Source organism: Geobacillus sp. C56-T2, assembly GCF_007829715.1.
GTDB lineage: Bacteria > Bacillota > Bacilli > Bacillales > Anoxybacillaceae > Geobacillus > Geobacillus icigianus.
In genome coordinates this window covers 347,843-405,513 of the sequence record NZ_VJWB01000001.1, presented here as the reverse complement: position 1 = coordinate 405,513, position 57,671 = coordinate 347,843, and the positions used below count along the sequence as shown (strand labels likewise).

Genomic DNA, 57,671 nt, shown 5'->3' with positions numbered 1-57,671 from the left:
CCTTGGCGATGGTTTCCCCTGTCGCTGGATTGATCACCGGCGCCCACCGCCCGGTGCTCGGGTCTTTCCATTTTCCATTGATGTAGTTTTGAATGTTCATCGCCTACTCCCCCCATTTTCGCGCAATGGAATGATGGAGCCGAATCGCGGCATTTCCCGGCTCCGTGGCCGGGAACACCTTTGCGGCCGCCTCCTTTTTCGAACCATCCAACCGGCACATCAACATTGGCAACGGTGAATATTTTTTGGAACAATCGCCGTTCCCAACAAACGGCTTCCGTCCGCGGTCACAGCGATTGCCGCGCCCGCAACTCCTGCATCGTCGTCGAGACCGAAAGACAATCGGGATCAGCCAGCACTTCAATGACCGTCGGGCGTTTGGCCGCCAGCGCCGCGCACAGCGCCTCTGTGAACTGCTGTTCCGTCTGCACTTGGAAGCCGAGCCCATTCAAACATTCCGCCAAGCGGGCAAACGGAACGCTCCCCAACTCCGTGCCGATGACCCGACCCGGAAACCGCAGTTCTTGATGCATGCGAATCGTCCCGTACATGCGGTTGTTAAATACGACGGAGATGATCGGAATACCATACCGGACAGCTGTTTCCAACTCTTGCATCGTCATCATAAATCCGCCGTCCCCCGACAGCGACACAACGGTTCGGTCGGGCAATGCCAATTTGGCGCCTATGGCCGCCGGCATGCCGTATCCCATGGCTCCGGACGTCGGCCCGATATACGTATGGCCTTCGCCAAACGGGAAAAACGTATGAAGCCAGCCGGCAAAATTCCCCGCGTCGTTTGTGAAAACAGCGTTGTTCGGCAAATGGCGTGCGAAACTCGCCATGGCCGCTTCATACACATTGCGCGGTTTTTCTGGCAGCGTTGCGGTTTGTTCGTACTGCTCCCGCCGTTTTGCCACCCATTCTTGCCAGCTCGGCCGCACCGCAATCGTCAGCAGGCGGGATAGCGCTTCCCGACAGTCGGCCCAAATGGCCACGTCCGGCGCGCGCACTTTTCCAACCCCATCGCTGTCCAAGTCAATATGAATGAGCGTCTGATCGGGAGACGGGACACGGTAGTCTTGCGTAGTCACCTCCGATAACCGTGTGCCGAGCGCAATCACTACATCAGCCTGCTCCGCTGTCTCCCTCACCGCTTTTGGCGCTCCCAAGCCGAGATGCCCGACGTAGCACGGGTGGTCGTGGGGAAATACGTCATGGCGGCGGAACGCTGCCATCACCGGCAACGAATACGTTTCAGCCCATAACCGCAGCAGCGGCTCCGCGCCCGCCCACTTGACACCTCCGCCGGCGATCACGAGCGGCCGCTTGGCGCGCGTCAGCCAAGCTTCGACTTCCCGAACGTCCTCGTGGCGCGGAGCCGGCTTCGGCACTTGGGTGGAAGCCATCACAGCTTCCGGGACGGTTTGCCAAAGCACATCCTCCGGCAGCGAAACGACAACCGGACCGGGTCTGCCCGTCTTCGCGGTGCGAAACGCGCGCTGCACCAGCTCCGGCACTCGTTCGGCGTCGCGAATTTCGACCGTCCATTTCGCGAGCGGGCGAAAAAACGCCTCCAAATCAACCTCTTGAAAACCTTCCCGGCCAAGAAAGCGGCTGTCCACTTGCCCTAAAAATACGACCATCGGCGTGGAATCTTGCCTAGCCGTATGGACGCCGATCGCCAAATTGGCCGCGCCGACCGCCCTTGTTGCTAAGACGACGCCGCATGTCCGCGCCGCTTTCGCATACCCTTCCGCCATAAACGACGCTCCTCCCTCATGGCGGGCAGAAATGAACTCAATCGACGGCTCTTCATAAATGGCGTCAAGCAACGGCAAGTAGCTTTCCCCAGGCACACCAAACACATGGCGGATCTGTTCCTGTTTTAGACATTCCACAATGACCTTGGCCACCGTCACGTTTCGGATCGTTCGTTTCATGGCGCCAGCGCCTCCCCATTCACTCGTTTCCACCGCTCCAATGCTTGCTCGAGCCGCTCAATCGGCGCCGAGAGCGAAACGCGGATGTACCCTTCTCCAGCCGGGCCAAACGCCGTTCCCGGTGTGACGATAATCCCCGCATCATCGAGCAGTTGGGTGGCAAATGATTCGGATGAGTACCCTGTGGGAACGGGAACCCATAGGAAAAAAGTCGCCTTCGGACGCTGCACGTTCAAGCCGAGTTCGCGAAGCCCTTCCACCATCCTGTTCATGCGCGCTTCATAAACCAAACTGTTCGCTTTCGCAAAAGCCTGCCCGTTCGTCAGCGCAGCAGCGGCCGCTTTTTGAATGGGAATGAATTGACATGTGTCGATGTTGCTTTTGATGACCGAAAGCGCTCGAATCAGGTGTCGGTTTCCCACCACATACCCGATGCGGCAGCCCGCCATGTTATAGCTTTTCGACAATGAACCAAATTCGACCGCTACCTCTTTCGCCCCGTCCACCTGCAAAATGCTCGGTGACTGAAACCCGGCGAACGTCACCAATGAATACGCGGCGTCATGGGCGATGAACAGCCGATGCCGGTGCGCGAGGGAAACGGCCTCGGAAAACACGCCGATCTCGGCCACGGCCGCGGTCGGATTGCTTGGATAGTTGAGGAGCATCAGCTTCGCCTCATCATACACGTCGGGAGAAAGCGCAGCAAACTGAGGCGCGTAACCGTTTTGAGCATCCAAAGGCAGCGCCCGGCTCCGCCCGCGGGCAAAATGAACCGCCGTTCGATAAACGGGATAACCGGGATCCGGCACAAGCACGAGCTCTCCCGGCTTCAGAACCGCTTGCAACAAATGAACGATCCCTTCCTTCGAGCCGATCAAAGCGAGCACTTCCGTTTCCGGATCGAGCACGACCCCGTATTCCCGCTCATAAAACCGGGCGACCGCCTCCCGATATTCCTTGCAACCGCCATACGGCGAATACGTATAATGTTCCGGCACCTCGAGCTCTTTTTTCAACACCTCGATGACAAAGGAGGGCGGCGGCAAATCGGGAGCGCCGATCCCCAAATCAATGACATCGACCCCTTGCTTCACCAGCTCCTCTTTTTTCCGTTGAAAACGGGAAAACAAATAAGGCGGCATCGTCTCCACAAGATCGGAAAACAAAGTCAATCCCCTCCCTCCTCATGCCCCTTCGTTTCAGTGTATGCGCCCACTCACTGCTCACATGCCCATTCCTGATCCCGCCCGCATTGACATCTCCCAATTCTCAAAGAAACGTTCCATGGGCAGCGCGATCTGCCCCACCCGGGGATGAAAATCTCACGCCGGTTCGGCATTTTCACAGAAATGTTACATGGGCAACATTTTGCCCTCCACCACCGGGGATGAACATCGGCGTCAGTCCTGCACTTTCCCAGAAAAGGTCCATGGGCAGCGTGATCTGCACTCCACCTGGGGATGAAAATCAACGCTTGCCGACGGGATTTTTACAGAAAAGATCCATGGGCAATGGTTTGCCCTCCACCCAGGGATGAAAATCCGCGCCAGTTCAGCATTTTCACGGAAAACGCTTCCAAAACAACGTGCTCAGCCATACAAATTCGGAGGCGCTTCGAAAAGTCTTGCATTTCGTCGTTGGCCCATAAAAAGAAGCGGCCAGCACCATCTATCGTTCGATGACGCAACTGGCCGCTGTCTATGGAAGCGAAACGCCGGCGAAGGCGCCGCAATAGACTGCGCAGTTTTTCCTTCACAAATTATGTTATGACTAGAAATTTACCCCTTATGCCATTATCATAACGGATAAAAAATAATTTGTAAATATATTTTTATTCTATATTTTCTGCATAATCGTATACTCTTGCCCAACTGGCGGGCTTCCGGGCTTTCATACGTTCGTCGGTCCTGAATGGACTTGTCATTGATACAGAGAAGCGCCCTTCTGAACAAATTCCTTCGCTTTCGCTTGCATGCCGTCTTCTTTCATTTTCCGCTGCAGCTCATGAGAAATGCTCATCGAGCAAAATTTCGGCCCACACATCGAACAAAAGTGGGCGGTTTTCGCCGCGGCAGCCGGTAAAGTTTCGTCATGGTATTCACGGGCGCGCTCCGGGTCAAGCGATAAATGGAATTGGTCGTTCCACCGAAACTCAAAGCGCGCCTTTGAGAGCGCATCGTCGCGCTGCTGGGCGGCCGGATGTCCTTTCGCCAGATCAGCGGCATGGGCGGCGATTTTATAAGCGACTACCCCGGCACGCACATCCTCTTTGTTGGGCAGCCCTAAGTGCTCTTTCGGCGTGACGTAGCAAAGCATCGCCGTTCCATAAGCCCCAATGATGGCGGCGCCAATGGCTGACGTAATATGGTCATATCCGGGCGCGATGTCGGTGACAAGCGGCCCTAACGTATAAAACGGCGCCCCATGGCAAATTTCCTGCTCCCGCTCGACATTTTCGCGAATTTTATGCATCGGAATGTGTCCCGGCCCTTCGATCATCACTTGCACGTCATGCTTCCAGGCGATGGCCGTCAACTCCCCGAGCGTCTTGAGTTCGGCAAACTGTGCATCATCGTTCGCATCGGCGATGGAACCCGGCCGCAGTCCGTCTCCGAGCGAAATGGCCACATCATACTGGCGCAAAATTTGGCAAATATCTTCAAAATGCGTATACAAAAAGTTTTCTTGATGATGCGCCAAGCACCATTGCGCAATGATTGAGCCGCCGCGCGAGACGATGCCGGTCACGCGGCTGGCGGTGAGCGGAATGTAGTGAAGCCGCACCCCAGCATGAATGGTCATGTAATCGACCCCTTGCTCGGCTTGCTCGATCAGCGTTTCGCGGTACACGTCCCATGTCAGCTTCTCGGGCGCTCCCCCGACCTTTTCGAGCGCCTGATAAATCGGCACCGTTCCTACCGGGACCGGCGAGTTGCGGATAATGTACTCGCGCGTTTCATGAATGTGCTTGCCCGTCGATAAATCCATCACCGTATCGGCGCCCCAACGCACCGCCCACAGCAGTTTTTCTACTTCATCGTCAATCGATGACGAAACAGCCGAGTTGCCGATATTGGCGTTAATTTTTACATGGAAGCGGCGGCCGATGATCATCGGTTCGCTCTCCGGATGATTGATGTTGGCGGGGATGATCGCCCGCCCCGCCGCCACTTCCTGGCGGACAATTTCCGGATCGATTTGTTCGCGAATCGCGACAAACTCCATTTCTGGCGTGATGATCCCCCGTTTGGCGTAATGCATTTGCGTCACCGCTTTTCCTGGCTTCGCGCGCAAAGGTCGGCGGGCAAAGGGAAGCGCCAGCGAACGAGGGACGACCGCCCGCGGCTCCGCTTCTTCGACATCGGCGCGCTCAACGATCCAGCGATGCCGGAGAGGTGGCAATCCTTTTTCGATATCTGGCTCAAAATGAGGGTCTGTATACGGCCCTGTCGTGTCGTACACACGCACGGGCTCGTTTTCCACTTCGCCGTGGGCTGTCTTCGTCGGCGACAGCATAATTTCTCGCATCGGCACGCGCACGTCCGGACGCGATCCCTCGATATACACTTTGCGGCTAGATGGGAATGACATCAATGTGCGGATGTTTTCCATGCATGGATCCCCTTTCCTTTGATTTCATCGACTGGATCCATGCCATCACGCTTGGAAGAAGGCAACCATCCAAAAGGGAAAGAGAGAGGACGAGACAAAACAAAAACAGGTTCCGACAACGGAACCTGATCGAAGGCAAAAGGGCAAACGAACATGACACGTCCATCTGTTCCCGCTGCCTGCTTCCCTACGCTGGCATGACCCAGATCAGGTTCAAAGGGTCAAAGAACTTCATCGCGTTCTTTTCTCAGCCCGGCTCTCGGACTCCCCTAGCAGATTACGCGTATGACGCGATCACAGCTCATTTTTTCTCATTGTATCGCATCGTCAGCCGGCAGGCAATCTTTTTTTCACTGCCGACTGGGGCGAGATTTGGCCCCCTCCTTTCGTATCCACGTTTTTTAAATCACACCGAAAAATGCTTCAGCATCGTCCGCATCTCGTCCGCCATTCGGCCCAACGATGCTGACGAAGAAGCGATTTCTTCGACGGAAGCCATCTGCTCTTGCGTTGCCGCCGATACGTTAGCGGTGCTGGCGGACGATTGTTCTACAATATCGGTCATCTGTTGCAACGCTTCATCCACATGACGAACATGACCTGTCATCTGTTCAAGCGCCAGCGAAACTTGTCCAATTTGTTCGCTCACCTGCCCCACCGCCTCACGGATATGGGCAAACGATTCCCCACAAGCATGGGCAGCGTTCAGTCCATGCGCCACTTCCGAGACGACCCGTTCGGTGGAAGCGATGGCCCGCTTCGTCTCTTCTTGGATGTAGCCGATCAGCTCAGAAATTTGCTGCGCAGAACGAGCCGATTGTTCAGCCAGTTTTCTCACCTCGCCGGCGACGACGGCAAATCCTTTCCCTTGCTCACCAGCGCGCGCCGCCTCGATCGCCGCGTTGAGCGCCAGCAAGTTCGTCTGTGAGGCGATGCCCGTAATGGCCTCGGTAATTTGTCCGATCTCGTTCGATCGTTCCCCAAGCGCTTTGACGATCTGGCCTAGCGATTGGACATGACCGTAAATAAACTGCATTTGCTCCGACATTTTCTCCACCGATTGCTCCCCAGACTCGGCCTTTGCCGCGGTTTCCTGGGCCCGATGAGTGACATCTTTTGTCCGACGGTCCACATCGCCGAGCGTTCGGGAAATGGTATTGACTGCCGCCGCCGTGCCGCGAACAGCACTAGTCTGCTCTTCGGCATGAGACGCCATCGTTTCCATGGTGGTCGCGATTTGTTCGGTAGCTTTTGTCGTCTGTTCGGCGACAGCGGCAAGCTGTTGCGAATATTGCGCGACTTCCTCGGCATGATGCTGGATGCTTTTCATAACTTCTTGCCATGCGTCCGCCATATGATTTAACGATGCCGCGATCGGCCGCAGCTGGCGCACACGGTCCAATGGCACGCGCGCCGTCAAATCCCCCTCCGTCATCTTCTCTAAGTGGCGGTTAATAACGGCGATCGGCGCAACAAACCGCCGGTAGTTGAGCGACGCGGAGATCAGACCGATCAGGGTGCCAAACAGCACGGTGGCCATCAACGTCCATCCAAGCGCTGCACCATGAATGCCATTCGCTAGGCAGACCCCCGCGCCAATCGCTGCCGTGCCCGGAATGACAACAAACAGCGTGCGGATGATATAGCTCGTTAGCGACAAACCATTTCTCCTCCTTCTTTTGTCACGTCAGTCGTTTCATGGTGATCACTGCATGAAATCGATTCGCTGCCGTGCGTTCATGTAAATTTTACCGATATAAGAACTATACTTAATGAAAAATGATCATCGGAACAACTTTTTTTATGCCTCAAGCCTCTTTGCCCCCCCAACAACCACGTTTTTATCTTTTTGAAATTTTTCTCAAGCGCATGAATATGTATTGCTGGCTAAGCCAATTTATTCGACGTTGCAATAAAAAAATCCTCCCGATTTCCGTCGAAAACACACGAAATATGAATTGGATGAACACCGTTGCCAAAAGGCCGGTGAAAAACCGCTGTCACACACCAATTAGAGGCATTTTCATTCAGATAAAGAAAGCTGATTCTGCGAGGTTTCTCTCATTGAGAAATGAGTGAAACTCAGCGGCATTTTGCACGAAATCACCGGCCTTCTAGAAGGCTGGTGAAAAACCACTGATTCCTTTCATCAATGGGAGAATGAGTGAAAAACAGGATCAATATGGTAAAACCGTACCCGCGATGAAATCGCCAGCTTTCGAAGGACGCGGGAGCTGACTGAGAGGCAAAGACACGTTTTATCAAGGCTTCGCTTCTTGAGAGTCAGCGCCGACGTCCTCATCCCACATCGCAAATCTGCGAGCAAAAAGAAACAGGCCCCCATTTGGAAGCCCGCTCGTTTCCTTGTTTACGCCGTCGGCTTTTCTGTTGTCACATACGTCCCAGCGATAAAATCGTGAATCGATCGTTTGTCTTCTCTTGCAGCTACCATAATCGCACTAATAATAAGACCGATTCCAAAAGTAACAAAATAAACAAGTCCACCGACAAACGAACGCAAAAACATCGTGCCAAGGCTGACTTTGCCCCCGTTGACTTTCGCGATTCGAATGCCAATCATCCGTTTGCCGACCGTATAGCCATACCAAACCGCTGGAACTACTAGAGCGTAAAGAATGTTGGCGACCGAGGTAAACCAGTTCGTTTCCCAATTTCCTGTGATGAGATAGCCGATGATCGAAATGGGAATGCCGACTACAATCGCATCCAGCACATTCGCCAACAACCGTTTCCAAAATCCAGCCGGACGGTTCATTTCCATCTGTCATTCCTCCTTTTACTCCGCTGATATCATTCTATTCTTGATGAACGGCGGAATTGTCTTTATTTTAGCAGACATTTTTCCAATGGAAAACATTTTTTCACCATTCATGACCGCTAAAACGTTCTCTAGCACGAGGACGTAACCGCGCGGACGATAAGGTCGGTGACGGCTGCCACGAGCAAATCGGCGGCATCGCGCCAAAAAACAAGGCTGATTTTGCCAGGCTTTTCTCACTGAGAAACAGATGGGATCGCACTATTTTGTACGGAATCACCGCTCCTTGATCGCCGGCGCTGTTTCACTACCATAATTTCGCAGCCACTGCCGAAAAATCGTCCGGGAGCGGCCCTTTTTGGACAAAATAACGGCGCAAGCGCGATAACAGCGCTCGTTCATCGAGCGAAACATACGGCGCGATCACATCGCGAAACGTCTCAATTTTTTGACGCACTGAACCCATCTCCTCCCCTTCGATGGCTCCGTCCGAATACAAAATGAGCGTCGCCCCCGGTTCATAACGAAGCCGCCCGCTCTCGACAAAAAGCCGCGGGAGCAAACCGATCGGCGCACAGCCGCGGTCCAACTCCGCCACTGTTCCATCCGGCTGAAACAAAAATCCAGGTGGATGACCGGCCGAGGCATATTCGATCATTCGCTCCTTCACATCGACCAGCACATACATCGCCGTAAAATAATACGTCGTCCGCCCGTTTTCGTGATACAGTTGGCGCATATGGCGGTTGAGCTCCTGGAACACTTCGTTCGGAACGATTCCCTTGCGGATGACCCCGTTCAGAAGTGAACGAACGGACATGCAAATGAGCGAAGCCGCCGCCCCGTGCCCCATCACATCCATTAAAAAAATGCCATAACGCCGTTGATCAATCGGATACCAAGCGTACATATCCCCACCCAGCTCCCGCGACGGTATGTACGTTCCAGCGATGGAAATCCCCTCAGCGGATAACGGCTTGCTCAACACCCGCTTTTGCACTTCGCGGGCCAGCTTTAAATCGTCTTTCACCGCTGTGATATCCGGCTCTTCTAAAGCCGAACCAGAAAAGAGGAACAAATAAAAAACAATCTCCCCCGCGCGATCGCGAACGGCTTTTACCATCGTTTGCCTCACGCATGGCGATCCTTGTTTCCGCCGCCAACACACCCTCCCTCTCCACTCCCCCCTTTCTTCATTCTCCGCCTTGACCACCTCATAAAACCATGCATCATAATAGCCGGCATACAGCATATGCAACGGCTGGCCGATAATTTCCACCCCATGGCCGGTCATTTTGGTAAACGCCGGGTTGACGAGCCGGACGGTAAATTGTCCATCCGTCACGAGCATCGCCTGTTCGATGGCTTCATACACGTGTTCAGCCAGCTGGCGCTCGTCCTCATTTCGTTTCGCTTCCGTAATCTCCGCGATAACGCCGCTGACCAGCTTGATCCCCTTCATGCGCGCCAACACGGGGACCGTTTGTTCAGCCACCCAGCGCACCGAGCCGTCCCGTTGGTTGATGATGCGGTACGTTTGAGCGCTCTCCCCCATCTGCGAAAGAAGCCGCCATTTGTCTTTCGCCTTGATTCGGTCGTCCGGATGGGCCACTTTCTCCCAGATGTCCCGATCGTTATAAAACGCTTCTGGCGGCAATCCATACAGCCGCTCACATGAGGCTGAAATAAACAAAAGCTGCTTCTTTTCCGGAGCGGCCAGCCAATATACATAATCCCGCGGTCCAAAGAGCACATTCATTTTTTCTAGATTGGCGAGCAGCTCCCGCCAAACCAAACTGTCATTCCATTGCACACTTTCCCAAAACCCATCCACCATAGAACGTCATTCTCCGACGAAATAATCAAGCGCTTCCTTCTCTGTGGCAAATAGTTTGATAAACGAAGAAAATTTAACAATATGGAAAATCTCAGCAAGCGACCCTTTGACACCGGCAATCACCAGTTCTTTCTGACAAGCCCTGGCCGTCATCACGCTGTCAGCGATCGCACCGAGCCCAGCGCTGTTAATGTAGTTGACTTTCTCCATGTTGACAACGAGATAGTCAGCCTGTTCGTTCAACAAGGTTTCAAGCGCTTGTCGGAACGATTCAACATTGTTCAGTGTAATATCCTCTGTCCATGTCAGCGTGCAAATTGCTCCTTGTTTCGTCTCCATCCTGCTTCCTCCAATGGCCACTCATTTTTTTTTGCATTTGCACATACAAAACAAAACGTTGTTCCCTTCCTGCTTTACGTACACATCGTCAACAATATGGGCGATCAGCTGTAACCCTCTGCCACGCGGCCCTGTGTTGACAGTGTCATGATTCGTGATGGAAAAGCATCCTCCTTGTTGTTTAACCACAATCATTAACTGCCCCTCATCGATTTTCCAAAACACCCTAAACGGAAGTTTCTGGACCTTTTGACAGTATTCATAGGCGTTCATGCATGCCTCCTCCGTCGCTAAACGGAGAAAAAGGCAGTCACGCGGCAAAAATCCCATCCGCTCGGCCAGCTCTTCTGTCACTTCCATCGCTTTTAAAATATCAGCCGGTTTCATGATCGTCATCGTTCGGATCATGATCGTATGTTTCATTCACATTCCCCTATCTTTATGCACTTTGTACGTGCAGCCCTGGCAATATGCACTTTCCTCACTATACAGCACGGCATACTTTGGGGGAAACAGACTCAAAGGGCCATTTGATTTCCTCACTCTTCCATCTAGGTACTAGAATAGTTCCTGTTTACTATACTCACATTATAATACAAAATGGGTTTCGTTCCAATTTCCTACATGATAAAAAAGGACATCATGGCATCGTCTGCCCAATGATGTCCCCCTAACGGCGCCGTCGGTGGTTTAATTGGTACACTAGAGCGATCAGCTGCGACCGGTCATTGACGCCAATTTTCTGGAAAATATTCGTAATATGGTTTTTAACGGTATGAACGCTAATAAATAGCCGTTCAGAAATTTCGCGGTTGCTGCATCCTTGAATGAGCAGCTCGAGCACATCCATCTCCCGGGCGGTCAACTGTTCGGACAACATATCAATATCGATGATTCCTTCATCACCTTGGTAGACGGCGCCTTGCATCATTAACGCTCCGATGGCGGCCAGCGCCGCTATGTAGACTTCCGCTTCTTTCGCCTCGGCCGGCTGTCTGATATGAACAGCAAGGACGCCATAATGACCGTCGCGGACAAAAAACGGCACTTCCATCACGGTCTTGTCCCCGATCGGAACGAGGGTCGGCGCTTGATTTTTCGCTTTCTCACCGCGTCCGTAGCGCCGGCGCACCTCATCCCGGTAGCCGGACGCCGCCGAAGCCGTAAGCGCCCCTTCATGAATCACCGTCGTCCTATCGTCACAACACCAGACGGCACAAACATACTCACCATACGCAAGCTCAACCGCGAATTCGACCATCATCCGCACGATTTCTTCCTCATTTTGCACTACGCGCATCGCTCGGCCAATTTCCATTAACATCGACAGCCGCATCAAATGGCGGTCCGTTTTCGCGCTCGCTTCCGCACATCTCGTCAACAGCAGCCAATGTTGGACGAGCATATGGCCAAGCGGCAACAATTCCTCCGCCGGCAAAAGAGCCGTCTCACTAGCGACAACGGCCCATCCTTCCAACGTCTGTTCATACACCGCTGGATAAGCGATCAGCATCTTGGGGCGGATGTCATGGCGGACGAAAAAAGAAAAGCGCGGATCAAGGGCGACGTCTTGAAAATAAATAGGATGAAATGGCCCATCCCAAGCCACCAATGGCGGAAACAGCGGATCAATGGTCCTTCCTTTTAATCGTTCAGCCTTCTCCCCGTTGGCTGCCACCACGACGCATGCCTGCGGACGCCTTTCAATATATAGCGCGACATCGAGCCGCGGATCCAACTCTTGCAGACGCGCTAACAGCCGGCCGGCATCATACACAAGAGGATGGTCGGCCACCGCCGCCTCCAGCGGTTTCCCATACGCGTGATACCGCTGTTTGCAGCGCTCGCCGCGGATCAGTTCTCCACATATGGCCGCCATTCGCTCAATGTCCCGAAGCTTCGCCTCCACCGCACCGGCAGGCAGAACGGCCGCTTGGGCAATCACTGCCGCCCATTTGTCATCAACCATCGATTGCTCGCGAACGAGCCACTTCGTTTCCTCTTCGATCAGCACCCCAGACCAAATCCAATACTCCGCCTTGCCATCGACAAAGATGGGAGCGATGATGCTTTTCATCCCTAGGCAACCGACCGGCGCCAAAATCGGCCGCTGCCAACCTTCCGCCGACAATTCAAGCGGACGAAAAAACGTTGCCTCTTCTTTTTGGGCGACAAATAAAACGAGCTCCGCCAGCTCGGTCAAGTTGGACACTTTTGTGACAGGATTGCCGTCATCGTCAACGATGATCATGCTCAGTTGGGTCAAGGCCGCATACGCATCTTGGACATATTGCAACAGTTCACGAATCGCCACGCCTTCAACTCTCCTACACCACTTTTTTATTCTTCAATATATTATGGACAAACCATTTGCAAGAAATCAAGCCTAAGGCTTGTGATCGGAGCGACAAAAACAAACCGGCGCAGCGCCCGCAGAAACCGGGCGTCCAACGCCGGAACAACCATTCGCCCTTCAGACGGAAGGACGCGTGAGCGGCTTCAAACCTTCTTCCAAATAAAAACACCCTTAGCCCCAAAAAATTTACCAATCCACCCGCAGCCCAAACGGCCGCAAACCATCGGCAAGTTCACGCTTGATCTCGGCCAATGCCTCCTTCGTCTTCGCCTCGGCGCGCAAGACAAGGATGGGCTGCGTGTTTGATGGCCGCACCAATCCCCAACCTTCCGGAAACTGGATGCGAGCGCCATCCACATCAACAACCGGATAGCGGCCAGCGAATCGCTGTTTCACTGCGGCAATGGCATCTGTTTTCTTCTCTTCTGGGCAAGCCACGCGCGTCTCCGGCGTCGCCACGTAATGGGGAACATCGGCAAACCATTGGGACAATGGGCGCTCGCCGTGCGACAAGAGACGGAGCAACCGCCCGGCGGCGTACAAAGCGTCGTCATAGCCGTAAAACTCATCATTAAAGAACAAATGGCCAGACATTTCGCCAGCAAACGGGATGTCTGGACGGCGACGCAGCGTCGCCTTCACATGCGAGTGGCCCGTCCGATGGAAGAACGGCTTTCCGCCGAGCCGTTCAATTTCTTCGACAAGCGCCTGCGAACATTTCACTTCAACCGGCGCCGCCGCTCCCGGATGGCGCTTGAGAATCTCGCGCCAGAACAGCACCATCAGCTGATCGCCCCAGCGAATGGTTCCTGTTTCATCGACGACTCCGATTCGGTCGCCATCGCCATCAAAGGCGATGCCGAGATCCGCGTTCTCTTTGCGCACCGTTTCAATCAAATCCGTCAAGTTTTCCGGTACGACCGGATCCGGATGATGGTTCGGGAACGTCGGATCGGATTCGCAATAAAGCGGGATGACATCGCATCCCCACTCTTTGAGCACTTGCGGCGCAATGATCGACGGAGTGCCGTTGCCGCAGTCAACAACCACCTTCAACTTGCGGGGGCCAAGCTGAATCTTCTCTTTGAGCATGCCAATATAGGCCGGAACAAGATCGAACGTCTCCTCGCGCCCGCGCGCCGCTGGTTGCGGCTGTTCTTGACTGAGCCGCTCCATCGCTTGGCGGAGCGCCTGAATACGTTCGCCGTAAATCGTCGTTTTTCCCATGGCGATTTTAAATCCATTCTCATCGCCCGGGTTATGGCTGGCGGTGACGATCATGCCGCAGGGGATGTTCGTGTAATATAAGCTGTAGTAAAACATCGGTGTCGTCGAAAGTCCGATATCGACAACATCGCAGCCGCCATCGAGCAGCCCGTCTTTGAGCGCTCGATGCAGCCTAGGGGATGACAGACGGTTGTCATGGGCAACAACCGCCTTTTTCTCCCCTTCCTTTTGCATCATATCGGCAAAAGCCCGTCCGAGCCAATATGCGAACGACTCATCGAGCTCCTCGCCGGCTCGTCCGCGAATATCGTACTCTTTAAACACGTGCGCCGGCCATGCGAACGGTTTTGTAGTGAACGAGTTCATCAACAGCCACCTCCACGGAAATGGATTGTGCGATCGCTGCGGTCAACAAGTACGATAGTGTGGATTCCGCCCCCCGATTCGGGTTCGGACCGTTCGGACCAAGCCCGTCACAACAGCTGCCGTCGCTCGGATCGGCCAGCGGCGCCTTGCCATCGTTTTCCCCGTAAAACCAGGCAAGGCAGCGGCGGACGACATCCCGATACCGGCCGTCGTCCGTTGCCCAATACGCTTCGCGCGCCGCCAAAGCGAGCTTCATCACATCAAGCGGCTGCTGGTCCCAATCGGCGCGATAGCGGCGATTGCACCAACCGCGGTTGCCGATCGGGCGGATGATCCCTCCCGGTCCGCTCATGTTGTCAATAAGGAAAGCAAGACTTTTTTCCGCCACTTCCCTTACCTCATGGCGCGGCGCGCGCCGATACGCCGTCCAAAGCGCCCACGGCAGCACCCCGTTGGCGTACGTCAGCTCCGGTTCATACCATCGCCAGCGGGCATCAGCGTTGCTTGCGTACGCTGATAGGAGCCGCTCTTCGAATCGTGCCGCCAACGCGGACGCTTCCTGCTCATCGACGCCTGGAGGGCGGCCTTCCGTCAGCAACACCCCGCAAGCCGCCAATCCCCAAGCCGAGCCTCGCAACGACCGAAGCCCCCATGCCGCCGGCATAGCTCGCCGCAACATCTCAGCCGCCGCCTCGCGCCGCGCCGGATCACGAAGGCGGACGTACGCCATGGCCGCCGCCCAAAACGAGCGACCAAAGCAGTCATCCGATGGAGTTTCTTCCTCCTTTGTCCGATCAAAGAAAAAGTTGTTATGGAACGTGCCATCCTCATTTTGCGCCCAAAGCAAAAACGCCAAATAGCGATCAAGCAGGCGATAGAGCCGCTCGTTTGTTTTTGTGTCTTGACACAGGGCGAGCCATTCCAAACACACCCATATCGCCCGGGCATTGTCATCGGTCGAATACCCTTCGCGGCGGCGAGGAATGCGGCCTAAGCTGTGCTCGAGCAACCCGGTGTCGTCAGTCATGCGCTCGAGATGATCGAACTTAATGACTGACGATGCCAACGGTCTTCACCTCCCCACGTTTCGCGGCGCACATGCGCGCAAACAAGGCGACATGCTGTTCGCCGACGCGCGGCCAATGCGTAGTTGCCCCGATTTGGCGCATCTTTTCCTCCCATCGCTTGAGCGCCGCCTCGTCGGCCAACAGCTGCCCGAGCCGCTCTTCCCAGACAGTTGTATCGCCATATGGCAACAACAGCTCTTCACAACCTTGCAACAAATCGCGCGCATGCTCATACGGCGTCGAAACGACCGGACGACCGACACCGACCGCATAGGCAAGCGTGCCGCTTGTAATTTGTTGCATGCCCGGGTACGGGGTGACGTATAGATCGCATGCCGTCAAATAATCAATCAATTCCTCTTCGCTGAAATACCGATCTTCCATACGGACATGGCGCTCAAGCCCCAAACGGTGAATGAGCGATTTCAACTCGTCGCGATAGGCTTCTCCTTCCCTCTTTTTCACTTCAGGGTGCGTCTGTCCAGCGATGACATACAGCGCTTCCGGCACCTTGCGAACAACGCCCGGCAATGCGGCCAAGACCGACTCAATGCCTTTGCCGCGGCTGAGCAAGCCAAACGTCAACATCACTTTGCGGCCACTAAATCCGAGGCGGCAACGCAGCGAATCGCGAGTTTCACTGCTTGGACCCGGAGCACCGTGCGGAATGTAGACGATTTTCTCCTTTGGCAGACCGAACGCCTTCACTAAGTAGGGGATCGCCTGCCGGTTCATGACGATGATCGCATCGCTTGCTGTCGCGATTTTCTCTTGAATCGGGCGATATGGCGGCTCAGGCTCGGCAAACACCGTATGAAACGTCGTTACGAGCGGCTTATGGAGCGCGGCGATGAAATCAAGAATGTATTCGCCCGCCTCGCCGCCGAAAATACCGAACTCATGCTGCAATAAAACGACGTCGATGTCGCTTTCATTCACCCGTTTGGCCATCTCGGCATACGCCGCGCGGTTTTGCGCCGGAAGCGGCCAATACATTGGGTTGTGGCGATAGGCGTCATCGCCATCGCTTTCGTTGTACAACACGATGATGCGGTCGCCGTCGGACGGACCGCGGACGCCATCAATACTTTGGCGCAAATGTTCCGTAAACGTCGCCAGCCCGCACCGCCGCGGCGGGTACGTGCTGACGTAGGCGATTCGAATCATGCTTGCACCGCCTCCTTGAACTGATTAATAATCGAATCTTCGAACACTTCTCCCGCCGGCGTCACCGTCCGATAGCCGAAAATACTATTTTGCAAACGGCTGCGGTCACGAATGACAGAGCGGTCCCAAACGATCGTTTGCGCGCAATGGACGCGGGCGCCAATTTGACAACGATCACCGATGACCGCATTCGGGCCAATGACGGCCTGCGGACCGATTTTCACGTGATCACCGATGAGCACAGGCGGCACAAACAAGACGCCAGCCCCAATCTCCACGTTTTCCCCAACAAACACGCCCGGTTGAATTTCACGTCCTTTGAGCGGAATCGGAAACACTCGGCTCAACGCATCCCAATGCACTTGGCGATAGCGGGCCGGCGTTCCCATATCGCGCCAGTATCCGTTGCTGACGATGCCGTATACACCGACATTCTTCTCGATCAGCAGCGGGAACGTTTCACGCTCGATCGACACTTCCCGCTCAGCCGGGATATAGCGCATCACGTCCGGCTCAAAAATATACATGCCGGCGTTGATCCGGTTCGATGGGGCTTCCTCGCGGCGCGGCTTTTCGACAAAGCGTAAAATTTGCCCACGATCGTTCTGTTCGACTACCCCATAGGAAGAAGGATCGTCTACTTCCGTTAAGACAATCGTCGCCAAACCGCCATGTTGACGATGGAAATCAAGCAACGGGATCAATTGCGGCAAATGAACGATATCGGCGTTAAACACGAGAAACCGTTCCTTCAGCCAGCGTTCGGCGTTTTTGATCGCTCCAGCCGTTCCGAGCGGGTACGGTTCAAGCGCGTATGTAATCTTCACATTCCAGCGCTTCCCATCTTCGAAATAGCGACGGATCACGTCTGAACAATGATGTGCGGCGATGACAAATTCGTTGACTCCTTGGTCGCGAAGATGAACGATGAGGTGTTCAAGCCATGGCCGATTGGCAATCGGGGCCATCGGTTTGGGGATGTTTTCCGTCAACGGACGAAGACGTGTACCTAATCCTCCTGCCAGCAACAATGCTTTCATTTCCTCATCCCTCCATATCTTTTTTCACCAAAATCAACATGGCATCGACGGATGAACGAGAGAATGAAAGTTGTTCGTAGATTGCTAGCACTCAGCTGTGGTGATTGCTAATAATACTATACATAATTTTCTTCTTCGATGGCAAGTGAAATGATTGTCGGATCGTGTCGGCGAGCTTTTTTACCGCTTAGCAAGGAGCGTTCCGCCTCTCATTCTCTCTTTCTTCGTTATTCTTTGCGGTATAATGAATATCGGTAATGCTATATATATGTGAGGGAGGAGGAGAATACGCCATGATTTCATCTTTCCGTTACCATGTTGGCATTGCCGGTGCCGGCGCATTCGCGGAGTTTCTCGCCGGCGCGCTTGCTCCGCTTCCTTCCTTTCATCTTTTCGCCGTCGCTGGGCGGACGGACGCCAAGCGCCAGCGCGTTATCGATGCCTATCGCCGCCGTCAGCCGCAGGCGGGCGACGTGCGTGAATACCGCGAGGCGGAAGAATTGATCATCGACCCACACGTTGATATCGTCATTCTCACCACCCCACCGCATTTGCATGCGCCGCTGGCCAAGCGGGCGCTTGAGGAAGGAAAACATGTGTTGCTTGAAAAGCCAGGCGGCCTCACCGCCGAAGCGCTGCGGGCGAACAGCCAGCTCGCCGCCCGCCAAAATCGAGCGTTGGCCGTCAATCTCGTTCTTCGCTACCACCCGCTCACCGAAACTGTCAAGCAACTCATCCGCCGCGCGCTTCTCGGAGCGGTGGACTACGCAAGCCTTCACAACGCCGCCCATCGCGTCGCCGAAGGCCATTGGTTTTGGGACGAACGGCGAAGCGGAGGCATCCTGATCGAGCACGGCGTTCACTTTTTTGAAGTCGGACGTGACTGGTTCGGCGAGGCGGCTGAAGCGCGAGGGTTCGCCTTAACGGATTCGGACGGCACACGGCCGCGCGTCGGTGCCACGATCATTCATGAAGGCAACGGACGACGCGTCCCCGTCCATTATTACCACGGCTTTACGATGGACCCAGCCGCTCCGGAGTCGACGCATTGGGACGTTCATACGACGCGCGGACGCATCACGCTTGACGGCTGGATCCCGATGCAGCTATCCGTCTCTGGCCTCGTCTCAACCGATGAGGCGACGCATATGGACGCTTTGCTCGATGCCATTCCGAAACAACCGTCCTCCCGCGCCATCGAACAAATCAGGCAAGCGGCCGACCGCCTGTTGCCGTCGGTTCCACGGTCAGACGCCCCGCGCATCCCGTACGAACGCACCGTGGTGCTCTCGGACCGCCACGGGTGGTACGAAGCGATCGCTCAAGCGCGCTTTCTTGACTTTTGCCGCCTGATCGAAAATCCGAATGAGCGCGGTCTTGTCACGCTGCAGGACGCCATCGCCGACCTCACCCTAGCCGAAGCGTGCACCGCCGCAGAAACATCATCGTCTGCCCGCTAAGCAGCAAAAAACAAGCCTGTTGGGGCTGCCGTAAAGGCAGCGGGCAACAGGCTTGTTCGCGTTGGTTTTCCCCGATCACGTGTTTTTACTGACACCAACCGACACTCGCTCCCCACTGATTGTCCGTCTTTGCCTTTCACACGTTTGAAACGAGAGTCTTTTTTCAGAACTATGGAAAAGAAGAGATAAATAGGCTCATCACCATAACATGTACTTGACAGACGGTTCACTTCTCTGCACAAGTGTATGCAAAACATGATTAGTTTCCTGTTCTTTCTTGGTTGCATAAGTAAGGTACGTGATGAGAAAATCAAGTACAACTTTTGGTGAAGAGCCGATAAATAAAAAAATTACCATATATTTGGTTCATCACCGAAAGATGTACTTGACTTTTAGGAACAAACATGATATTATCCCTCCCGGTTGAACAAAAATAACAAAAAAATGGTAATCAATCTTTTTGACGTTCTTATCATGAAAAACGTTTTTTGTCAAGTACATTTTGTGGTGAAGAGCCATATATTTATCAAATAATGAAATAAATAGTAATTTAAATTGCCTACAAAACATGTTACTATAATATTTGCAATATCAAACAGGATGTGCCATTACTTCATAAAAAGTTAGAAGGCTGGTGAAAAACAACCGATTCGCTCGATTGGTAAGAAATCACAACGAATGAAATGATGATGTTTCTAGTTTTTTCTGTTTGAGAAACACGGTTGGAGAGCAGTATTCCCCCTAAATCACCGCCTCCTAGATATGGAGCGGGCAAACTGCTTGAAAAAGCGGAACGCAAAGCTATAGAGGCTGCACCTATCAATCTGATAGACACGCCAGCCAGTCGTTCTCCACGCTATGTTCAGGAAGATTTCCCATCATAGGTGGACGTTCGCATGCGTACAACCTGCCCTTTTCAGTAAGGGGCAGGTTTTTTGTCAGCTCCGTGTCGAGGAGGGATAAACGTATAAGTTAGAGCTCTGCTTCAAAAAATCACCTAATACATCACGACAAAATGGGGGATCAACATGAAAAGTCTTCGAGTCAAAATAGTAAGCGCTTCAGTCGTATCGAATTTATTCTTAATCGCCATATGCGCTTTCACAATGTTTCAACTCGAAACGGCCAATGCGGAAACCCGCGCGTTGCGTTCACTTCTCGTCATTATCTGCATAATCTCTATTTTCGTTAGCGTAGGAACTGCCTTGCTCATTGCCCATACGATCGTCAAACCAATTTTTGAAGTGATCAACCGCATGAAAATGATTGCATCAGGTGATTTGTCGGCGCAATTGCTCAACATTAAGTCGAAGGACGAAATTAGTCAGCTGGCGTCCGCGATGAATGATATGGTTGTTCATTTAAGAAACGTCGTCGGGGAAGTGAGAAGCACTGCCGAACAGGTAGCCGCTTCGGCCGAACAGCTGACCGCGAGCGCAAATCAAACGACGTTAGCGACTGAACAAGTCGCTTCGGCGATTCAACAAGTCGCAGGTGGCGCCGAGACACAAACCTTGAATATCGAGAAAAACGTCGAGTCGCTTGAGGAGATTTCCCAAGGGATTATGCGGATCACTGAAAGCTCAATGCAAGTCACCGAGTTAGCAAAGGGAACGACGAAGCAAGCAGAAGAAGGAGAAGTGTACGTCAACCAAACGGTTGAACAAATGAGCGCCATTCACCAACTTGTCAAAGAATGCGATCAAATAGTGAAGTCATTAGAAAAACGTTCTGAAGAAATTGAGAAAATCCTTGATGTAATCAGCACCATCGCCGACCAAACAAACTTGCTGGCATTAAATGCAGCCATTGAAGCCGCTCGAGCTGGCGAGCATGGAAAAGGATTTGCCGTTGTCGCCGATGAAGTGAGAAAACTTGCCGAGCAATCGCAATCATCGACGAAACAAATCGAGGAATTGATTGAGAAAATCCAACAAAGCACAACAGAAGTCGTCCGATATATGTCCCGTGTGACCGAAAATGTTGAAGGTGGCCTTCACATTTCTACGCAAACAGCCCAACGCTTTTTACAAATCGTCCAAAATATGAAAGAAGTAGCCCCGCAAATCGAGGAAATCTCCGCGATTGCCGAGCAAATCTCAGCCGGCACCCAGCAAGTCACCGCATCCGCTCATCAGTTAGCGGATATCGCGCGGGAAAATGCCGCCACATCCGAAGAAGTTGCAGCATCTGCTGAAGAGCAGCTCGCTTCCATGGAAGAGATTACATCATCTTCGCAAATGCTCGCTAAAATGGCCGAAGATTTGCGGACATCCGTTCAAATGTTCACATTGTAGACCATAGTGCGAATCAAAAACGGTTCTTCCTCCGGGAAAAACCGTTTTTCTTTCAATAGAGTCGACGCCCCATTCCACGAGACGACATCTTGCTCGGCTATGAGCAACTCTTCGCCAACAACGCCTCAACAGTAGGTAGATCGGCTGGCGCCCATCTAAGATCACGAAGCTGCGAGAGCGGCACCCACCGAAGCTCGGCATGCTCCCGCGCCCGCGGCTCCCCATCAACTAAGCGGGCTTCATACGTCCGCAAATGCACGATGGCGTGTTCATATTCATGGCATACATCCGCCAACAGTTTGCCGATGGAAATCGTGCAGCCAAGCTCCTCTCGAATTTCCCGGACTAAAGCCGCTGCCGGACTCTCCCCTTCTTCCACTTTGCCGCCGGGGAACTCCCAGACGTTCGGCAACGACATATTCGGTGCGCGCAGCGCGCATAAAACGTTCCCCTCTTCGTTGCAGATGGCTGCTCCAACGACAGGAATAACCCGTTTCATTGCTGACCCGCCCTTCTCATCCATATACGTCATTTTAGCAAAAACCGTTTTGTTTTCCAAAACAGTGGAGCTCCTTCAAACATGACGAATGCGGCATCGCCTTGCCGCTGGCCAACTTGGCTAAAGAGCTATACGGGTTTGCCAAACCATACGATCGGGGGCAAGAAGACGCTTTCCGCTGTTTATCGGCTGTTGTCAAGCCAAAAGGGACAGGCAGGGACGGTGCCGTTCCCTCTTTTTTTGAAAGGACGAAACTTTTTGACTGGACACTCCGTATTCTCAACTGAAATCGATGATAGGGAGGCGAACTCATTGTTCAAAAAACTGTTAAGTTCCATCGGCATCGGATCTGCCACGGTCGACACGAAGCTTGCCAAAGCGCAATACACTCAAGGGGAAACAGTCGAAGGAGTCGTCGAAATTCGCGGAGGCAGCGTGGAGCAGCACATTGATAAAATTGATCTAGCCTTAGTGACGACGTATATTCGCGAAGTCGACGATCACAAATTCGAAGAAAAAGCTGTGCTCGCCCGACACAAAGTGTCTGACTCGGTGACGATCAGGCCGAACGAAACAAAAACGATCCCGTTCCGATTCACCCTGCCCTATGACACACCGGTGACGCTCGGCTCTTCCAAAGTGTGGCTGCAAACCGGCTTGGATATTCAAATGGCGCTGGATCCGCAAGACCGGGACTACCTCACCATCGAACCGCATCCGCTCGTCACAGCGTTTCTTGAAGCCGCCCGTCAGCTTGGATTCCGCCTCCACCATGTGAAGTGCGAACAAGCGCCGCGCCATTGGCAGCGGCGGCTGCCGTTTGTCCAAGAGTTCGAGTTTCGCCCGGCAAGCGGAGCGTTTCGGGGCCGCCTTGACGAATTGGAAGCCGTCTTCTTTGTGTCCGAGCACGGAGTCGAAACCATTTTGGAAATCGACCGCAAAGCGCGCGGATTGGCCGGGTTGCTCGCCGAGGCGCTCGACATCGACGAGACGCTCGTCCGCTTCACCTACGGGCCGAACGATCTCGCCTCGCTGCCACAATTGCTGGCCAATGCCATTCATCGATATAGCTGAACCGAAAAAGCAAAAGGGGCCATTGGCCTCTTTTGCCCTATAATGAAACAGGTCAACCACTTGACTCTCTTGCAAGTTTTACGCCATTACTGTTTTGACGAACATAGAGCTTTTTTGAGCGAGGAAAGCAGGGGAACTTACACCGTCCATTTGACCATGAACAATCCCAACTAACCGCCATGTGTCGCCATTTTGATCAAAGACAAGGCAAAAACTCTGGCAATCATACTAACATCTTTTTCACCTCCTAGCCCCGTCCTCTCCCCCTCTAGAAGGCCGGTGAAAAATCGCTGTCACACACCAACTGGAGGCATTTTCATTCAGAAAAGAAAGCCGATTCTGCAAGGTTTCTCTAATTGACAAATGGGTGGAACTCAGCAGTATTTTGCACTAAATCACTGGCCTCCTAGAAGGCTGGTGAAAAACCGCTGATTCCCTTCATCAATGGGAGAATGATTGAAAAGCAGGCCCGATACAACAAGGATTTTTCTAATTGAGAAATGACATGGTAAATCCGTATACGCCATTAAATCACCGGTCTCCTAGAACAAATCCCCTTTCAATAGACAACCGTCTACCGAAAGGGGATGTTCAGCAACTCCAGCATCACCTTACTCTATTACGCTTTGACCGTCGTATCTTTATCTTTCGGTTTCGTAAAGGAGCGATACGCTTCAATGACGAGGAAGATACACAAGACAAACAAGATAAACCCACAAACCACAAGGAAAATATTCCCGTTTAAGAAATTCGTTCTCATGAAGACGAGCAATGCAGAAAGCGTCACAATAAACATAAAGATCATCGGGATGATCGTAAACCACGACTTCGTCCCTTTTTTTACAAGCCAGACGCTGACGGCCAGCAACGCCAACGCACCAAGCATTTGGTTAGCAGAACCGAACAGCGGCCATAAATCGCTCCACGTTCCCGAGAGCGCCAGCGCCGCCGCACCGACGACGATCACTCCTGTTGCTATATGAGGGTTGGCAAACGTCTTGGATCTTCCTTCCGCAAACTCTTGCACACCGTATCTCCCAAGCCGTGTCGCTGAATCTAACGTTGTCATGAGAAAAGCTGAAGCCGCCAGAGCGACAAAGGTCGTACCTGCCGCTTCTGGGATTCCGAAATGGCTCATAAAATACCCAAGACCGGCAGAGAAAGCCGGAATCGGCCCACCCAGCTCAACGAGTCGCTGTGTGAACTGCTCCGTCGTCAAATACGCTACCGAGCAGACAACAATCACCGCCAAAAATCCTTCAATCAACATCCCACCGTAGGCGATAAAACGGCCGCTTCGTTCGTTGTCGAGCTGCTTAGCTGTCGTGCCGCTCGCCACCAAGGAGTGGAAACCAGAAATCGCGCCGCAGGCAATCGTAATAAAGAGAATCGGGAACAACGGACCTAACTTCTCATTGTAAAAGCCGGTGAATCCGGCGAGCTGAAGCGTCGGATTCGCAAAAAGAATGCCGATAAACCCACCCAATATCATGCCATACAACAAATACGAGTTCAAATAATCACGCGGCTGCAAAAGCAACCAAACCGGCAACACGGACGCCACATAAGAATAAATGATCAGGAAAAACACCCAAAACGTCGCGCTCATTTTAATCGGGAACACCATGCCAATCCAAACGCAGGCGAACATGACAATGACACCAATGATGCTCGCCAACACAAAATTGACGCGCACTTGGTTGACAAAAAAGCCGAACAACATCGCGACGAGAATAAACAGTATGGAAGCAGTCGCTGCCGCCGGAACGTTGGCAAACGTATCGGCAACCAACACAATAAACACGCCAACAACAAGAATAATGGTCGCTGTAGAGAACGATAAAAACAAGGTTTGGCCGCGCTTGCCGATATACTCTTTAATGACCGTGCCGATCGACTGTGCCTTGTGTCGGATCGATGCTTGCAGCGAGGCATAGTCATGCACCCCGCCAAAGAAAATGCTTCCTAACACAATCCACAACACAGCCGGAATCCAACCGAATACCGCCGCGGAAATTGGACCGACAATCGGACCGCCGCCAGCGATCGTAGCGAAATGGTGTCCAAGCAAAACGGGACGATTGGTGGAAACATAGTCCTTCCCGTCCGCCATCTCCACGGCCGGCGTCGTCCGGTTTGGATCCACGCCGAGCTTGCGGTCAAGATACTTGCCATACGTAAAATAAGCGACAATAAAGGCAATCGCTGAAATTAGCAATAAGGCCACCGCGCTCATAGGCTAATTTTATCCTCCCTCATTAGAGTTTCGATCGACTTGACAAAAGACCTTCCCTTCGGGTGAATATGCACGTTTTTTTGATTAGGATGGAGAATGGCGATATACGTCTCAATCCACCCATGCCAGCCGAATTTTAAAAACTTCACTTTTCGAAACTTCCTCACCTCCTTCAAAACCGCGTCATCGAGCTTGCCATCGGCAATAATCAGACCAAGCACAATCGTGGACATATGTTCTGTATGTTCTTGAATAAATTGATGCTTATAGTGATCAATGACATCCTGAAATCGCCTGACAAATGGTAACGAGACGGGTTCGTTTGCGACAGTCGCAAAAACAAGTTGTTGATTTTCCACGCCGTACACTTTCATCTTTTTTGTTACCATATACCGTTCGTCTCTCCGCTTGTAGTGGGCAATAAACGCGAGGGGGAAATCGCTGATTTGTTCATCGCGGTATACATCAAAATATAACGTGAATTTGTTCGCTAACTCATGGGCAAAACGGGTCAACCGATCTCCCTCCATTCGTCCTCCCCCTCTTTAAAAATATTTGAACCCTTCCACCCGAATCGTTTGAAAAAAGGGTGGACCGGTCAGTTTCACTTTCAAATGGTTTTGCTTAAACTCCAGTCCTTTTTCGATAAAACACGTAATCCCGTGTTGAACAATCTTTTTGTAAAGGTTTTCATTTTCAGGTTTCTGAAATTCAATCCACACTTCCGATGCCGGAACACAACAATGGTTCGCTTGGAACTTTGAAATGGTCAACACACTTCCTTTCTGCCTCAGCCATTCCCTGGCCTTATCATCGATGCAAATAGAGTAATCCATCATTCATCCCGCCCATCAGCATCTTATTGTTTTTTCTGTATATTCTATACATTATATTATACATTAGTTTTATCTAAAAATATACCCCTTTTCTTTCCCCTATGCCAAGGAGTGATTTCATCGAAAACATGACGCAAAAATTAATGAACAAACCTTGTTGTTTAGAGTTCTCCAAAACTAGTGGCTAACAAACAGCGATGGCGAGAGGGAGTAAAACGTTGGATACAACCTGTTCCCCGTCTTCATTTGACGGCATTCTTAGCAGCGATGATACCGGACAACTCAAAGGCAATATCCCCCGCCGTCAATGTGTAACGTTGGTAATATCCATGATGGTTCAATAGGTAAATTTTTACATAAAGAGCACCACTTCACAAGAGGGAAGGCATTTTCTTTCCCGCAATCAGCATACGTTTTCAGCATCAACGACTAGGTTATGAAATGGTATCACATCCCGCCACGGATCAAAATCTTCGTCCAAAATCATCAACAAAAAAACATAGCACATTCCTTCAGAAAAGGGGATAGGGCTTTCTGAAAGAATGTGCAAAAAAACGGCTATCTTCCTCGATCGTGACGCTGAGGTTTTCATGGCTGATAAACTCAGGTTTTCTACCACCTTCTGCTCTTCTTCATCGTCCGCTTTCACTTCAGAAAACGACCTTTTACGATGACTTCACCAGCAACGCACAGCACTCGACATGCGCGGTATGCGGGAATAAATCAACCGGCTGGACGATTTTCAATGTATAGCCAAATGGAACCAATTCGACCATATCTGCTGCCAACGTTTCTGGGTTGCACGAGACGTAAACGACCCGCTCCGGCTGCGCCCGGCCGATTTTACGCATCACCTTCCCGCCTGCCCCTGAACGCGGAGGATCCAAAAGCAACAGCTCCGGCCGTCCGAACTGTTCGAGCACCTCATCGATGCCGCGCCGGGCATCCCGCGCCAAAAAGTACGTGTTGTCGATGCCGTTGTCTTTCGCATTGCGTTTCGCCGATTCGATTGATGTTTCCACAATTTCAATGCCGGCTAACGCCTTGACCCGCTTGGCAAACGGCAAAGAAAACGTGCCAACCCCGCAAAAGAGGTCGATCATTTTTTCGTGCGGCTGCGGATTTCCCATCTCCAACGCCAGCTCGACCAATTTGGCCGCTTGCACCGGGTTCGTTTGGAAAAACGTGTCAAACCACAGACGGTAGCGAAACCCGCACAACTCGTCATAAATGAAATCACGACCGACCAACACATGGGTTTGTTCGGCTTGAGTGCGGTCGGCCCACGCCCGGTTTTCCAGCCAAAGCAAGCTTTTCACTTCCGGGAGCGCCTTCGTGATCCGCTCCGTCAAATCGGCTGCCGCTTCTTGTAGATCCCCTTCCGGCGCCTCGGTCGCGAAAAGGGCCACCATGACTTCCCCGGTCGCAAACGACTCGCGCACCATGAGATGGCGAAGCAACCCTTCATGCGTATCCTTATGATACCCAGGCAGCCGATGATCGCGTGCCCAACGCGCCACCTCCATGGCCGCTTTGACGATCTTCTCGCCAGCAATGAGGCATGTCTCCAACGAAATGACTTGCCGGAAGTTCCCGTGCTCATGCAGTCCAAGCAACCCTTCCGGAGAAAACGTAAACTCCATTTTATTGCGGTAATGCCACGGATGTTCCATTCCGATCGTCCCGCGGACAACGTTCGGGTCAAATCCGTGTTGCTCCAAGAGCGCCTTCACATGCTCCGTTTTATGGCGCAGCTGCCCTTCATAATGCCAGTGCTGCCAGACACAGCCGCCGCAACGGTCAAAGTGCGGACACGGTGGCGCAAGCCGTTCCGGATGCGGCTCGATCACTTCTTCCAGCCGCGCCTGAACTCTGCGCCGTTTTGGCTCATCGACAACGACTCGCACCTTCTCACCCGGCAGTGTAGACGGAATGGCCAGTTTCATCTTCTTTCTCTTTCCGTCCTCTTCATGCCAAACGGCAGCTTGTCCAATTCCTTTTTTATCCAACTGATGAACTTCTGCCACAAACGAATGGTTCGTCACACCGCCCAATGGGTTCCCTCCTTTTCGACATGAATCAGCTTGATTTCATTCTTGAGTGTATTGTACACTTTGTCACAACGGACTTATGCTTGGCGGAAACATACGTTTTTCATTATAACAAGGAACGCCTTTCATTGAAAACGGCAGAACATCATTCCCGATCGATGGGAGCTGCATTCGTTTTCATTTGCTTTTAACACTAAATTCATATCCTCGCGGAAGCAAGGTTAGTGAGCCGTCGAAGAGCCGGGCGCGAAACGAGGTACAGATTGCATCCCGAACCCCTTGCCGAATTGAAAACATGGCTTTCCTTCTTTGAACCGTATTGGGATGAACGGCTCATAGCTCTCAAACAGTGGGTGGAAACAGACGAAAAGCCCTGATGACGACAAAATCGCATCATATTCGCCGGTTTCAATGACGACGAACAGCTGCATCTTATAGAGGAAGGAGAACGGGAAGATGGATCCTTTCATCTCTTGCCCGCAGTGCAAGAATCCGATTACTGTTAAAGATGTCATGCAATTTTCTTCACCTTGGACCATGAAATGCCCGTATTGCGATGTGAAGCTGAAAGAAACGAGAATCACGCCAGTTTTGCTGCTGGCCGCAGCCTGCATCGTCCCGTTGTTTCTTTTCCTGACAGTCCAAATCAAGGCGTTTGCAGCATCTTATTGGCCCGTGATCGAACACGTGCCAGCAATCGTCGTGTTTCTCGTCACACTTTATCCCCTTTATCGGATGTATGAGCGGGCAAACGCCACCATTCTGTGCAAAAAGGGACGCTTTCAGGTGAAGAAAAAAGGATGACCTCCGAAAAATGAATTCGTAGAAAAAGGTTCTCTAGAAGGCCGGTGAATTAATGGGGCATAGACTTCCCTCATATCGAATTTTGGGGACCATTCTCCCCGCCATTTGGCGCCAAAGGACGGGAGGACGAGCAGGACTTCCTGCCCCAAATTCCATTTTTGCGCACGCCAAAGAGCCGGTCTCCCCTCGTTTTTTTCGAAACCGGCACAATCGCTTCAGATTTTGCACGACGGCGGTCAACAGCGCCTGTTCTTCCATGGCGTAAAGGCCTCGGCTTCGGGCCCGGTCCAGCCCATGACATTCCTTCCCTTCGGCAAACACATGCTCACAACGCGTGCGAAGGGCTTGAATGGATCGATAACCGCCCTGTTGCTGAATGAGCCTCGCTTGGTTGCGAATCTGAACTTCCCGGACTTTCGCCTGGCGTTGTGCTTCCTGAGCGGGATCCTTCGCCCGGCGCTTCCAGGTTGGAATTTCTTCCATCTCCTTGCGGCGCAGCGACACGAGCGGCGTGATGCCTTGGACGAAGAGCTCTTTCAAATACTCCGTGGTGCCATACGCTTTGTCTGCGGACAAGGTTCGAATCGTGATCGACGGGTGGCGAAACCGAATGGAAGCCAGCTGCTCCAAACTCGTCTCCCGCTCCGCCGTTCCGGTGGCGAGGCTGGCTCGTCTGGACAAAATCACGCGCGACTGGACGTCGATGACGTCGTGCACCAGATACCGAGGATACGCTTCCTGTCCTTTGCCTTTCTTGTACAACCGGGCATCCGGATCCGTCACGCTTCGATGGGTTTGGTTGGAAAACGTAGTTCCACGGAAGTTTCCTCGTTCTCCGGCATGGACGCGTTCCCCTGATGGGGGAGACGGAGAAGGCGGGTCGTCATCGGGATCCCGGTCCGCCTCCGGGGACTCGGCCTGTTCATCTTCCCGGGCGGTGCGGGCGAGGTAGTCCTCCAACGGTTCCACCGGAGCGAGCTTGACTTCCCGCAAGCTGTGGATCGAAGCATTCGCCCGCACTTGAGTGCCATCGGCCGCCGCATGCACATCCGGCGAGACCAGCCCTGCCGCGATGCACTGATCCACCACGTAGGTCATCAGCCGATCAAAGATTCCGTGTTGGCGCCAGCGCTTCCGTGTTTTGACGAGCGTCGTTCGATCCGGCAGTGTGGGGTGATGAGGATCCGGATGGAGCACGGATTCAAAGTCGAGACCGCAAAACCACAAGTATCCGGCATGCATGGGGAGGATCTCATACAACTCCCGCTCGGAGTGGTCGAACAAATACGATAGCAGCATCAGGCGAAGCAGCCGTTCCGGATCCGCCGCCGGACGACCCGTTTTTTCCGTGTACAGGGGAGCCACCCAATCGTGAATGACGGAAAAGTCAACTGCTTCGTTGATTTGGCGCAGGATATGATGTGGGGGAACCAGTTCCTCCATGTCGATGACTTGAAACAGACGAGGCTGAGTCGAAGGATGTTTGGGGGCTTTCATGATCTGCTCACGCTCCATTCAAAGATTCTTCTTCCTTTTTCGACATAAGCCCCCTACATCCCTGCCTTGGCGTGTACTTTTTCACCGGCCTTCTAGGAGGCTGGTGATTTAACGGGGTATACAGCTTTCCAATGTCATTTCTCAATTAGAAAAACCTTGTTGTATCGGGCCTGCTTTTCAATCATTCTTCCATTGATGAAGGGAATCAGCGGTTTTTCACCAGCCTTCTAGGGGATCGATGGTGATAGAAAAAGGGTGTCCTAAAAGCAACGGGACACCCTTGACTGCTAGAAGACTGGTGAACAATCGCCCCATCTTCACGGCAAAACTTTTTTAGGAAAGCAAAATCAAACGAGGCAAGACTCCTCCGCTTCAGGAACGATCGATTTCGCGCCGTATGCTCTCAACACCACGAACCTCACCAACGTCCGGTGAACCTTAGACACGGATTGCTTCAACAAGGCGATCATCATAAAGCTTCCTTTTGCTTTTCTTCGGCTTTCTTATACCCATTTTCCCAAAACGTCGCGTTTTTGATTCCGTATTTTGACGAATTGAACTCTGGATCTTTGCCTTGCTTCAATTGTTCTTCGTAATCTTTCAGGGCAAGATAAGCCGGTTTAAACAACAATAAAATCGCGATCAAGTTCAGCCAGACCATAATGCCGAGCCCGATATCGCCCATGGCCCACGCGGTTGTCGCCGTTTTGACCGTTCCATAGAACGTGGCAGCCAAAAAGATGATTTTTAAAGCCAAAAAGGCAATTCCTCGATGTTTGCCACGCACAAGATAGGCGAGGTTGGTCTCGGCAATATAGTAATAGGCGTACATCGTCGTAAACGCGAAGAAGAAGAGAGCAATCGCGACAAACGCCGATCCAAATCCTGGAAGCAGCGTGTCAACCGCAGCCTGTGTATAGCCAGCGCCCGGTTCGACTCCCTCGAGATGGACAACGATTGGTTCCCCTGTTTTTTCATTAATGACATTGTATTGATTGGTAAATAAAATCATCAGCGCAGTCGCCGTCACCACTAAAAATACATCCAAATAGATCGAAAACGCTTGCACCAGCCCTTGTTTGGCCGGATGCGACACTTCGGCCGCCGCTGCCGGGTGAGCACCTGTCCCTTGACCGGCTTCATTGGCATAAAGACCGCGTTTGACGCCCCACATGACAGCTGACCCGATAATGCCTCCAAATACTTGTTCCGCTCCAAACGCACTTTTAAAAATCAAACCAAAAACCTCAGGAATTTTTTCAAAATTCACCGCAATGATCGCAATAGCGACCAACAAATAGCCAAGGGCCATAAACGGAACAACGATTTCGGCCGTCTTCGCGATTCGCTTGACCCCTCCAAAAATCGTAAAGCCAAGAAGCGCAATGACGATTATGCCTGTCACCAGTTGCGGAATGCCAAACGCATTGTGAAAGCCATCGGCAATCGAATTGGCCTGAATTCCCGGCATTAACACCGCCATGGCAAGAAGGATGGCAGCGGCGATGACGACCGCAAACCATTTCCAACCAAGGCCTTTTTCAATATAGAAAGCCGGACCGCCTCGGTACTGCCCATCTTGCTCTTCTTTGTAAATTTGCGCCAGCGTGGACTCGACATACGCCGTCGCCGCTCCGATAAACGTAATGACCCACATCCAAAAGACGGCGCCCGGCCCTCCGTAAGCGATTCCCGTCGCCGTCCCGGCGACATTCCCTACCCCAATGCGGCCGGATAACGACATCGTCAACGCTTGGAACGAGGACACCCCCGCATCAGAACCCTTCCCCGTCGTCACCAGCCGCACCATTTCTTTCACATGACGAATCTGCAAAAACCGGGTGCGAATACTAAAATACACTCCACAAAAAACAATAAAAAGAATTAAGAGAGGGCTCCATAATAACTCATTCACCGTCTCAACAAGTTTGTCAATCAAATTCATCCCTCCTCATTGATTCAGTTGCTTTTGTTGTATAACACACGGCTAAGCTATATTATAAATATCGCATATTTCTGTTTCAATAATTTTTTATAATAGTTTTTTTTCATATTTTCTGAATGATATTTCCCCTTTCCTATAGAACATCAATGGGTACAATCACAAAGGAATCACCGCGGAAAACAGGAGTAAAACGTTACGGATGCGCCAAGTTTCTTATAAACGGCTGAAATAGAGGAACATGCGCTCGACTCAATCCCTCTCTGTTGGCCAAATGAAGGAGAAAAGCAACCAAAACAGCCAAAAACATAAGCGGTTGAATGGGGAGATCAGTGGAAGCAACACAAGGGTATGCTATGGACAGCTGTAGGCGTAACAGTTGTCTCCATTCCTCATAGGTACGATAAAAACAATAAAATACCGCGAAAAATCTCGTCGTTGCCGTGGGTTTCAATCCCTTATAGGTACGATAAAAACTCACAGTATTCCATGTTTGTGTACCTTGTAGCCGCCACTGGTTTCAATCCCTCATAGGTACAATAAAAACATACGCTTTGTACGGCATTGGTTCGGTGGCAGCGATGTTTCAATCCCTCATAGGTACGATAAAAACACGCTGGCAAGGGAACGGGGTTTGAAACGTACGTGTAGTTTCAATCCCTCATAGGTACGATAAAAACTGTTCAATATGTCGCGATCAGCTATCTGGCCATCCTCAAGTTTCAATCCCTCATAGGTACGATAAAAACCAAGAGGGAGAGACGGCGGTGTTTGAAGATGGAAGGTTTCAATCCCTCATAGGTACGATAAAAACCCATCCAAGCCTATATTGATTCGTTAGGTGAGGAGGAAGGTTTCAATCCCTCATAGGTACGATAAAAACGAAGCTCACGCGCGTGGGGTGGCGAAGTTTTTAGGGTGTTTCAATCCCTCATAGGTACGATAAAAACGTTGACAAGCGGGACAAAAAACGTCCCGCTTCCTAGTTTCAATCCCTCATAGGTACGATAAAAACATATAGTACATACGTTCGTATATATACAGACACATAGGAGTTTCAATCCCTCATAGGTACGATAAAAACGCTTGACAACGGCGAGCCGATATGGTACGCTTGAGTGTTTCAATCCCTCATAGGTACGATAAAAACGGTCGGCGAGTGCCGTCACTGCGGTGCTGAACTATAGTTTCAATCCCTCATAGGTACGATAAAAACACTGGACAATCCGATGTGCAATTCATCATCGGCTAGTTTCAATCCCTCATAGGTACGATAAAAACCTCCTCCCGAGTTGGATTTGGGAGGAGGCAAAGGAGTTTCAATCCCTCATAGGTACGATAAAAACTCCCAAAAATTGTTGTCATATCAAGCTTTTTCCCTTAAACGCCATCCTCAGAATAACACGTTTCGAAGATTCTGTCAATCAAGTTCATCCGTCATGGCTGTAGGGATCAAGCGATCAAAACCAATGTCGTCGACCCCCTGGGGTTTTTGCACGATTGGAGGTCGACGACAAGTGAACGGATCCGCCATCTGCGTTTCGCTTGGAGAAGGGGCTTCAAGCGATTGGGGCGTGTTCCCCATCAGCCCTTTCTGCTTCCCTTTGTTCCGAAAGTATCCATTCTCACCACCACTGATCCGATTCATTGATGATGGCTAACGGCCTTCCTCGCTCGCCTGCTCAGCGGGCGGTCGGACTGCCCATTTCTTGAGGCGGGCACTTCTTTTGGACATGACGTTCAATCGAGATCAGTTGTTTGGCGTTTACATCCGCCATTGCAATTTCGCCACACACTCGACATGCGCCGTATGGGGAAACATGTCGACCGGCTGGACTTCGATCGTTTCGTAACCCCCATCCTCTAAAATGCGCAAGTCGCGAGCCAAGGTAGCGGGGTTGCACGAGACGTAGACGACGCGCGGCGGTTTCATGGCGATGATCGTCTCAAGAAGCGTGGCGTCGCAGCCTTTGCGCGGCGGGTCGACGACGAGACAGTCAGCCCGGACGCCTTCCTGATACCAACGTGGGATGACGTCTTCGGCGGCGCCGACTTCGAAGGTGACGTTCGTGATGCCGTTCAGCTCGGCGTTGCGCTTGGCGTCTTCGATCGCTTCGGGAACGATTTCGACGCCGTAGACATGCTTCGCTTTTTTGGCTAAAAAGAGCGAGATCGTGCCGATGCCGCAGTAGGCATCCATGACCGTCCCCGTTCCGGTGAGTTCGGCGTATTCGAGCGCTTTGTCATACAGCACTTTCGTCTGTTCCGGGTTGACTTGATAAAACGAGCGGGCGGAGATGGCGAATTGGATGTCACCGATGCGGTCGGTGATGAACTCGCTTCCCCATAACACCCGCGTGTTAGCGCCGAAAATGACGTTCGTCCGCTCGGGGTTGATGTTTTGCACGATCGATTTGACGTTCGGAATGGCGCGGATAATGTCGCGAACGATCTCTTGTTCGTGCGGCAAATGGTCGGTGCGGGTGACGAGCACGACCATCACCTCGCCTGTTGCCGCGCCGTAGCGAGCGACAATGTGGCGGAGGACACCGCGGTGGGTGAGTTCATCGTACGGCGGGACGCCGTAGCGCGCGGCGATCCGTTTCACCGCTTGGACGACGATGTCGTTTTTCTCCTGCTGGATGAGACAGGCGTCCATGTCGATGATTTCGTGGCTGCGCTCTTTGTAAAACCCGGCGACCAGCCCCCCTTCGCGCTCGCCGACCGGCACTTGCGCCTTGTTTCGGTAGCGCCACGGGTTCTTCATCCCGATGACGGGATGGACGGTGACGTGTTCTAGCTTGCCGATGCGGGCGAGCACTTCTTTCACTTGCTTCTCTTTCGCCTTCAGCTGGCCTTCGTAGCTCAGGTGCTGCAGCTGGCAGCCTCCACATTGACGATAGACAGGGCACAGGGGCTCGACGCGGTCGGGGCTCGGTTCGTACAGCTCGATGAGACGGCCGTACCCGTATCCTTTTTTCACTTTGATCACCTTCACTTTGGCCCGCTCGCCAGGAAGCGCGTTTTTCACGAACAACGGAAAGCCGTCCACTTTCGCCACGCCGAGCCCGTCATGCGTCAAATCGGTGAATGTGACGTCATAATAGTCATTTTTGGCGACTGGTGCTTGTTGTTTCGCCATATCGTTCCCCTTTCTGCCGATTCGTGTAAGGTTAGCGTACCCTTGGGGGCGTCATCACATAAGAAAAGAACAGGCTTATGACCCTGTTCTTACTTGTTCCGCCTTTTCTTTTGGCATCAACACTTCGAGATGGCGGTATAAGTTGACAAACTCGCCCGGAAGCATGCCCCCGAATTCGCCGTCTAAGTTCAGCTGCATCGGTGAGCGGACTTTCACCCGATTCGCTTTCGTGTAAATGATATGCGGGTCGTTAATGTGCTCCCCGCGCGCCGCCAGCGTCACAAGGCGGACAAATTCGGCCAAATTCGTTTTCTTGACGATGATGAGGTCAAACAGGCCGTCATTCAGTGACGAGTCGGGCGCCAGCTTTTCAAAGCCGCCGACCGAGTTGGTCAGCGAGACTAAAAACATCATGATTTCGCCTTCAAACAGTTTGCCGTCATATTCAATGCTCGCTTCAGTGGCGCGAATGGACGGAAGCATTTCCATCCCTTTCAAATAATAGGCCAGCTGACCGAGCATCGTTTTGAGTTTGCTTGGCACTTCGTAGGTGAGCTCCGTCAGACGGCCGCCGCCCGCGATATTGATGAAATAGCGTGTTTTGTCTTCGTTCGTCACACAGCCGATGTCGATCGCCACCGGCTCGCCCGTGGTGACCACCTCGCACGCTCCTTCAATCGTACGCGGCACGCTGATGGCGCGGGCGAAATCGTTCGTCGTTCCCACCGGGATGACTCCCAGTTTGGGCCGGTACGGTTGATGAGCCAGTCCATTGACCACCTCGTTGATCGTTCCGTCGCCACCGGCGGCGATCACGAGGTCAAATTCGCGCTCCACCGCTTGCCGAGCAGCTTTTGTCGCATCTCCCGGACCCTCGGTGGCATGGCACGACGTTTCGTAGCCCGCTTTTTCCAACTGAACGAGCACATCGGGCAAATGGCGCCTAAACTGCTCGCGGCCCGATGTCGGATTGTAGATGATTCGAGCTCGTTTCATTGTCCTCAACCTACTTCCTTTTTTCCATTCCACCCGTTCCCATCATAGCGAAATAATGCTTGAAGCGCAACTCCGAAGAATGTCGTGAACATTGGCCGATATGGACGCGAAGGAAATGCTCTTTGTGCGATAACCCGAACCTTCCCCCTTTTATCGTGGGAAACAAGCGCCCTTTGTTCGATAAACCGAACGTTTCCCGATTTATCGCAGGAAAGAAGCGCTCTTTGTTCGACAAATCGAGCTTTGCTGCGATTTGCCGTGGGAAGGAAGCGCTTTTTGTTCGAAGAACCGAGCTTTTCCCCGATTTATTGTGGAAAAGAAGCGCTCTTTGTTTGACGATCCCAACTTTCCCCCATTTATCGCGGGAAACAAGCGCCCTTTGTTCGATCAAGGGCGCTTGACACTGTTTATGACTCGCTCGCATTCGCCTGTTCGGAAACAGTTGGCTTGGCCGTGACGGCCGATGATGCGCCGCTCGTTGTGAGATTCTCAAGCAGCTGCTTGACATCGATGCCGGTCGATGCTTTTAGCGTCTCTTGCAGGCTCGCCATTAAGTTCGTCGCATATCCCGTGACGCGGTTGGCGCCGCCGTTTGTTCCCGATCCCGTATCGACGATCGTCAGCTTCTCGATGTTCGCAAGCGGGCTCGCGACTTGTTTGGCGTATTCCGGAAGCATCTTGATGATCATGTCGAGCACGGCCGCCTGGCCATAGCGTTCGAACGCTTCGGCAATCTTTTGTTTCGCTTCCGCTTCGGCGAGACCTTTCAGGCGGATAATTTCCGCTTCCGCCTCCCCTTTCGCTTTCTCGGCCTCGGCTTTCGCCAGCCCGTCGAGACGGATCCGCTCGGCTTCCGCTTTGGCCAGCGTCTCAACGCGGTATTTTTGCGCGTCGGCTTCAGCGATTTGTTTCGCCTTTTCCGCCGCCGCTTTCTGTTCGATCGCGTAGCGTTCGGCATCGGCTTTTTTCTTCACTTCCGAGTCGTATTGCCGCTCGCGGCGCAAAATTTCTTTTTCTTCAAGCTCGATTTGTTTTTGCCGCTCAATGATTTTAATTTGCATTTGTTGGGCCGTCACTTCTTGTTTGGCTTTCGCTTCTTCAAGATGATACGCTTGGTCGGCGCGCGCTTTGGCGATGTCTTGTTCGCGGCGGAATTCAGCGAGCTTGAGCTGGTTGATTTTTTCCGCTTCGGCGATTTCCGTCAGCCGCTCGAGTTCCGCTTTGCGTGCTTCTTTATCCGCTTCGGCCCGCTTGATGCGCGTCTCTTTTTCCGCTTCAGCCGTCGCAATATCAGCGTCGCGCTTCACTTGGGCGATGCGCGGCTTCCCGAGCGCGTCAAGATAGCCGTTTTTGTCGCGCACGTCTTTGATCGTGAACGAGACGATGACAAGCCCCATTTTCGCGAGATCTTGCGAGGCGACGCGCTGCACTTCTTGCGAGAATTTGTCGCGGTTTTTGTAAATTTCCTCCACCGTCATCGACCCGAGGATCGAGCGGAGATGGCCTTCAAGCACTTCACGCGCTTCATTTTCCATATCTTGGCGTGTTTTGCCTAAAAACTGCTCAGCCGCGGTCGCGATTTCGCTGATCGAACTTCCAACTTTGATGATCGCCACTCCATCCGCCATGACGGGCACGCCTTGTTCCGTATACACTTCCGGCGTTTGCACGTCGAGCTTGATCGACAATAAACTGAGCGGCTCGGCCTGCTGGAAAATCGGCACGACAAACGTGCCGCCGCCGCGGACGATTTTAATTTTGTTTCCCGATTCGTCCACGTGGACGTTTTTGTTTCCTAAGTAGCTGCCGGTGACAATAAGCGCCTCATCCGGCCCGACCGTGCGGTAGCGGGCGATAAAAATGGCAATGAGTCCGACGAGAAGCAAGACGACAACACCAATGACAATCAACCATGGCGCAACCATGACAGGTCCCCTTTCTTTGTTTTAGATGGAAAGATGATACGGATCGTGCCTCGTCACCACAGCGACGCCGTTTTCCATTTGCACGATGATGACCTCTTCTCCTGACGGAATGGCTTCATTGTTTGCGCTTTTCGCCGCTTTGGCCACCACACCGCTTTGACGGGAGATGAGAATTTCACCAAACCCATCCGGCGGCACGGACACGATCACCTTCGCCAGCGACCCTTCCAAGTCGGCATCCGTATACCCAAGCGACGCCTCAGCCGACCGAAGCGGCAAAAAAACGAAAAAGTGCAAAAGCAATACCACGACAAGCGCCACACCGACACTCAGCCCCACGATCCACCGGGACGCCCAATCGGTATACCATTCCGCCAACAAACCGACCGCGCTCGCGACGATGAAAAATGATAAGACGAGCTGCGGGCTGAACAGCGGATGGTCGGCCACATCGAACAGACCGTCAAGCACATCGCTGAAGAAAAAATACAACACCGTCAGCAACGCACTAACCACCAGCACCGCGCCGTATACGACTTCAGGCGGATAGCCGAACACCATCTCCTCCCCCTCCTTCCCTGTCAACAATTCATACGACCGAAGCACCAGTTGGTTTCATCATTTTTCCATCAGCATCAAAATTCGACAAATTCTTTCCTCTTTCCTGCCTTTCAGCCTTTGATTTCAAAAACACCGCCGCCGTATTCTTCCGATCGCTATCTTCAGCTATGACGCCACCCGTCATGAACCTTCCTCTTTCACTGTGGAGTTTCCGTTTTGGACCGTTCTCGATTTCCGTTTTTTGACCATAGAATTGCGCAAACTCCCGTGGCGCGAGTACATCCGCCATGACAACCCGGTCGCCGCCGCTCTGTTAAGCAAAATGGGGTATAACTCACATTTCGCACCCTAACAGGATGGAAAGAAAGGATTTTTTAGGCTCTTCACCACAAAATGTACTTGACAAAAAACGTTTTTCATGATAAGAACGTCAAAAAGATTGATTACCATTTTTTGTTATTTTTGTTCAACCGGGAGGGATAATATCATGTTTGTTCCTAAAAGTCAAGTACATCTTTCGGTGATGAACCGATATAATCCATAGCTGTAAGGCGCCTTACATACTATATTTTAAAATAGGAGTGTGAGGAAAATGGAACAAAAAGTAGTAAACTTAGAATCTGTATTAAAAAATAATAATATGCAGGAGTTAGACTTAAATGAATCTATTGAAGTTGACGGAGGAGTTTTACCAGCTCTAGCTGGGGTAGGAGCAGGATTCCTTAAAGTTGCTGGTTATGTAGGAGCTGGTGCTACAATCGTTGGTGCTGGTTATGCTGTCGGAAGATGGGTAGGTAGACACTTTTAATTTAATAGACTAGGAGGATAGGGGTTAGCATGTCTAAATTAGAAATTGCAAATGCAAGAGATTTAACGGAACAAGAACTAAGAGAAACTGACGGCGGTTGGGTGCCTTGGGCAATTGCTGGAGGGCTTTTCATAATTGGTGGAATCGCTGGTTACATGGATCAAAAACAAGAAAATAAAAAAAATAAATGTGGAAAATAAAAATTATATAAAAGTAAATCAATTGGGGATGGTTTAAACTATTCCCAATTGATTTTGTTAGGAGAATTGGTATGTTAAGCCTAAAAAGATACATTTGTGTAAAACAGCATGATGAAAAAGACTGTGGAGCTGCATGTTTAGCAACTATTTCTAAACATTATGGTTTAAAAGTACCAATTTCTAAAATTAGAGAAATTGCAGGAACTGATAAGCAAGGTACTAATGTTTATGGCTTAATCAAAGCTGCAGAACATCTTGGTTTTTCTGCTAAAGGGGTAAAAGCTAATCCTGATGCTTTAAAAGAACGATTCCCTTTACCGGCTATAGCTCATGTAGTAATTGATGGTAAATTACTTCATTATGTTGTTATTCATGAAATAAGAAATGACAAAATGATTATTGCCGACCCAGGAAAGGGAATTGTTAAGTATAAAATTGAAGAGTTTTTAAAAATCTGGACTGGAATTTTGATATTAATGGTTCCTTCAGAAACATTTAAAAAAGAAGATCAAATACAAAGTACTTTTTCTCGTTTTTCGCATGTAATATTTGCTCAGAAATCTTTACTAACTCATATCATTATTGCCTCTTTTATAATTACACTTTTTGGTATTTTAGGCGCCTTTTATTTTCAAATAATTATAGATGAAATACTTCCCAATGGTATCAAAAGTACGTTACATATAATCTCTATTGGATTAATAATAATGTATTTGTTTCAGGTAATATTATCAGCATTTAGACAATATTTATTACTTTACCTTGGGCAACGTCTAAGCATATCTATTATGTTAGGTTATTATAACCATGTTTTAAAACTTCCTTTAAATTTTGGGTCTTCACCATTTTCTGTGATTTCCACTCAATCCTAGAAACATGTTAGCTGGATGAAATAGGTTCATCAGTCAGGATCCTTCTTCCGCATACAGACCACGAAGTTGGTAGAATGGAAACAGTCAAGTGCTTTCCTTGACGGGTTCCATTCTACCAACGATCATATCGATAGCGGAAGAAGGGAGCGTTTAGGCAGCCTGACTACCTGTAGTGTTCCCTGTACACTCCAGAAATACACGCAAACGAAACCGTTCCCGATTTCGATAGCCATATGCCCGGCGTTTGATGTTTTTGATCTTGTGATTCGTTCCCTCGATTCGGGCATTGGTATAGGGGCACAAAAAGTAGGAAAGAATCGGCTCCTTCCACCTTTCAAGCGTGTTGGCTGCTTCCTGAAAAGAAGCAAAAGGGCTCTGTTTGGCTAACTGAATCCATTCTTCCAAGCGTTCCTTTGCTTCATTATATCCATCGGTTCGGTAAAAATCCCGAAACAACTCTTTCAGATAATAAGCAATGGAAAGTGCCGGATACTCCTCCAAGATATCGTCTAATCGAAGCCGTTGGTCCTTACGAAGCTTTTCACAGCCTTTCAAGAGAAGATATCGAGCCTTTTTCAATGGAGAACATTCCTTTCTTGCTTGATCCAAGGCTTGTGTCACTTTTTGAACCACATGGTACTTATCGATGACAATCGAAGCAGATGGAAACAGGGCACGAACCGCCTTATGATAAGGTTCCCACATGTCAAGAATCACCGTTTGAACCCTTTCTTTCGACAGGACCTTTTGGCTCAACAAGTGGATAGCGGAGTCACATTGGCGATCGGCATGCATTCCCATGACGGATCCAGCTTTGGCATCCATCAATATGGTTTCATACTGATGTCCCTTTTTTACAGCGATTTCATCTAAGCTAAGCACCATCTCTTCTTGAGAAGATGTTTCTATCGCTGTCTGACGCTCTTTTGCTTTTTTCGATGCGATGGAGTAATAGATGCGTTCCAATGTCGTATATGGGATACGGTGCTTTCGGCTCACCTCTTGAATGGTGGAACCTTCACAAAGTTCATACAAGTACTCACAAAATCGGTTGGTGTAGTGCTGATTGGGTTGAACCGATTCCAAAGAGGCGGAAAACACTTGAGAGCAATTCCAGCACCGATAGCGCTTTATTTTCACGAACAAGTACACCGGTTGATGGAAAATCGCCAAATCCCGTACTTTTCTTGTCCGTCTGTCGTGGACAGAGGAAGTGGCAAACCCACAATGAGGGCAATGTTCCTGTGTCTCTGTTTTCTCTACATGAATCGCATAACCATAGGAATGAAGTTCTTGTTTAATCACTTTAAATTCTGGCAATCCTAGTGGTATAGAAAGCACTTACGAGACCTCCTTAATGTTGATTTCACCGCTAACATTATTGCCAGGATCTCGTCAGTGCTTTCTCTTTTTTGTCACTAAATCACAAAATTTGGTGATGAACCAATTTTTATAACTTACCTAATAACAAAAGTGGGTATTTAGAGGGTAAGATTATACATATAAACCCTGATGCCACATTCACACAAAATGGTGAGAAATTCCATTTAATTAAAGCTAGTATAGAAGAGAAACCTCTATATAACTATAAAGGTGATAAACTTTACCTCAAAAATGGAATGTCAACAGATGTTTCTATAATAACTGATAATAAAAGGATAATTTATTATTTATTGGTTCATCACCGAAAGATGTACTTGACTTTTAGGAACAAACATGATATTATCCCTCCCGGTTGAACAAAAATAACAAAAAATGGTAATCAATCTTTTTGACGTTCTTATCATGAAAAACGTTTTTTGTCAAGTACATTTTGTGGTGAAGAGCCTATTTATTGGAAAAAATTAATTTTACAAATTAAAGCGCACTTTTATAGCCGCGCTTTTTAATTTGTTTTTACCTCTCCTTTATTCTCTGGACATTCACACAGTACATCTCACATTTCGCACCCTAACAGGGTCCCGAGTTCGACAGTGACTAGGCAAACAAAATGCCTCTCATCCCTTGATACCAAAGGGACGAGAGGCATTTGGGCATACGTTGGGCGTGTATCTAGGCGCGAGGATGAATACCTAGAATCTTCGGAGGAGGCTCCAGCCCTAGAGCCGCAAAGAATTGAGCCTGTTTAGTCGTCAGTTCGGTTCGTTGATAAAGGTCACCGTTTTTTGAAGAAAAATGTCCAAGCATGAGACGTTCGCATTCGTCCCTTACTTTCGGCCACGATTCATGGGTTCGAATCTCCACGATCCGAACCAGCAAGAGAGCGAGCCAGCTGAGCAGCACGTGCGCCCGAATGCGATCTTCCAAGCGATGATACATAGGCCGCCATTCCAATGTGGACTTCAATGTCCGGAAGGCCTGCTCGATATCCACCAATTGCTTATATCCAAGCGCGACATCTTCGGCAGACAAGGTGTCATCGGATGTCCGGATGAGATATTTGCCATCGTACTTTTCCGCGTCACGAACCGCCTGCTTGTCGATGCGAAGGGTTCCGTCCTTCAACTGGCGCAAGTATTTTCCGTAGGACGGATGGGAACGCAACCGGCAGGTCGCCTTATGATGGGCCTCGTTTGGGAGTTGGCGAAGCCCTTCTAACTCCTCTTTCAGCGATTCGAGCAGCGTTTCCCGCTCCTTACGTTGGCGCTCGGCTTCGCTGGGATTGTACACGAGAACATAGCGCTGACGCGCTTCTCCGTCTCCTACGGTGATTTCCTTGATATGCAAGTTCTCTCGGATTTGTTGGTAGCGCCCGCGACGGCTTAAGGCCTCTTCGACAGCGGCTTTGCCGGACCGCATTTTTTCGCCGACAATGTAATGTCCTCCTGCCTGTTGTAAGGTTCGCAAGTTTTCTTCAGATGAAAATCCGCGATCCATGACACTGATGACACGACCGAGCTTCCAGCCGATGAGATCGTGTTTGACTTGTTTGATGACCGTCATGTCCATCGTATTGCCTGGCCATACCCAAGCGCGAATCGGGACTCCTTCCCGGGTGACGGCCAGCCCAATGACGATTTGGACAAGATCGGGTCGCTTGTCTTTGGAAAATCCCTGCTTTCGAAGGGATTCCTCTTCCGGTGTTTCGGACGGATCGACTTCGAAATAAGACGAAGTCGTATCAAAATAAAGCAAATCGACTTCCAGATTCAATAAGTCAGCTACAGCATGGAACACTTGACGTTCCAAGTCCGATTGCACGATCAGCAGTTCATTCATCGCTCGGTACAGCTGATGGCTGGCGACCTCGGGAAGATGGGGAATATACACGTCCTTCTCCACCCACTCCTCCATCGCCAGCTTGCTTGATGGATGAAGGGCTCGATTCGCCACCATGGCAAAAATCAGCCGTTCCAGCGGAATTTGATGATGCCGGGAGGCAAACAAGGAATGGAGAATGTCTCCCAATCCCAGCTGTCTCCAGAGCTGATCCAAGAGCCAAACGCCGCCTAGGCGTTTGCTTGACTGAAACTGAAAGCCATCCGACACTTCTTCTGCCAACGCCTCGATTTCCCAAGCCTGCTCCGGAGAAAGGAATCGTGAAATGCTTTTGGCCAGACGCTCCAAGACAGCGCGATCCACTTCGTCTTCGCGCCCAAACGAATAAATCACCTTCGCTTTCGCATATTTGGCCTTCGGATCCCATTCATTGTGAGCAAGCTGGAGATAGGCGACGGTTGTTCCATCTTTGTTTTTGCGTGTAACTCGTCGTATGTACATGCCTATATTATAACGTATAAACTTTATTTTTAAAAGGGAAAATTAATAAATCGTGTGCCTATGAAATTCGGCGTTTTTTCTAGGGGAGGCGTGGTGAAACCCTTGATATAACAGCATTTTGGCCATTTTCATTTGCCTAAAATGACCTCAAAACTGTCGAACTCGGGTTCTTACGACTGGCTGTTTTCTCTCGCCTTGAGCGTGACAGAGACGGTTGTCTCAAACCCATCACGATAAATCGTCAGTTTGATGCGATCGCCGACCGCTGTTTTCGTGTACAAATATTTGCGCAAGGCGCTGACGCTGTCGATGTTTTGGCCGTTGATCGCCGTGATGACGTCTTTCGATTTCAAGCCCGCATCGGCCGCCGGTGAGAACGGTTCAACTGCGGTGATGGCAGCGCCCGTTGTCACGCTTGATGGCAGTTTCAGCTCACCGGTGCGGACGTCATCGGACAAATCCGCGACATCGACGAGCTGGACGCCAAGATATGGACGTTTGATTTTCCCGTCTTTCATCAGCTGTTCGACGATCGGTTTGACGTTTTCGCTCGGGATGGCAAAGCCGAGTCCTTCGACGCCTGTTTCGGCGATTTTCATGCTGTTGATGCCGATGACTTGCCCCGCGCTGTTAATGAGCGCACCGCCGCTGTTGCCCGGGTTGATCGCCGCATCCGTCTGGATGACGTCAATCTCCCAGTCACCCGCTGAAGTGGACACCGGCATCGTCCGCTTGCCGCTGACGATTCCTTCCGTCACCGTCCGCGACAAGTCAAGACCAAGCGGGTTGCCGATGGCCGCGACCGGCTCGCCGATTTGCACGTTCGCTGAGTCGCCGAAGCTCGCCACTTTCGTCACGCCCTCGGCTGGAATTTTCAAGACGGCGAGGTCTGTCAGCGCATCGGCACCGACGATGTCCGCTTTCACTTTTTTGCCGCTCGCGAGCGCCACCTCGACTTTATTCGCTCCTTCGATAACATGGTTGTTCGTCACAATGTACGCTGTATTGCCCTCTTTTTTGAAAATCACGCCTGAGCCTGTCCCCGCTTCGGCGTCTTGCGCTTGATCGGAGAAAAAGTCGACTTGCTTCTGGATGTTGACGACGCCGACGACGGCATCCGCGACTTTGTTAATGGCGGCGATCATGTTCGTTTTCGTATTCGCCGTCGGCTGCAGCGGCAAGGCGTCAGTTTTTTGCTCAGTCGTTTGCGCCGCTTGCGTGGAGGCGGCGCTTTCTTGGTTCAACCATTTCGGCGCCACATACCATGTCGCGGCGCTGCCGATCACCGCTCCCGCGACAGAAGCGGCAAGCCACGATATGAAGCGGCCGCGCCGTTTCGGCTGCGGCGTTGGGGTTGGTTCAAATGGCATCATGTCCATCGGTCATCTCCTCCTTTATCATGAATGGTCATCCATACCCAAACATTGGACAACTTCGAGCGAAGGCCTCCAAAGCATCGGAAAGGAGGATGAAACACAACGATGTCCCCTACATCCATCGGTCGTACACAAAGACTCGATGACATGTTCCGGTCATTGGCTGCTTTCTCTCTACGATAGTTGAACAGCATATGTCGTTCCTTCTTTCCCACGATGTTTCCGATTAAATCCAAAGATGCAAATTTCTCATTTTCCTCATCGTCATGCTCCTCCTTTTCCTCTTCGCCCATCATCATACCGAAGCAAAGTGAAAAAACGGTGAAAAATCCTCGTCGGCTCGGCTTTCCTTTGCCTTTTCCATTTTCACCTTTTTTTCACGTAGATTTGCTATGATAAAAGCAAGGATGGAAAACAGGAGGAACGTCCATGAAAGTGTTGCTGGCGGAAGACGATCTCCATTTAGGGGAACTGATCGTTCATTTGTTGAAGAAAAAAGGGATTGATCAGATCGATTGGGTGCAGGAGGGGGAAGACGCGTACGACTACGCGATGGCGGAATTTTACGATGTCGTCGTGCTCGATTGGATGATGCCGAACGGCGATGGGGTGGAGATTTGCCGCCGCTTGCGGCAAAACGGTTACACAGGCGCCATTTTGATGTTGACGGCGAAAGACGCGGTGCAAGACCGTGTCACCGGGCTTGAATCCGGGGCGGACGATTACTTGGTCAAACCGTTTGAAATCGATGAGCTTGTCGCTCGCTTAAAAGCGCTCGCCCGGCGCACGTTCGTCCCGCTCCAAGAGGAAAAAGTGTCGTTTCACGGCTTCACCCTCAACCGGACAAGCCATACGCTGCATCGCGGTGACGAGGAAATTTTCCTCACCCCGCGCGAGTTTCAGCTTCTGGATTTGCTCGTGCAAAACCAAGGGCAAGTCGTACCGCGCGAGACGATATTGGACCGCGTCTGGGGCTGGGACGCTGACGTCTCGATGAAAACGATCGACGCGACGATCAAATTGCTCCGTAAAAAATTGAAAGACGATGTCATCCAAACGGTGCGCGGGGTGGGATATAAAATTGATCAATCAATGGAATGACTGGCGCAACTGGCTGCGCCGTTTAGGAAGCGCGGACTTGTTCCGCCGCACCCATTGGCGGCTGACGGCGCTTTACAGCGGCATTTTTACTTTGTTCTTGGCTTTGTTTATCGTCATCGCCGCCGCTTTGTTTTATTGGATCACGACATCGGATCAGGAGCGGCGCATCGTTCGCCTCGCTGAACAAGAAGCCAATACGATGGAACAGTTTTTGTTAAAGCAAAACGATTTTGACTTGTTCGATGACGAAAGTCTCGTATTGCTCAGCGAAGATCAACTCTTTTTTTACGTAATCGGCCCTAACGGCGATTTGCTTGCCGGGGATGAAGTCCATCCGCGCCTGCGCCCGTACTTTTTGCACGCCTTGTCTCGTCTAAATATGAACGCACGTGCGCCAGTTTATTTGACCGTATCATTGCCCGAGCATATGCCGGGCCTGGCCCGCGACGCCGCCCGTGACTGGCGGGTGCTCGCCGCCGCCCGTCCGCTCGTCATTCATGGCAATGTCGTCGGCATCTTGTATATCGGGATGGATGTGACCTCGTTTTTCGGGGTGTTCCATTGGCTGCTTATTGTGCTGATCGGTCTTGCCGTTCTCTTTCTCGCCGTCGGCGTGGCGCTCAGTTACTTCATGTCGAAGCGGGCGCTCGTGCCGATTGAAGAAGCGTACGAGCGGCAGCGCCAGTTTGTCGCCGACGCCTCCCATGAATTGCGCACACCGCTGAGCGTCGTCTTTTCATCTGTTGAGGCGCTCACAATGGAAGAAGACGTGATGAAAAACGAGTTTGCCCGCCGTCTGCTTGACCGCCTCCGCGAGGAGTTGAAGCGGATCACAAAGCTGATGAACGATCTCTTGACGCTCGCCCGCGCGGATGCCAAACATGCCGCGTTGGAACTGGCGAAACAGACGTTTGATTTTCGCCCGCACGCCGAGCGCACGTTTCAGCTCGTCGCGGAACTGGCGGCGAAAAAACAGCTCACGATGCACTTTCACGCTCCGGAACAAGCGGTCGTGACGGCCGATCCGGACAAACTGACCCAGCTGCTGTACATTTTGCTTGATAACGCGATCAAATACACCCCAGAAGGCGGAGAAGTGACATTGTCGATCCGCACTGAGCCGAAGCAGTTCATCCTTTCCGTCAAAGACACCGGCATCGGCATCCCGCCGGAAGACATCAGCCGCATTTTCGACCGCTTTTACCGCGTCGACAAAGCGCGCTCGCGCCAACAAGGCGGCCACGGCCTGGGGCTGTCCATCGCGAAGTGGATCATCGACGCTCACGGCGGCACGATCCATGTCGACAGCCAGCTCGGGCAAGGGACGGAGTTTATCGTACGTCTGCCTGCTTAGATGTAGGGCGCGCTTGCCATTGGCAGGCGGCAAGGCGCTCGGGCTTTCTTCTTGAATCGGGTAGAAGATTGTCGTGCTGATTTTGCAATTGACAACAAGCATTGGAACATTTCCGCTCGAACTGATCCCGTGTTCGTTCCAACACTTTAACGCTTGGCTTCCGATGACGTATTCGATTTTCGGATTGAAAGCGGTCATCTCAAGCGGCAATTTCTCATTGATGTGGGAAAACGTCGGCAAGCTGCTTCTATTTGTTGTCGTCATGATGATAGGAACGATCGTCTATTTGACTATCCAACATCGCCACCAATTTGCAACCGCCATCGAACAAGCTTCTGAAGCAATTGCTTCAGAAGCTTGTTTTTTTACTATCGATCCCATTTGGGGTCATTCTTTCATGATTTTGATTTGATACAAGAGACAATGAGGAAGAACGGTTTTTTCATGTTCTTTCTCACCTTTCCCACCTTCCGGGCGAAAATGAGGCGGTTTTTTCTAGGAGGCTGGTGATTTAACGAGGTATACAGCTTTCCAATGTCATTTCTCAATTAGAAAAACCTTGTTGTATCGGGCCTTCTTTTCAATCATTCTTCCATTGATGAAGGGAATCAGCGGTTTTTCACCAGCCTTCTAGGTGTTTGCTCGGTTACGGAGCCAAACGTGAGTTGACGTTCAAAAATCTCCTTGAAACATTGCCTACTCCTTGAGCAAACTTTTCAATTCCATTTCATACTTGGAAGGAACAATCCCATATTTTCCTGTTTTTTTATCGAAGATCATTGTATGATTTTTCTTAAACCAAATGTTGTAATTGAATAACCGGTCTTTCGCTTTTGGATGTTCGAGCCAAAAACGATAGTCAGGTTGATCTCCGTCGACTTTGGCTGCTTTTGACCATTCTACGAATTTCATGATTTCCTTTATTCTATTGATTTTCCTTTTGTCTCGAATTTCATGAATGCTCGAAAAATTTTCTGTCCTGCTTGTTACTCGAATGACTTCTGTTTTCTTCCGATTGAAATCTGTTTTTTCGGATGTTTGAAAGAACATAACTGCTCCGCATATGCATAAAAGAAGAATAGACAACAAACCATAACGTTTCCTCACGGGAAGTTCACCTCGCACGTACAAAGTTGGCATTACCAAAAACATCCTTCGTATTCTTTGTGTACCCGTGGTGCTAGTTGAGCGCTAGCGCTCAACTAGCACCACGGGTCAGGAAAACGTTTTTTACAAAAAAATATTATGATCTGTAGATGAGCAAATTCGCTAACATAAATTTACAACCAAATAAAAAAGGAGACATGAACCCGATTCCTTGGTTAGAATAGATGTACCACCAACTACCCACAAGGAGGTTCATGTCTCATGAATAGATTAGCACATCATCAAGGAATCCACAAGTTTTTCATGACGCTGGGATTGGCGCTTTATTTCTCGAAGCCGGTCATCAAGCATCTCGTTCATCTTGTCGACGCCTTGACGACCAAGGGATTTTCGGGGACATTGACGGATGTCCGGTACTGGAGTTTTCACCCGAATCATCGAACCACGCTCAGCCATTTTTTCACGAAAAGCCCTTGGAACGAGGAAAAACTGCTTGAGAAGCTTCAAGAATGGATCCTTCGCCAGATCGAACGCCTGGCCAAACGGGAGAATCAACCCCTTTTTGTTTCGATTGATGATACCATTTGCCAAAAAACGAAGCCTTCGTCACGGGCTGCCCGCGCCATTCAAGGGTGTGATTGGCACTACTCGCACAAAGATCATCAATCCGTTTGGGGGCATTCGCTCGTTTGGCTGATGGTGCATACTTTCTCGCAAGCGTTTCCGTTCGCCTTTCGTCTGTATGACAAGACGGCGGGAAGAAGCAAGATCGACCTAGCGATCGAGATGCTTTCCTCGCTCAAGGGGAAACGGGCTCAGCCGGTGTATGTGCTCATGGATTCGTGGTATCCGTCCCAAGCGCTCATCGAAGCCTGCCTGAAACAAGGATTCCATGTCATCGCCATGCTCAAGACGAACCGGATTCTCTATCCGAAAGGCATCGCCATCCAAGCGAAGAAGTTCGCCCATTATATCGAGCCCAACGACACCCGCCTCGTCACGGTGGGGAAGGAGCGTTACCGCGTGTATCGCTACGAGGGAGCGATCCATGGCCTCGATGACGCGGTGGTGCTGCTGGCTTGGAAGGCGGATGAACCGATGACGCCAGATCATCTCCATGTTGTCTTGAGCACCGACCGGGAGCTAGGCGATGAAGAGATCTTGCGTTACTATGCCCAGCGCTGGACGATCGAATGCTTTTTCCGGCAGGCCAAAGACCAGCTGAAGCTCGATGGATACCGTGTTCGTCACATTCGGGGGTGAAACGGTATTGGGTCGTGGTGCTGTTCGCCTGCGTATACAGCATCGCGGAATCTCAACAAGACCTCTCTTCCGGCCTGGAGCTTCTTCGGTCTCGGAAAGGGCACAGCGTCGTCGAGTTCATCTATGACGCCGCAAAACAAGATATTCCCATTGATGTGATTAAAAAACAGCTCCATGTCGCCTAAGGGGTACCCTGTTTGTCTCTTAGGGAATGGAAATTACTGTAATGAAAAATGCTCATCTACAGTTATGATATATAATCATCTTAAAATATTAAATTTTTTCGGGAGGTATTGATCGTGAAAAGATTTTCTTTTTGCTTCCTATCAGCCGTTTTCTTATTGGCTACAGCCTTTTTCCCACCTTCCAGTGCAGGGGCTGAGCAGCTTATTGAAAACAAAGTGAAGCTCAAAAACGTATTTGTGGACATTCATTATGATAAATCAAAAGTAAATTTGGTTCGAACGGAAGATCAGAATTCCACTAAACTTCACCTAGTTGATAATAACAGGATCATTTTCCATTTCAGCTCTTAAAGAGGCAGGGTTCACATACGGCTACTCATCCGGGTCAGATATTTATTATCGAAAACCGATCAACTTAGGGTTCGTGTATTCACTTTATTAGGCATTAGAACACGGCGCTCGGACTTTTGAAGGAAAAGGCGCTCTAGGCAGACTGGGGCGCCTTTTGTTTACGACGGCCACATGAGCCGCTTCACCGTTTTTTCCAAAACGAAACGTTGCCCGCTGCTAGGCGATGCCACAAGTGGAGGGCGTTCATCATCAGAAAATAAATCAACGCATTCATAACGGCATTGACATAGGGCATGATCAAGTCGCCGGCATCGCGGATTTCGATCGGAAACAGGTGGATGATGAGGACAGAGATCGCGATGATGAGGAGCGAACCGATCAGAGTACCGCCGAACCGCGCCTGCGGATGCCATCGAATTCTCGCCAAGCCGACGATCAACGAGCCGATGGCAAATGCGAGAAACGAGCCGTACGCATAATATCCGACATTAAACGTTGGAAACAAAAAGGACAACAACAACACCAACAAAGCGCCGCCCACATCAAGCCCATACGACCGAACCACGTCTTTCCTTCCTCCCCCACAATGTCATGCGAAAATCACCGTCCATCTTGCGCGGATCCCCGGATGATATATGTAAAATTCCTTCAAAAAACATTCGCTTTTCACCTAATTTTCTCCTTCCCCTTCTACAATACAAACCGTAAGCCAGTCCACTACGGAAAAGGAGGTGAGAGGATTGAAGAAAACTCGAGCAGTCGTTTGGCTCGCGCTTGTGGCGCTCGTTGGGGTCAGCTTGCTTCACGGGCTCACGCCGCATGAAGCGATGGCTCACGGACGCCCCGGGGTTCCGTTTGACGGTATGCATAGCGGCGTTTGGCACCACCGTCAGGCATTGGGCATGGGGCCGCACGCAGGCTGGATGCTTCCGGGCTTGTTCCTGTGGATCATCTCCTTGCTGCTTATCGGCGTTGGCGCCGTATGGCTCGCGATGAAGCGGCCGAAGCGCTGGATCGGTTGGGCGCTCGTCGCCTTAGGGGTCGCCGCCTTGTTGCCGAAATGGGTGCTGATTGCCCTGGCGCTCGTGGCCGTCTACACGTTCGGACGACGTCAAGGACGAAAACCGGCAGCCGCTGAAGCGTGGGCTCCAGCACCGCCGTCCGTTTCTGTCAATTGGCTGGACCAATGGGAAAAAACGATACAAAAGGAGGCGCAGACGAATGGGCATTTTTCGTCGGATCAAGACGATCGTTCTCGCTGAAGTGAACGAACAAATCGATCAATGGGAAGACCCGATCGCCATGACAAAACAATATTTGCGTGAACTCGAGCAGCAGCTCGAACGAGGGCGCCAAGCGCTCGCCCAGCAATGGGTCGCTGAGCGGCGCTATGAGACGCTGATCGCCCAAGCGGAAGCAACGGTGGAAAAGCGGAACCGCCAAGCGAAACTGGCGCTCGAACGCAACGAAGAAGCGGTCGCCAAGCTGGCACTGCGCGACAAACTGCTGCACGAGAAAAAGCGGGAAGCCTATAAGCAACAATACGATGCGATCAAAGCGAAAACCGCTGAGGTGGCCCACCGTCTTCAGGAGCTGCGCGAACGGTATGACGAGCTCGCCGCCAAGCAGCTTGAGCTCACCGCTCGCGTCAACGCCGCTCAGGCACTCAAGCAAATCGACACGGCGCTCACTTCGTTTTCCGCTGATGAAGCGCTGCGCGGCTTCGCCCGCATGGAAGAGCGCGTCATCGCCTTAGAAGCGGAAGCGGCCGCCGCCCGTTTCGGAGCGAACGCTGCGTTGTCCCCTGTGCCGTTTGAGGAAGAAGTGGAACGTGAGCTGGCAAAATGGAAAGAAGCCCAAGCGACGAACGCGTAATCCCCCTCCCCCCTTTTTGACATAGATGACCCCCTTGCCTGCCCGGCAAGGGGGATTGGTTTGTTCGCTCCCCTGTCACGCGTAAGCAAAATCATTCCCTCTTCTTTTCCATTGTGCTAAAATCATTAGAGAAACGAAATAATTCAGGAGATGACCCCGCATGGACTGGAAACGAAGCGTCCGCATTTTATGGCTGTGCAATTTTATGGTGTCGGCTGGAATGACGATGGTCATTCCCTTTTTATCGCTTTTCTTATGGGAAATGGGTGTCACTGAGCATCATGCCTTAAGCATGTGGACCGGGCTTGTCTTTTCCGCCACTTTCTTATCAGCGGCCATCATGGCGCCGATCTGGGGAATGTTTGCCGATAAATATGGCCAGCGTGCCAATTTGATTCGCGCCGGAATCGGCATGGGTTTGATCACCGCCTGCATGGCGTTGGCCACGTCGCCCACGGCGCTGCTTTTGCTTCGGTTTCTTGTCGGCTTTTTCTCCGGCTTCATCACCGTCTCGTTTTCCTATTTGGCCCGCGTCGTCCCAAAAGACCATAGCGGCGAAGCGCTCGGGACGCTGCAAACCGGAAGCATCGCCGGAAACATTATCGGGCCGCTCATCGGTGGCGCTTTGTCCGACCTGTTTGGCTTCCGCCCGGTGTTTTTAGTGACCGGGCTTTGCATTTTGCTTACCCTCTTGCCCGTCATCTTTTGGCTTGAAAAAGACCCGGTCGTGCCGCAGACGAAAGAAAACAAGGCGAGTTTCAAAGAGGTGTTCGAACACCGGCCGCTCATCATCTTGTTTGTCGCCACGTTTCTTGTGCAAATCGCCGTTCTCGGTGTCAACTCGATGATGACAATTTTTGTCCAATCCTTAGTTGGCCACACTAGCAATCTCGCCTTTTTATCCGGCCTCGCCTCATCGATCACCGGCATCGCCACGATCATCGGCGCGCCGTATTTAGGGAAGCTCGGCGATCGGATCGGGCAGGAGAAAACATTGCCGATTTTGCTTGTTCTCTCCGGCTTGTTCGCCTTGCCGCAAGTCTGGACAGATCACATTTACGCCTTGTACGTATGGCGCTTCTTGCAAGGGCTAGTCGTCGGCGGCGTATGGCCTGCCCTCCAGGCGCTCATCAACGCGCAAAGCCCGCGCCGCATTCAAGGGCGGGTGTTCGGCGTCACCGCCAGCAGCCGCTTCCTCGGCAACTTGACCGGTCCAACGGCCGCGGGCGCCATCGCCGGCCTGTTTTCCATCGCTTCGATTTTCGCCTTGTCCGGCCTTTTGCTGATCGCCACCGGCGCCTTGGTCGGCTACGCCCACCGCCGTGCATCCACCCCATGGCGCGAAGGGATGAAAGAAAAACTCGCCGCGTGGACGCATCGCCTTCATAGCCGGCAGTAAGCGACTTGGCGGCATCCAACTGAGATGGGCGCCTCACTCGGCCGGGAACGCTATATCGACACGAAGCGATCTGGCGGCATTGAACATGAAAGAAGGTGTCCGCAAAACGTGGGACACCTTCCCTTCATCACCTGTCATCGTTTCATCCAACGGTTGCCCTTCTATTCCCCCGCCCATTTCATCCGCTGAAGCAGCGAATACGGAATCGCCTCTCCAACGCGCCCGTTCCGTCCAGTCGTCGTTTCCGCCATCGTCAATGAGTTCCAAATCGCTTCCTCTGTCGCCTCAACAGCCGCTTGAAACAGCTCTTTCATGAGCGGCGCATCATCGCGGACAAGCGGCGGCAGCGCCTGATGCCCGGAATCCGCAACATGCGGAATCGTGTATGCCGTGGAAAAGGCAATGACGATATCGCCGCTGCCGTGATGAACATGACTCCCCGTCCGCGCCAGCCCCACCGCCGCCCGCTTCGCCATCCGCTTCAATTGCCGCGCATCAAGCGGCGCATCGGTCGCCACGATCATCATAATCGACCCAGGCGGCACGTCCCGCTCATCAAACAACGGCGGCACATACGGCACAAACCGCAGCTCTTCACGCCGCCCAAAATTGCTCACGACAAGCGTCCCGACCGTATACATCCCGCCCGCGATCCGCGATGAACTGCCGACTCCTCCTTTCCAGCCGAAACACATCATACCCGTCCCCGCGCCAACCGCTCCTTCTTCCATATCCACCCGCGCTTCGGCAATCGCCTGTTTCGCATGCGCCTTCGTCACCGCCAGCGCCCGCGCCGCATTCAAATAGCTGTCATTGCACTCCCCGACCACGATGTTGACAGACCCGGCCGTGTCGCCAATCTCCGGCGTCATCTCCATCATATACTCAAGCGTCCCTTGCCAGACAGCGCCGACACTGAACGTACTCGTCAGCATAATCGGCGACTCGATCGTCCCCAGCTCCTCGACTTGCACGAGCCCCGCCGTTTTCCCGAACCCGTTCAAGACAAAGCACGCCGCCGGCACCTTCTCTAAAAACCAATTCCCCCCATGCGGCAACACCGCCGTCACCCCAGTGCGGACCACCGTCCGTTCATCCCGCTCTTCACGAATCGTCACATGCCCGACCCGAACGCCGGACACATCCGTAATTTGATTCCGCTTCCCTGTCGGAAGCGTGCCGATCGAAAACCCGAGATCGCGAAGTTTTTGGCGCATCGATGCGAAGCCTCCTGTCATAAATCTATTCCTCTTTCCATGAGCAATGGGGGAACGTTTGAAAGGCGCTCCTGATGCGACAAGGCTTATCTATTTGAGAAACCGGTTTGACAAGCGGATTGCCCCCTTAAATCACCGGCCTTCTAGGGTGAGATCGATCACCCCTTTTCCCCTTACTCGCTCAGCAAGCTTCGAACCTCTTCTTCAGAAAGATCCACCAACCGGGCAATCTCGGCGGCCGTCATCCCTTTTTGCGCCATTGTCTGAATAAGCCGCTTCATTCCCTGTTTCATGCCTTGTTCCATTCCTTGCTTCATCCCTTGCTCAAGGCCGCGTTTTACCCCTTCTTCCAACCCTTCTCTCTTCCCTTTTTGCTCGTAGGAGATGATCAGCTCCAGCACTTTCTCTCGTTCTTTCGTTTCCATCGCCTTCACCTCGCTTTGCAGCTGTTGTTCCTCTTCCTCCGTCAACTTCACGTACGTCTCAAAAAACCCAAGCAGCAGCCGCTGCCTCGCCTCATCGAGCTCCAACCGCACCAACATGCGCAAAAATTCTTTTTTCAGCTCCACCTTCTCTCTTTCAGTATACCCCATTTGACTGAGCAGCGCAGCCGCGACCGGATTGTCCTGCCGAATGTACTCCCGCCACTGCTTCTTCCGCAACGCCACCGGAAAAAAGCGAAACTGCAGCACTTCGCCAAACGGAAATTCCATCGAAAACACAGACGGTTCCTCGCGGAGGGAATCATGGTGGAAGACGGCGATCGGAACGATGCGGGTCCGGTAGGTTTCATACAAGCGGCTGAAATAGAGGAACATGCGCTCGGCAAACGACGGCTGGACATACCCTTGCGTTTCCACGTGCACGGTGATCAGCCCGTCTTCGCCTTTCAGCTTCGTCTCGACCAGCAAATCAACGCGGTACTTTTCACCGGCCGTCACATCAGTAAACAGCTCTTCGGATAAAAAGGACAGATGGCGGAAATCGATATGCTCGTGCATGTCGGGGAAAAAGAGGAGCAGAAACTCTTCGAAAAACGTGCGGATCAGCTCTTTGAACAGCCGATCATGGTCAATCGCCATTCAATCACCTCACCTTGATGGTCTCTCCTTTTCTATTCGCCGTCCCCAAGGCGGCATCCTGCACACAGTGAGAAATTCGTCATAGGTACGATAAAAACAAACAGCTTCGAATACCAAGATTGGTGCATGGGACCACGTTTCAATCCCTCATAGGTACGATAAAAACGTGGAGCACCAGTATTAAGGCAGATACTACAATTATTAGTTTCAATCCCTCATAGGTACGATAAAAACTTGTATGGTGCCCAGTAGTCATGCTTGACGGTGATGTTTCAATCCCTCATAGGTACGATAAAAACGCCTCATAAATGGTTGCATCAGTATTGCGATATGTAGTTTCAATCCCTCATAGGTACGATAAAAACATTAGCCAGCCCGTAAAGGAAGTTTACCGCGTGATCGGTTTCAATCCCTCATAGGTACGATAAAAACCCCACTGCAATCACGCGTGGCCCATACTTTCTGCCTGTAGTTTCAATCCCTCATAGGTACGATAAAAACTGTCCTACATCGCGGAGGTTGTTCCCGACTGTGGAGTTTCAATCCCTCATAGGTACGATAAAAACGGCGATTAAGTATGCAATCGAAAAAGCGGGAGGGGAGTTTCAATCCCTCATAGGTACGATAAAAACGCGAGGGTAGATGCGGAAGGAAATGTATATACAACACGTTTCAATCCCTCATAGGTACGATAAAAACAAAAGG

At 51.5% G+C, this 57,671-nt stretch carries 46 protein-coding genes, 3 pseudogenes, 2 CRISPR repeat arrays and 2 riboswitches (2 of these 53 running past the window's edge); of the genes and pseudogenes, 16 read left to right on the top strand and 33 right to left on the bottom strand.

Features of this window, described 5'->3' with window-relative positions; all coding sequences use genetic code 11:
- From GC56T2_RS02015 to GC56T2_RS01950, 14 genes are all read right to left on the bottom strand, one after another.
- Window positions 1-100, bottom strand: partial view of an aldehyde dehydrogenase family protein gene (locus GC56T2_RS02015; RefSeq protein ID WP_144972684.1) — the start only. It extends 1,382 nt beyond the left edge of the window; only the first 100 of its 1,482 coding nucleotides appear in the window; its start codon is at window positions 98-100; its stop codon lies beyond the left edge, outside the window.
- Between the two features lie 187 nt (window positions 101-287).
- On the bottom strand, window positions 288-1,943 hold the full coding sequence (locus GC56T2_RS02010) for a thiamine pyrophosphate-binding protein (RefSeq protein WP_144972682.1): 1,656 nt from the start codon (window positions 1,941-1,943) through the stop codon (window positions 288-290).
- Window positions 1,940-3,118 carry an aminotransferase class I/II-fold pyridoxal phosphate-dependent enzyme gene (locus tag GC56T2_RS02005; RefSeq protein ID WP_144972680.1) on the bottom strand — a complete coding sequence of 393 codons (1,179 nt, stop codon included), beginning with the start codon at window positions 3,116-3,118 and terminating at the stop codon, window positions 1,940-1,942. Before GC56T2_RS02005 ends, GC56T2_RS02010 begins: the two co-directional genes overlap by 4 nt.
- A gap of 748 nt (window positions 3,119-3,866) precedes the next feature.
- Window positions 3,867-5,558 (bottom strand): phosphomethylpyrimidine synthase ThiC, encoded by a 1,692-nt coding sequence (thiC, locus tag GC56T2_RS02000; RefSeq protein ID WP_144972677.1) that lies wholly within the window; start codon window positions 5,556-5,558, stop codon window positions 3,867-3,869.
- A 167-nt stretch (window positions 5,559-5,725) separates the two neighbouring features.
- A riboswitch (TPP riboswitch) is annotated at window positions 5,726-5,839 on the bottom strand.
- 125 nt (window positions 5,840-5,964) lie between these two features.
- A complete protein-coding gene (locus GC56T2_RS01995) occupies window positions 5,965-7,218 on the bottom strand; it encodes a methyl-accepting chemotaxis protein (protein ID WP_144972675.1) in 1,254 nt (417 codons plus the stop codon).
- 708 nt (window positions 7,219-7,926) lie between these two features.
- Complete coding sequence (locus GC56T2_RS01990; protein WP_144972673.1) at window positions 7,927-8,340, bottom strand: RDD family protein; 414 nt, start codon at window positions 8,338-8,340, stop codon at window positions 7,927-7,929.
- Window positions 8,341-8,644: 304 nt separating this feature from the next.
- Window positions 8,645-10,174: a SpoIIE family protein phosphatase gene (locus GC56T2_RS01985; RefSeq protein ID WP_144972671.1), complete on the bottom strand. Its 1,530-nt coding sequence runs from the start codon at window positions 10,172-10,174 to the stop codon at window positions 8,645-8,647.
- Between the two features lie 6 nt (window positions 10,175-10,180).
- Window positions 10,181-10,513 carry an STAS domain-containing protein gene (locus GC56T2_RS01980; RefSeq protein ID WP_033018122.1) on the bottom strand — a complete coding sequence of 111 codons (333 nt, stop codon included), beginning with the start codon at window positions 10,511-10,513 and terminating at the stop codon, window positions 10,181-10,183.
- 21 nt (window positions 10,514-10,534) lie between these two features.
- Window positions 10,535-10,936: an ATP-binding protein gene (locus tag GC56T2_RS01975; protein WP_144972669.1), complete on the bottom strand. Its 402-nt coding sequence runs from the start codon at window positions 10,934-10,936 to the stop codon at window positions 10,535-10,537.
- Window positions 10,937-11,183: 247 nt separating this feature from the next.
- A complete protein-coding gene (locus tag GC56T2_RS18280; protein WP_144972667.1) occupies window positions 11,184-12,827 on the bottom strand; it encodes a helix-turn-helix transcriptional regulator in 1,644 nt (547 codons plus the stop codon).
- A 228-nt stretch (window positions 12,828-13,055) separates the two neighbouring features.
- Entirely contained in the window at window positions 13,056-14,462 is a 1,407-nt protein-coding gene (locus GC56T2_RS01965) for a phosphomannomutase/phosphoglucomutase (RefSeq protein ID WP_144972665.1), read from the bottom strand.
- Window positions 14,413-15,528 carry a glycosyl transferase gene (locus GC56T2_RS01960; RefSeq protein ID WP_144972663.1) on the bottom strand — a complete coding sequence of 372 codons (1,116 nt, stop codon included), beginning with the start codon at window positions 15,526-15,528 and terminating at the stop codon, window positions 14,413-14,415. The genes GC56T2_RS01965 and GC56T2_RS01960 overlap by 50 nt, the downstream gene beginning before the upstream one ends.
- Window positions 15,509-16,696 carry a glycosyltransferase family 4 protein gene (locus GC56T2_RS01955; protein WP_144972661.1) on the bottom strand — a complete coding sequence of 396 codons (1,188 nt, stop codon included), beginning with the start codon at window positions 16,694-16,696 and terminating at the stop codon, window positions 15,509-15,511. The genes GC56T2_RS01960 and GC56T2_RS01955 overlap by 20 nt, the downstream gene beginning before the upstream one ends.
- Window positions 16,693-17,736, bottom strand: a complete 1,044-nt coding sequence (locus tag GC56T2_RS01950; RefSeq protein ID WP_144972659.1) for a nucleotidyltransferase family protein — start codon at window positions 17,734-17,736, stop codon at window positions 16,693-16,695. The genes GC56T2_RS01955 and GC56T2_RS01950 overlap by 4 nt, the downstream gene beginning before the upstream one ends.
- Window positions 17,737-18,029: 293 nt before the next feature.
- Between GC56T2_RS01950 and GC56T2_RS01945 the strand changes: the two genes are divergently transcribed.
- Entirely contained in the window at window positions 18,030-19,196 is a 1,167-nt protein-coding gene (locus GC56T2_RS01945) for a Gfo/Idh/MocA family protein (RefSeq protein ID WP_144972657.1), read from the top strand.
- Between the two features lie 760 nt (window positions 19,197-19,956).
- A riboswitch (cyclic di-GMP riboswitch) is annotated at window positions 19,957-20,048 on the top strand.
- Between the two features lie 353 nt (window positions 20,049-20,401).
- On the top strand, window positions 20,402-21,493 hold the full coding sequence (locus GC56T2_RS01940; RefSeq protein WP_255515992.1) for a methyl-accepting chemotaxis protein: 1,092 nt from the start codon (window positions 20,402-20,404) through the stop codon (window positions 21,491-21,493).
- Between the two features lie 97 nt (window positions 21,494-21,590).
- Here GC56T2_RS01940 and GC56T2_RS01935 read toward each other — a convergent pair whose 3' ends face one another.
- Complete coding sequence (locus GC56T2_RS01935; protein WP_144972653.1) at window positions 21,591-21,992, bottom strand: (deoxy)nucleoside triphosphate pyrophosphohydrolase; 402 nt, start codon at window positions 21,990-21,992, stop codon at window positions 21,591-21,593.
- 312 nt (window positions 21,993-22,304) lie between these two features.
- On the opposite strand from GC56T2_RS01935, the gene GC56T2_RS01930 reads away from it, so the two are divergent.
- On the top strand, window positions 22,305-23,066 hold the full coding sequence (locus tag GC56T2_RS01930) for a sporulation protein (protein WP_144972650.1): 762 nt from the start codon (window positions 22,305-22,307) through the stop codon (window positions 23,064-23,066).
- Window positions 23,067-23,685: 619 nt separating this feature from the next.
- On the opposite strand, the gene GC56T2_RS01925 is transcribed toward GC56T2_RS01930, so the two are convergent.
- The 5 genes from GC56T2_RS01925 to rlmD (GC56T2_RS01910) all read right to left on the bottom strand — a co-directional run bounded on the left by GC56T2_RS01925 (window position 23,686) and on the right by rlmD (GC56T2_RS01910) (window position 28,192).
- Window positions 23,686-25,302, bottom strand: a complete 1,617-nt coding sequence (locus tag GC56T2_RS01925) for a carbon starvation CstA family protein (protein ID WP_144972648.1) — start codon at window positions 25,300-25,302, stop codon at window positions 23,686-23,688.
- A complete protein-coding gene (locus tag GC56T2_RS01920; protein ID WP_144972646.1) occupies window positions 25,299-25,832 on the bottom strand; it encodes a DUF8052 family protein in 534 nt (177 codons plus the stop codon). Before GC56T2_RS01920 ends, GC56T2_RS01925 begins: the two co-directional genes overlap by 4 nt.
- 15 nt (window positions 25,833-25,847) lie before the next feature.
- A complete protein-coding gene (locus GC56T2_RS18305) occupies window positions 25,848-26,138 on the bottom strand; it encodes a CC/Se motif family (seleno)protein (protein ID WP_322310778.1) in 291 nt (96 codons plus the stop codon).
- A 403-nt stretch (window positions 26,139-26,541) separates the two neighbouring features.
- Window positions 26,542-26,787: a hypothetical protein gene (locus GC56T2_RS01915; protein ID WP_144972644.1), complete on the bottom strand. Its 246-nt coding sequence runs from the start codon at window positions 26,785-26,787 to the stop codon at window positions 26,542-26,544.
- A 16-nt stretch (window positions 26,788-26,803) separates the two neighbouring features.
- Window positions 26,804-28,192: a 23S rRNA (uracil(1939)-C(5))-methyltransferase RlmD gene (gene rlmD / locus GC56T2_RS01910; protein WP_144972642.1), complete on the bottom strand. Its 1,389-nt coding sequence runs from the start codon at window positions 28,190-28,192 to the stop codon at window positions 26,804-26,806.
- A gap of 453 nt (window positions 28,193-28,645) precedes the next feature.
- Here rlmD (GC56T2_RS01910) and GC56T2_RS01900 point away from each other — a divergent pair, with 453 nt between their 5' ends.
- Complete coding sequence (locus GC56T2_RS01900; RefSeq protein WP_144972640.1) at window positions 28,646-28,993, top strand: hypothetical protein; 348 nt, start codon at window positions 28,646-28,648, stop codon at window positions 28,991-28,993.
- A 33-nt stretch (window positions 28,994-29,026) separates the two neighbouring features.
- On the opposite strand, the gene GC56T2_RS01895 is transcribed toward GC56T2_RS01900, so the two are convergent.
- The 6 genes from GC56T2_RS01895 to GC56T2_RS01870 all read right to left on the bottom strand — a co-directional run bounded on the left by GC56T2_RS01895 (window position 29,027) and on the right by GC56T2_RS01870 (window position 39,056).
- Window positions 29,027-30,508: a transposase gene (locus GC56T2_RS01895; protein ID WP_144972638.1), complete on the bottom strand. Its 1,482-nt coding sequence runs from the start codon at window positions 30,506-30,508 to the stop codon at window positions 29,027-29,029.
- 451 nt (window positions 30,509-30,959) lie between these two features.
- Window positions 30,960-32,435, bottom strand: a complete 1,476-nt coding sequence (locus GC56T2_RS01890; protein ID WP_186440019.1) for an alanine/glycine:cation symporter family protein — start codon at window positions 32,433-32,435, stop codon at window positions 30,960-30,962.
- A gap of 378 nt (window positions 32,436-32,813) precedes the next feature.
- Window positions 32,814-33,778: direct repeats of the CRISPR family, unit length 30 nt; unit sequence GTTTCAATCCCTCATAGGTACGATAAAAAC.
- 419 nt (window positions 33,779-34,197) lie between these two features.
- Window positions 34,198-35,574 carry a 23S rRNA (uracil(1939)-C(5))-methyltransferase RlmD gene (gene rlmD, locus GC56T2_RS01885; protein WP_144972635.1) on the bottom strand — a complete coding sequence of 459 codons (1,377 nt, stop codon included), beginning with the start codon at window positions 35,572-35,574 and terminating at the stop codon, window positions 34,198-34,200.
- Window positions 35,575-35,649: 75 nt separating this feature from the next.
- Window positions 35,650-36,570, bottom strand: a complete 921-nt coding sequence (locus tag GC56T2_RS01880; protein ID WP_144972633.1) for a diacylglycerol kinase — start codon at window positions 36,568-36,570, stop codon at window positions 35,650-35,652.
- A gap of 407 nt (window positions 36,571-36,977) precedes the next feature.
- Window positions 36,978-38,495: a flotillin lipid rafts scaffold protein FloT gene (locus tag GC56T2_RS01875; RefSeq protein ID WP_144972631.1), complete on the bottom strand. Its 1,518-nt coding sequence runs from the start codon at window positions 38,493-38,495 to the stop codon at window positions 36,978-36,980.
- Window positions 38,496-38,516: 21 nt separating this feature from the next.
- Window positions 38,517-39,056 (bottom strand): NfeD family membrane protein, encoded by a 540-nt coding sequence (locus GC56T2_RS01870; RefSeq protein ID WP_172706221.1) that lies wholly within the window; start codon window positions 39,054-39,056, stop codon window positions 38,517-38,519.
- Window positions 39,057-39,177: 121 nt separating this feature from the next.
- Between GC56T2_RS01870 and GC56T2_RS17960 the strand changes: the two are divergent.
- From GC56T2_RS17960 to GC56T2_RS01850, 4 genes and pseudogenes are all read left to right on the top strand, one after another.
- A pseudogene (locus tag GC56T2_RS17960) lies at window positions 39,178-39,390 on the top strand (DUF4351 domain-containing protein); the annotation flags it as partial.
- A gap of 258 nt (window positions 39,391-39,648) precedes the next feature.
- Window positions 39,649-39,864, top strand: a complete 216-nt coding sequence (locus GC56T2_RS01860) for a class IIb bacteriocin, lactobin A/cerein 7B family (RefSeq protein WP_144972630.1) — start codon at window positions 39,649-39,651, stop codon at window positions 39,862-39,864.
- A 29-nt stretch (window positions 39,865-39,893) separates the two neighbouring features.
- The gene (locus GC56T2_RS01855; protein ID WP_144972628.1) at window positions 39,894-40,064 is read left to right on the top strand and encodes a class IIb bacteriocin, lactobin A/cerein 7B family; all 171 of its coding nucleotides are present in this window, start codon (window positions 39,894-39,896) and stop codon (window positions 40,062-40,064) included.
- A gap of 71 nt (window positions 40,065-40,135) precedes the next feature.
- Entirely contained in the window at window positions 40,136-40,936 is an 801-nt protein-coding gene (locus GC56T2_RS01850) for a cysteine peptidase family C39 domain-containing protein (RefSeq protein WP_144972626.1), read from the top strand.
- A 150-nt stretch (window positions 40,937-41,086) separates the two neighbouring features.
- On the opposite strand, the gene GC56T2_RS01845 is transcribed toward GC56T2_RS01850, so the two are convergent.
- The 3 genes from GC56T2_RS01845 to GC56T2_RS01835 all read right to left on the bottom strand — a co-directional run bounded on the left by GC56T2_RS01845 (window position 41,087) and on the right by GC56T2_RS01835 (window position 46,035).
- Window positions 41,087-42,277: an ISL3 family transposase gene (locus tag GC56T2_RS01845; RefSeq protein WP_144972624.1), complete on the bottom strand. Its 1,191-nt coding sequence runs from the start codon at window positions 42,275-42,277 to the stop codon at window positions 41,087-41,089.
- A gap of 711 nt (window positions 42,278-42,988) precedes the next feature.
- A complete protein-coding gene (locus GC56T2_RS01840) occupies window positions 42,989-44,656 on the bottom strand; it encodes an IS1634 family transposase (RefSeq protein ID WP_144972621.1) in 1,668 nt (555 codons plus the stop codon).
- A 170-nt stretch (window positions 44,657-44,826) separates the two neighbouring features.
- Window positions 44,827-46,035, bottom strand: coding sequence for a S1C family serine protease (locus tag GC56T2_RS01835; RefSeq protein WP_144972619.1), 1,209 nt, complete (start codon window positions 46,033-46,035; stop codon window positions 44,827-44,829).
- Between the two features lie 426 nt (window positions 46,036-46,461).
- Here GC56T2_RS01835 and GC56T2_RS01830 point away from each other — a divergent pair, with 426 nt between their 5' ends.
- The 3 genes and pseudogenes from GC56T2_RS01830 to GC56T2_RS01820 form a co-directional block, all read left to right on the top strand.
- Window positions 46,462-47,133, top strand: coding sequence for a response regulator transcription factor (locus GC56T2_RS01830; protein WP_144972617.1), 672 nt, complete (start codon window positions 46,462-46,464; stop codon window positions 47,131-47,133).
- On the top strand, window positions 47,114-48,487 hold the full coding sequence (locus GC56T2_RS01825; RefSeq protein ID WP_144972615.1) for a sensor histidine kinase: 1,374 nt from the start codon (window positions 47,114-47,116) through the stop codon (window positions 48,485-48,487). Before GC56T2_RS01830 ends, GC56T2_RS01825 begins: the two co-directional genes overlap by 20 nt.
- A gap of 67 nt (window positions 48,488-48,554) precedes the next feature.
- Window positions 48,555-48,899: pseudogene (locus tag GC56T2_RS01820) on the top strand (ABC-2 transporter permease); the annotation flags it as partial.
- A 284-nt stretch (window positions 48,900-49,183) separates the two neighbouring features.
- Here the strand turns inward: GC56T2_RS01820 and GC56T2_RS01815 are convergent.
- Complete coding sequence (locus tag GC56T2_RS01815) at window positions 49,184-49,594, bottom strand: hypothetical protein (RefSeq protein WP_144972613.1); 411 nt, start codon at window positions 49,592-49,594, stop codon at window positions 49,184-49,186.
- Between the two features lie 261 nt (window positions 49,595-49,855).
- On the opposite strand from GC56T2_RS01815, the pseudogene GC56T2_RS01810 reads away from it, so the two are divergent.
- A pseudogene (locus GC56T2_RS01810) lies at window positions 49,856-51,042 on the top strand (IS701 family transposase).
- Window positions 51,043-51,156: 114 nt separating this feature from the next.
- A complete protein-coding gene (locus tag GC56T2_RS01805) occupies window positions 51,157-51,393 on the top strand; it encodes a hypothetical protein (RefSeq protein WP_255515991.1) in 237 nt (78 codons plus the stop codon).
- Between the two features lie 181 nt (window positions 51,394-51,574).
- Here GC56T2_RS01805 and GC56T2_RS01800 read toward each other — a convergent pair whose 3' ends face one another.
- Window positions 51,575-51,958, bottom strand: a complete 384-nt coding sequence (locus tag GC56T2_RS01800; protein WP_255515990.1) for a hypothetical protein — start codon at window positions 51,956-51,958, stop codon at window positions 51,575-51,577.
- Between the two features lie 175 nt (window positions 51,959-52,133).
- Between GC56T2_RS01800 and GC56T2_RS01795 the strand changes: the two genes are divergently transcribed.
- From GC56T2_RS01795 to GC56T2_RS01785, 3 genes are all read left to right on the top strand, one after another.
- A complete protein-coding gene (locus GC56T2_RS01795; protein WP_144972611.1) occupies window positions 52,134-52,655 on the top strand; it encodes a hypothetical protein in 522 nt (173 codons plus the stop codon).
- A complete protein-coding gene (locus GC56T2_RS01790; RefSeq protein WP_144972609.1) occupies window positions 52,615-53,268 on the top strand; it encodes a PspA/IM30 family protein in 654 nt (217 codons plus the stop codon). The genes GC56T2_RS01795 and GC56T2_RS01790 overlap by 41 nt, the downstream gene beginning before the upstream one ends.
- Before the next feature lie 160 nt (window positions 53,269-53,428).
- Window positions 53,429-54,667: an MFS transporter gene (locus tag GC56T2_RS01785; protein ID WP_144972607.1), complete on the top strand. Its 1,239-nt coding sequence runs from the start codon at window positions 53,429-53,431 to the stop codon at window positions 54,665-54,667.
- 161 nt (window positions 54,668-54,828) lie between these two features.
- On the opposite strand, the gene GC56T2_RS01780 is transcribed toward GC56T2_RS01785, so the two are convergent.
- The gene (locus tag GC56T2_RS01780) at window positions 54,829-55,884 is read right to left on the bottom strand and encodes a DmpA family aminopeptidase (RefSeq protein WP_144972605.1); all 1,056 of its coding nucleotides are present in this window, start codon (window positions 55,882-55,884) and stop codon (window positions 54,829-54,831) included.
- A gap of 173 nt (window positions 55,885-56,057) precedes the next feature.
- Window positions 56,058-56,966, bottom strand: a complete 909-nt coding sequence (locus GC56T2_RS01775) for an Rpn family recombination-promoting nuclease/putative transposase (protein ID WP_144972603.1) — start codon at window positions 56,964-56,966, stop codon at window positions 56,058-56,060.
- Between the two features lie 136 nt (window positions 56,967-57,102).
- A CRISPR array of direct repeats spans window positions 57,103-57,671; the repeat unit is 30 nt; unit sequence GTTTCAATCCCTCATAGGTACGATAAAAAC (it continues 1,056 nt past the right edge of the window).

Coding starts and splice junctions, on each gene's coding strand:
- GC56T2_RS02010 (WP_144972682.1), bottom strand. CDS start 1,943: ATGAAACGAACGATCCGAAACGTGACGGTGGCCAAGGTCATTGTGGAA.
- thiC (WP_144972677.1), bottom strand. CDS start 5,558: ATGGAAAACATCCGCACATTGATGTCATTCCCATCTAGCCGCAAAGTG.
- GC56T2_RS01990 (WP_144972673.1), bottom strand. CDS start 8,340: ATGGAAATGAACCGTCCGGCTGGATTTTGGAAACGGTTGTTGGCGAAT.
- GC56T2_RS01985 (WP_144972671.1), bottom strand. CDS start 10,174: ATGGTGGATGGGTTTTGGGAAAGTGTGCAATGGAATGACAGTTTGGTT.
- GC56T2_RS01980 (WP_033018122.1), bottom strand. CDS start 10,513: ATGGAGACGAAACAAGGAGCAATTTGCACGCTGACATGGACAGAGGAT.
- GC56T2_RS01975 (WP_144972669.1), bottom strand. CDS start 10,936: ATGAAACATACGATCATGATCCGAACGATGACGATCATGAAACCGGCT.
- GC56T2_RS01965 (WP_144972665.1), bottom strand. CDS start 14,462: ATGAACTCGTTCACTACAAAACCGTTCGCATGGCCGGCGCACGTGTTT.
- GC56T2_RS01955 (WP_144972661.1), bottom strand. CDS start 16,696: ATGATTCGAATCGCCTACGTCAGCACGTACCCGCCGCGGCGGTGCGGG.
- GC56T2_RS01950 (WP_144972659.1), bottom strand. CDS start 17,736: ATGAAAGCATTGTTGCTGGCAGGAGGATTAGGTACACGTCTTCGTCCG.
- GC56T2_RS01945 (WP_144972657.1), top strand. CDS start 18,030: ATGATTTCATCTTTCCGTTACCATGTTGGCATTGCCGGTGCCGGCGCA.
- GC56T2_RS01935 (WP_144972653.1), bottom strand. CDS start 21,992: ATGAAACGGGTTATTCCTGTCGTTGGAGCAGCCATCTGCAACGAAGAG.
- GC56T2_RS01925 (WP_144972648.1), bottom strand. CDS start 25,302: ATGAGCGCGGTGGCCTTATTGCTAATTTCAGCGATTGCCTTTATTGTC.
- GC56T2_RS01920 (WP_144972646.1), bottom strand. CDS start 25,832: ATGGAGGGAGATCGGTTGACCCGTTTTGCCCATGAGTTAGCGAACAAA.
- GC56T2_RS18305 (WP_322310778.1), bottom strand. CDS start 26,138: ATGGATTACTCTATTTGCATCGATGATAAGGCCAGGGAATGGCTGAGG.
- GC56T2_RS01900 (WP_144972640.1), top strand. CDS start 28,646: ATGGATCCTTTCATCTCTTGCCCGCAGTGCAAGAATCCGATTACTGTT.
- GC56T2_RS01895 (WP_144972638.1), bottom strand. CDS start 30,508: ATGGAGCGTGAGCAGATCATGAAAGCCCCCAAACATCCTTCGACTCAG.
- GC56T2_RS01890 (WP_186440019.1), bottom strand. CDS start 32,435: ATGAATTTGATTGACAAACTTGTTGAGACGGTGAATGAGTTATTATGG.
- rlmD (WP_144972635.1), bottom strand. CDS start 35,574: ATGGCGAAACAACAAGCACCAGTCGCCAAAAATGACTATTATGACGTC.
- GC56T2_RS01880 (WP_144972633.1), bottom strand. CDS start 36,570: ATGAAACGAGCTCGAATCATCTACAATCCGACATCGGGCCGCGAGCAG.
- GC56T2_RS01875 (WP_144972631.1), bottom strand. CDS start 38,495: ATGGTTGCGCCATGGTTGATTGTCATTGGTGTTGTCGTCTTGCTTCTC.
- GC56T2_RS01870 (WP_172706221.1), bottom strand. CDS start 39,056: ATGGTGTTCGGCTATCCGCCTGAAGTCGTATACGGCGCGGTGCTGGTG.
- GC56T2_RS01860 (WP_144972630.1), top strand. CDS start 39,649: ATGGAACAAAAAGTAGTAAACTTAGAATCTGTATTAAAAAATAATAAT.
- GC56T2_RS01855 (WP_144972628.1), top strand. CDS start 39,894: ATGTCTAAATTAGAAATTGCAAATGCAAGAGATTTAACGGAACAAGAA.
- GC56T2_RS01850 (WP_144972626.1), top strand. CDS start 40,136: ATGTTAAGCCTAAAAAGATACATTTGTGTAAAACAGCATGATGAAAAA.
- GC56T2_RS01840 (WP_144972621.1), bottom strand. CDS start 44,656: ATGTACATACGACGAGTTACACGCAAAAACAAAGATGGAACAACCGTC.
- GC56T2_RS01835 (WP_144972619.1), bottom strand. CDS start 46,035: ATGGACATGATGCCATTTGAACCAACCCCAACGCCGCAGCCGAAACGG.
- GC56T2_RS01830 (WP_144972617.1), top strand. CDS start 46,462: ATGAAAGTGTTGCTGGCGGAAGACGATCTCCATTTAGGGGAACTGATC.
- GC56T2_RS01790 (WP_144972609.1), top strand. CDS start 52,615: ATGGGCATTTTTCGTCGGATCAAGACGATCGTTCTCGCTGAAGTGAAC.
- GC56T2_RS01785 (WP_144972607.1), top strand. CDS start 53,429: ATGGACTGGAAACGAAGCGTCCGCATTTTATGGCTGTGCAATTTTATG.
- GC56T2_RS01780 (WP_144972605.1), bottom strand. CDS start 55,884: ATGCGCCAAAAACTTCGCGATCTCGGGTTTTCGATCGGCACGCTTCCG.
- GC56T2_RS01775 (WP_144972603.1), bottom strand. CDS start 56,966: ATGGCGATTGACCATGATCGGCTGTTCAAAGAGCTGATCCGCACGTTT.